Source organism: Caulobacter sp. CCH9-E1 (assembly GCF_001556515.1).
In the GTDB taxonomy this organism is placed as follows: domain Bacteria; phylum Pseudomonadota; class Alphaproteobacteria; order Caulobacterales; family Caulobacteraceae; genus Caulobacter.
The window spans coordinates 1-41,236 of the sequence record NZ_LSJA01000172.1 but is presented as its reverse complement, the minus strand read 5'-3'; the positions used below and the strand labels follow the sequence as shown (position 1 = coordinate 41,236).

Genomic DNA, 41,236 nt, shown 5'->3' with positions numbered 1-41,236 from the left:
GGTTGCCCACGCCGGCGTCCAGGCTGTCTTGCAGCTTGCCGATGAAGGTCAGGTGAGTGTCGAGACCGGTCGAGGCCGTGCCGAGCGCCGACAGCTTGTTCGTCGCGGTCAGCAACGCCTTCGTCATCTTGTCGATCATGGCGGCCGCATCGGACACCGTGGTGAAGGCCGCCAACGCGGTCGTGAGGTTGAGACCTTCCAGAGAAATGGTCTGAGCGTTCACGGTGAAGGTGCCGCCATCGGCGTTCGCCAGGAAGACCAGGGCCTTGGCGCTCTTATCAACCAGGCCGACGCCGTTAAACTTGGCGTTGTCGACGGCCTTGGTGATCTGCTTGCGCAGCGACTCGAAGTCCGACTTCAGAGCGTTGAACGAGGCGGTGTTCAGCGAGGTGTCGGAAGCGGCCAGGGCCTTTTCCTTCATCTTGCCAAGCAGGTCGGTGACGGTGTCGCCAGCGGCCAGGGCCACGTCGATGGTGGACTGACCGCGCTGCAGCGAGTCCTTCACCGAGTTCAGCGATTGAGCAAGGGCCGACTGGTTCTTACCCATGGCCCAGATCGCGCCGTTGTCCTTGGCGCTGCCCACCTTCTTGCCGGTGTTGATGCGCTGTTGGGTAACGCCCAGCTCGGTGTTCGTGGTGTTCAGGTTTTGCAGGGCGATCATCGCGCCCGCGTTCGTATTGATGCTATTCAGCGGCATACGAATGGTTCCTTTTCAAGGTGTTCCGACGCCGTTTTGGCTGCCGGGAGCATTTTGCTCGGGGAGACCTGTAGCAATTGCCGGGCCAAAAATTCCCACCGGCAGTCGCAACGCAAGTCACTGAAAAGAAACGGTTATATATACATTAACCACAAAAAAGCCCGGCAATATCTGCCGGGCGCTTCGGGCGTGGGAAATTATTGCCGGGCACTCTTTGCGCGCCCAGCAGGAAAGAGGCGCCGGACGGCTTTTGACGGCCGTCCGGCGTATCGGAGATCACCCCTTGAACAGCGACAGGATGGACTGCGGGCTCTGATTGGCGATCGAGAGAGCCTGCACGCCCAGCTGCTGCTTGGTTTGCAGCGACTGGAGCTTGGCGCTTTCCTTCGCCAGGTCCGCGTCGACGAGGTTGCCCACGCCGGCGTCCAGGCTGTCTTGCAACTTCCCAATGAAGGTCAGGTGCGTGTCCAGGCCCGTCGATGCCGTGCCCAGGGCGGACAGCTTGTTCGTTGCAGTCAGCAACGCGGCTGTCATCTTGCCGATCATCGAACCAGCCTCGGCAACGGTCGAGAAGCTCGCGAGGGCGGTCGTCAGGTTGAGACCCTCCAGGGAAAGCGTCTGGGCGTTCACCGTGAAGGAGCCGCCGTCCGCGTTCGCCAGGAAGACCAGCGCCTTGGCGCTCTTATCAACGAGGCCGACACCGTTGAACTTCGCATTATCCACAGCCTTGGTGATCTGCTTGCGCAGCGACTCGAAGTCCGACTTCAGCGCGTTGAACGAGGCGGTGTTCAGCGAAGTGTCGGAAGCGGCGAGAGCCTTCTCCTTCATCTTCATGAGCAGATCGGTGATGGTGTCGCCTGCCGCGAGAGCAACATCAATCGTCGACTGACCGCGCTGGAGCGAATCCTTCACGGCGTTCAACGAAGACGAGCTCGCGCTCTGCATCTTGGCCATCGACCAGATCGCGCCATTGTCCTTGGCGTTAGCGACCTTCTTGCCGGTGTTGATACGGCTCTGGGCGGTGTTGAGCTCCGTGTTAGTTGCGTTCAGGTTCTGGAGCGCGATGAGCGCACCAGGATTGGTGTTGATCGAGTTCAGCATTGGATACCTACCGTTTTGGTGGGATTTATCCGGCGTATTGCCGGGCGAGCGTTTTGCCCGCGCGAACCATCGCAAGCGGCGGGCCAGTCGCGACCAACCCGGCATCTATTTTTAGAAAGCTGTTTTCATTGAATTATTTGACGCCTTGGCGCCAAAACGAAACCGCCCGGCGAATGCAGAATTCGCCGGGCGGCAGGTTTTTCCAGAGGCGGTAGGCAAGACATTCAGTCTTGCGGAAATTCGGAATCAGGCCGCGTCGGCGCGCCCCGCCAAGCCCTGCATGATGATGCGGTTGATCTCGATCAGAGGCTCGAACTCCTCCTCCTTGCGCATCACGGCGCTGGAGTGGCGGCTCACCCACAAGCTGAGCGAGATGATGCTGGCCCGCAGCTCGATCGGAAGCTGGTTGTCCGGCAAAGAGCAGTCGGTCGCCAAGGCCGACCAGACCTTGCGATTCCAATCCAACGCGTCGATCCGCTTCGCGAAGTCGTCTGTTGGAGCCTGTGACGCTTCCATCAGGGCGCGCGTCACCTGCCCGAACAGGCGGTACTCCATTTCACGGGGATTCTCAGCCCGCGTCGCCGCCTGCTGATACGCCCGAAGAGACATGCCCCAACCTCTCGTCTTCGTATTCAATCAACTTTCGGCTCAGCATGAGAGCCTTGTAGTATTCTCGAGCCATCACGTGCTTCGAGATAGCGATACAGTCTTGAAGAACGCCCGGATTGCGGACGACCCCCATGAACTCCGTCAAGCGAGCGGCGAATTCATCATAGAATTTTTCCGCGGCCCCCTCGTCGAGATACATCATCATTACCGGGAAATAGATATGACGCGCGGGCGTCGTGACCTGGTCCGGTTGCATGATGTCCTTCTCGCGGAGGACAGACGCCTTATTCTGGAGCACGAGAACGCCGCGCCGGTCTCCATTCTGGACCACGGCGCCGTTCAGGACGAATTTTTCGCCGGGCTTCAGCGACAGCTTCAAAGGCACCTAAACTCGCTCCTTCGTTGACGCCGCTTCGCCCGACCATCGATTCATGATGGAACTCGCCAAAGCTAGACGCGGACCGGTTAACGCGGTCTTGCCGGTATCCTTAAAGATCGTAAACGGACACTTAGGACTCAATTAAACATAACGCCTCAAAACATAGTTAACAGCAGCGTCCGAGGTTCGTCCCATGTCCCGAAAAAACGCCCTTGAAGCGTCGGTGAGCGCCCTCGCCCAACCCGACGTGGGCGCGGCGCCGCTGAATGTGGGCCAAATGGGAGGCGCCATCGGTGACGCGGCCTCGGCCGAGTCCCTCGAGCGGCTCAAGCAGGCCACGCAGCAGATCAAAAACATCGAAAACGCCAAGCTTCTGGGCCGCGCGATCGCCGCGGTTCACAACAACGAGTTCGAGCTCGCCCAGAAGCTGGCGCTGAAACTCTTGAAGAAGGATCAGATGCTGGGCCTGGCCTGGCATATCCTTGGAATCTCGCGGGAAAAGCTGGGCGATTACGGCTCCTCGCTTCGGGCTTACGAGGCCGCCTTGAAGCTGCTAGTCGACCACGGATCCGTCGCGGGCGATCTTGGACGCCTGGCCTTTAGAATGAACATGCCGGAGTTCGCCGTAGGCTTTTTCGCGCACTTCCGCATCGCCCAGCCCGGCAATATCGAAGCGTCGAACAATCTCGCCTGCGCTCTGCGGGAATTGAACCGTGAATCCGAAGCCATCGAGGTGTTGAGGGAAGCGATCGCCACCCATCCCGAATCGCCGGCGCTCTGGAACACCCTGGGCACCGTGGTCTGCAATACAGGCGACCCCTCCGGCTCTATCGTCTTCTTCGATGAGGCGCTGCGCCTCAATTCCGACTACAGCAAGGCTTGGCACAATCGGGCCTTCGCCAAATCGGACATGGGTGATGTCGAGGGCGCCATTTCCGATATCGACCGTGCGCTGAAGCGGCCGGACTCCGCGATGGACGCGGCGATCATGCGCTTCGCCCGGGCAACCATGTGCTTGTCCCTTGGTCGGCTGGAAGAGGGATGGAAGGCGTACGAGGGCCGCCTTTCGCCCGATCTATCAGAGGCTCCCCGGTTCCACATTCCCGGGACCTTGTGGTCAGACCAAGATCTCAAGGGCAAATCTCTGTTCATTTGCGCCGAGCAGGGCCTTGGCGACGAAGTGATGCTCGCGGGGATGCTGCCGGATATCCTCGACCGCCTAGGGCCCGACGGGTCTCTGACCCTTGCGGTCGAGAAGCGTCTGATGCCGCTATTCAAGCGCTCGTTCCCGAACGTCGAAGTTACGACGCACCGCACCTTCCAGTACGAAGGCCGCGTCTATCGCACGGCGCCGGACGTCGACGACTGGGAGCGCTTCGACTATTGGGCGCCGCTGGGCGCGTTCCTTCTCGCCCTACGCGGTTCACTCGACGCCTTCCCAAAGACGACCACCTATCTGAAGGCCGACCCCGATCGCGTCGCCCATTGGAAGTCTGAGCTCGACAAGCTGGGCCCGGCCCCGAAGGTGGGGCTGCTCTGGAAAAGCTTGAAGCTGAGCGCAGAGCGGGCTCGACAGTTTTCTCCCTTCGAGGCGTGGCGCCCCGTGCTGGAAACGCCGGGCGTGACGTTCGTCAATCTGCAGTACGGGGATTGCGACGAAGAGATAGCCTACGCGAAGGAGGCCTTGGGGATCGACATCTGCCAGCTGCCGGGAATCGATCTCAAGCAGGATCTTGATGATGTCACCGCCCTGTGCGGCGCGGTGGACCTGATCGTGGGTTTCGCGAATGCGACAACGAACCTGGCTGGCGCGATTGGCGCGCCGATCTGGCTGCTCACCGCGCCCGAGGTGTGGACCAAGCTCGGCAGCGATTATTATCCCTGGTACCCTCAAGCTCGAGTGTTCTCACCTCGGATCATGGGCGAGTGGGACCCGGCCTTGGCTCAGATCGCCGATGCGCTGGCTGAAAAGGTCGCCAACGGAAAATGACCAAAGCCGACCTGCGGCCCGTCGACGCGAACGACCGGGAGCGTCTGCTCGCCTGGCGCAACAGTCCGCAGGTCGCAGCGTTCATGTACTCGGACCATCTGATAGGACGGGAAGAGCACGATCGCTGGTTTGACGGCTTGGCCGCGAATTCTCGACGTCGCGACTGGATCATCCTGTTGGACGATAGGCCGGTCGGCCTGACCAGCCTCGTCGATATCGATCTCGTCCAAGGCCGCGGAACGATCGCTCGCTACATCGCCGAGGAAAGCGCGCGCGGAAGGGGCGTCGGCGGCTTCGCCGAGTTCAAGATCGCCGATCACGCGTTCGGCGCGCTGGGTCTGCGCAAGCTTTGGTCGGAAGTCCTCGCCACGAACCGGGCCGCCCTCGCCTCCCATCTCTCGAGCGGCTTCCAGCAGGAGGCGCTGTTGCGCGCGCACGTGGTCAAGCAAGGCCAACCCGTGGACGTGATCGGCCTTGGCCTGCTGGCCGAAGACTGGCGCGGCGGCCGCCCCTCGATACGCCGACGACTGCTCGCCAAGGGCTTCTCCGAAGTCGCGCTCGACCGCCCGCTTTAAGCTCCCCCTTGCCAAGCGCGAGAGCGCCGGTAGTTTGATCGGCTCGATTTGAACAACTGTTCGAACCGGAGTCGTTTCCGGCGGAGATGGGCATGAGCCAGCGCTTTGAAGGCACTTCCGACTATGTGGCGACCGAGGACCTCAAGGTCGCGGTGAACGCCGCCGTGGCTCTGGAACGTCCCCTGCTGATCAAGGGCGAGCCGGGCACCGGCAAGACGGTGCTGGCCTACGAAGTCGCCAAGGCCATGGGCGCGCCGCTGATCACCTGGCACATTAAGTCGACGACCAAGGCCCAGCAGGGCCTCTACGAATACGACGCCGTCACCCGCCTGCGCGACAGCCAGCTGGGCGACGAGCGGGTCAAGGACGTCAAGAACTACATCAAGAAGGGCAAGCTCTGGGAGGCGTTCGAGAGCCAGCAGCGCCCCGTCCTGCTGATCGACGAGATCGACAAGGCCGACATCGAGTTTCCGAACGACCTCCTGCAGGAGCTCGATCGCATGGAGTTCTTCGTCTACGAGACCGGCGAGACCATCAAGGCCAAGGTGCGGCCGGTGATGATCATCACCTCGAACAACGAAAAGGAGCTGCCGGACGCCTTCCTGCGCCGCTGCTTCTTCCACTACATCCGCTTCCCCGAGGAAGAGACGATGCAGGCCATCGTCGACGTCCACTTCCCGGGCATCAAGCAGAAGCTGGTCTCCGAGGCGCTGCGCATCTTCTACGACATGCGCAAGGTGCCGGGCCTGAAGAAGAAGCCCTCGACCTCCGAGCTGCTGGACTGGCTGAAGCTGCTGCTGGTCGAGGACATCGACGAGCAGGTCCTGCGCGAGAAGGATCCGACCAAGCTGATCCCGCCTCTGCACGGCGCTCTGCTGAAGAACGAGCAGGACGTCCACCTGTTCGAGCGCCTGGCCTTCCTGGCGCGTCGCGAGGGTTCGGGCGCGCGGCCGGGGCAGTAAGCTCCGTTCCCGGGCCTAGACCAGCGTTACTCGGATTTCACTGGACGCGCGGCGGAGGGGCGACCACCTTCCGCCCAACGAGGCAAGCGTCCCGGGGGTACCTATGCGTCATACCAAATGGCTGGCGGCCGCGCTGCTGATCGGCGCCGGCGTCACGGCCTTGTCGGCCTGCCATCGCGCCGAGGAGCCCCGCGAGCACCGCCTGAGCCTGCGCGAGCCGTTGCGGGTCATCGATCGCCTTGACTGTCCGGAAAAACAGGGGGCGCTGCGCCGCGTGTCGGTCGCGGCCGACGGTCAGTCCTGCGCCTACGAGTCGCCCACGGCCTCGGTCGACCTGCGCCTGGTTCGCCTGAACGGCGGCGACGCCGAGTCCGCCCTGTCGCCGATCGAGACCGAGCTGAAGGGCGTCATGCCCCCGCCGCCGGCGGCGCCGAGGCCGCCGCACGACCCGAAGGGCGGCAAGAACCACGCCAGCATCCACCTGCCGGGCGTCACGATCGACGCGCACGACGACGCCGCCGACATCCGGATCGGCCACCTGACCATCAACAGCGACAGCGGCGCGGCCGAGGTGAAGGTCAACAAGAACGTCAGCGTGAAGGGCGACGACGGCCAGGGAACCGTCAACATCACCGCCGATGACCACGGTGAAGGCGACGTCGCTATCCGCGCCAACGAGAACGGCGCCGAGATCCGCGCCAAGAAAGGCGGCCGCGGGGACGTCCGCTCGACCCTGATCATCGCCAACGACAAGGCCCCGAAGGGCTTCCGCCTGGCGGGTTATGAGGCGCGGGGCCCCAAGGGCGGGCCGCTGGCCGTCGCTGTCGTCAAGGCCAAGACCCGCGACACCGACGACCACGACCTGTTCAAGGACATGAAAGCCCTGGTCCGACACAACGTCGGCGGCTGACCGCCGCCTACTGGACGGGCGCGACCTCCATCACCTTGTAGGTCAGCGGACGGCCGTCCTCGTCGGTGACGGTGACGTATTCCCCGAGCGCGAAGCGGTGCTCGCCCAGGCGGTGCAGCGGCTCGTCGTCGGAGTCGTCGGTGTTGTCATAGTCGAAGAACCAGCGCGTTCCGCGGCGGTTCAGGCGACCGTCCACGGCGTCTTCGTCCGGCGCGAAGCGGCGCACGCTGCACTCGCCCTTGACCTTCGAGAAGGCGTCCTCGTCGATGTGGCCGTCCGCGGTCAGCGGCGCGGTCAGGGCATAGCCGCGATGGTCGTCGCCGCCGGCGAACTCGGTGCCAGGATTGCGCGCCAGGCGCAGAACGATGCGCGAAAGAGACATGCGGTCGTCTCCCTTTCTTTTCTTATGGTTGGACGAGATCAGTGCGACAGGAACAGCGACGGACCATCGCTGTTCAGCAGCGTCCGAGTGGTCCCGCCGAAGATGAACTCCTGCAGCCGGGGATGACCAAACGCGCCGGCGACCAGCAGGTTCGCGCCGGCGTCCCGCGCCGCGTTCAGCAGCAGAGCGCCAGCGTCGCCGGAACCCTCCAGCACCTTGGCCGTCGCCTTGACGCCTCTCGCGCCGAGGAATTCGACCAGGCGCTCCAGTTCGAAGGCGCGGGACGAGGCCGACGGAGCGCCGACCACCACGACCGATGAAGCCTTCTGCAGCAGCGGCAAGGCCGTGCGCACGGCGCGGCTGGCTTCCTTGCCGCCGTCCCAGGCGACCACGGCGACGCCGTCGGGCTTGAAGCCCGCACGAGCCACCAGGGTCGGTCGCTGCTCATCGGCGACCAGTTGCTGGAAGGCCTCGGCCAGGGGACCACGCCCCCGCGCGGCGGCGTCGTCGAAGACGATGACGTCGGACAGGCGGCCTTCCATGGCCAGACCCGCCCAGACAGGCGATTCCAGGCTGATGACCTTCGTATGGGGATAGGCGACCTCGGCGGCGACCTTGGCGCAGGCCTTGGCGCCTTCCTGGGCGGCTTCCTTCAGGCTTTCCAGCGCCGTGACCTGCACGCCGCCCATGAAGCCCTCGCCCATCCAGGGCATGAGATCCGCCATGTCGGCCGGCGCGTGGACACAGGCCAGCTCGGCCTGGAAAGCGCCCGCCAGCTTGCCGGCCAACTGCACAACCGCCTGATCGTGCGCGGTTCCCGCGAGAGGAACCATAATTCTCGCCCAGCTCATGATCGAACTCCCTTTAGGGGCATTTCCACAGATGACCGCGACAGTCTCATTGATCTTTCTCAACCGATAGGTCAGTCAACCACCTTCACCGTGAGGAACGATCTCGTGGCCAAAGGGCTGCAAAAGGGCAAACCGCCCCGCGCATGGCAGAGGATGCTGTCAGGACGTCGGCTCGACCTGCTCGATCCGTCGCCGATGGACATCGAAATCGAAGATATCGCCCACGGCCTGGCCCGCGTCGCGCGCTGGAACGGGCAGACGGTTGGCGACCACGGCTTCTCGGTCGCCCAGCACAGCCTGGTGGTCGAGGAGATCGCGGCCCACATCAAGCCGGACCTCGAACCCCGCTGGCGGCTGGCCGCCCTGCTGCACGACGCCAGCGAATATGTGATCGGCGACATGATCAGCCCGTTCAAGGCGGCGCTGGGGGTCAGCTACAAGGATTTCGAGGCCAGGCTCGAGGACGCGATCCACATTCGCTTCGGCCTGCCGCCCAAGACCCCCGCGCCGATCAAAAAGCTGATCAAGCAGGCCGACCGCGCCTGCGCCTTCTTCGAGGCCACCCAGCTGGCGGGGTTCGAGCACGGCGAGTCCCTGCAGATCTTCGGCGCGCCGCCGGCCGGCTACGATCTCCATATCACGCCCCTGCCCCCGTTCGAGGCCCAGGCGCGCTATGTCCAGCGCTTCCACGTGCTGTCGCGCGCCGCGGGCTATGAGTCCGCGCCAAGCGCGGCGTTCGAGACCGAATGATGGCCGCGCGATGAGCATCTCGGTCGTCATCGGCCTGTCGGCGGTGGTCGTCGCGATCCGCGACGGCGAGGCCGTCGTCCTGACCGTGCGGCCGCACGACGCCGTCACCGACGTCGCCTCTCCGCTGTCCGGCCTGCCCTTCGGCCCGTTCGACCCCGAGGCCCATCGCACCTTCGAGCTGGGCCTGCGCGCCTTCGTGACCGCCCAGACCCGGTTCCAGCTGGGCTATGTCGAGCAGCTCTACACCTTCGGCGACAAGGGCCGCGACGCCCCACGCGCCGAGGTGGGGGCCGGCGCCGCCCGCGTCGTCTCGGTCGGCTATCTGGGCCTGACTCCCAAGGCGGTCGACACCGACGCCCCCGACACCGCCTGGGCCCCCTGGAGCCGGTTCTTTCCCTGGGAGGACTGGCGCGCCGGCCGGCCGGCCCTGCTCGACGAGGCCATCGCCCCGGCCCTGCGCCGCTGGGCCGGCGACGACGTCGGCAAGTGGTCGCGCGCGCGCCTGGCCTTCGCCCTCGACAGCGCGCCTTGGAACGAGGAGCGGGTGCTCGAGCGCTACGAGCTGCTCTACGAGGCCGGCCTGGCGCCCGAGGCCGCCCGCGACCGGGCCCGCGCCGACGGCCACGACCCGGCCGAGCCCGAGGCCCTGTCGGCGGCGCTGGGCGAGCCGATGATCTCCGACCACCGGCGGATCCTGGCCACGGGCCTTTCGCGCCTGCGCGGCAAGATCAAGTACCGCCCTGTGGTGTTCGAGCTGACGCCCGAGGAGTTCACCCTTTCGACCCTGCAGCGCACGGTCGAGGCGATCGCCGGCGTGCCGCTGCACAAGCAGAACTTCCGCCGCGTCGTCGAGCGCGAGGAGCTGGTCGAGGGCCTGGGCCGCCTCGACGCCGAGACGGGGGGGCGTCCCGCCGAGCTGTTCAGGTTCCGACGCGAGATGCTGGCGACGCGCCAGGCGACGGGGCTTTCTCTTCCGCTGCTGCGCGACTAGCCGCCTCTTCCCGCGCGCGCCATTTGGCCTTCAGCGTGTGCGAGGTCTCACGCGAGCCGTCGGGGCTCCAGCCGGGCGGCCCGAACACGTAGCCGAGAACCTCGCGCGGAGACTTGGACCCGGCGACGTCGCGGCCGATCCCCACCCACTCATGAAAGACGTTGTGCAACAGGTTGAAGTTGCCGAGGTTCTTCACCGTGCCATAGCGGCAGGCCTCCTCGTCCGTCTCGGGGATGAAGGTGCCGAACAGGCGGTCCCAGATGATCAGGATGCCGGCGTAGTTGGCGTCGAGATAACGAGCGTTGCGAGCGTGGTGCACCCGGTGGTGCGACGGCGTGTTGAACACCGCCTCGAACCAGCGCGGCATGCGCTTGATCGCCTCGGTATGGATCCAGAACTGGTAGACGAGGCTGACGCCCTTCTGGATCGCCACCATCGCCGGCGGGAAGCCGACGAACGACAGCGGCAGCCACAGCAGCCACGTGCCCGCCACGCCGCCGGTCCAGGTCTGCCGCAGCGCGGTCGACAGGTTGTAGTGGGTCGAGGTGTGGTGATTGACGTGGCTGGCCCACCAGAACCGGCGCTCGTGGGCGATGCGATGGAACCAGTAGTAGGTCAGGTCCTCCAGCAGGAAGACCGCGACCCAGGCCCAGACCGCCGTCATCGGGATCGTGAAGATCCGATGGTTCCAGACCCAGACCGTGGCGGCGAAGACCACCCCGCCGAACAGGATTCCCGCGACCGTGCTGCCCAGGCCCATGCTCAACGACATGGCCGTGTCGCGCGTCTCGTAGTTCGCCTTGGCCTTGCCGAAGCGGCCGAGCAGGATTTCCAGCACGATCGCCAGGACGAAGAACGGAATCGCCAGCTGAACGGGGTCAAAACTGGGCTTCAGCATCAAGCGAGCTCCTTGGGCGGCCAGCGGTCGTCGGCGACCGCGAAGACGGGACGGCCATCGCCCACCCGTATGGAAAGGCGTCCATGGCTTGGACGCAGATCGGAAACATCCCGCCACGGCGCCTCGCGCGCGACATAGCCGTCGCCACGCCGCCAGATCACCAGGGCCTGGTCGTTCTCGCGCGCGATAAGGCCGGCGCCATCCGCCGCGATCCAGAGGGCGGTCGGCTTGTGGTCGGGGAATTCGACGGCCAGCAGAGCCCGGGCCGCCTCGACGTCGAGCGGCGGCGTGGGCCGCGCCGCGCCTAGCCAGGCCGCAACGGCCACCAGCAGGGCGACGGCGACGACGGACCCGCCCAGTTGAATCAACAGCGCCTTGTCCAAGACCGACGCGCCTCCCCTCTTATCTTATTGCTGTTCAGATTGAAGGGCGTCGCTCCTCGTCGTCAAGCATGAGAGGTCCTCGAAACAAAGAAAACGGCGCGCCCCGAAGGACGCGCCGCTCTTTTGCGATCTCGAAATCCGGCGATCTTGGGATCAGCACCTAGAAATGGCGGACGTAGCCGACCGACACCGTGTTCGAGCTCAGATCGCTCTTGGTGTATTCCGACTTGGTCCAGTCGGCGCGGATGCCGTTCTTGCCATCCATCTTGTATTCGGCGCCGACGCCGTAGTTCCAGCTTTCCCGGCTGCCGTCGAAATCGGTCGCCGCGGGGTTCTTGGTCTCGAACTTGGTCGTGCCGTAGCCGACCCGCGCCAGCAGGTCGAGATTGGGGGTCACGGGCAGGTACCCGACCGCATAGGCGGCCGCCTGGTGCTCCATCTTCACCTTGGCGGCGCCAGGCGCGTAGACGGTGTCGCCATCGACGCCGCCGGCCAACTCACCTTCCACACCGAAATTAGGCATAAACTTGGCGCCCACGCGCCCTTGAATAGCGCCGGTGTCTGCCCCACGCGTCCGAGTTTGGCCGTAGTTGACCGAACCATAGACGTCCGTCGAATTCTGAGCTTGAGCGAACATCGGGGTCGCGAGAACCGAACCAGCGACCAGGGTAGTGGCGATGAGAGTCTTCATTGTTATACTCCTATGCTACGCGTACTCTTTGCTCCCTCAGCCAGCCTAGGCCTAAGCGGATAACGCGGCGAGCATGCGGCGGTTCACGGTCCCGTTTGGGGCCATTACGTGTCCGGTTGGAAAAGGCGCTGGATGACGCGGCCGGCTTCCGTGCTATCTACGGCGTCAAACAAACGTCAGAACGCGAGCCCGCCTGCAGACAGGACGAGGCCCGCGCGTATCATCGGGACCGTCGTCTTGCCGCAAGCCGTCATCGCCGCCACGGGGCTGTTCACCCCGCCTCACAGCATCTCCAACACCGAGCTGGTCGAAGCCTTCAACACCTATGTCGAGCGCTTCAACGCCGCCAACGCCGACGCCATCGCGGCGGGTGAAGTGGTCGCTCTCGCCCCCTCCTCGCCCGAATTCATTGAGAAGGCTTCGGGCATCAAGTCGCGCTTCGTGATGAACAAGGCCGGGATCATCGATCCCGAGATCATGCGGCCGATCATCCCCGAGCGTCCGAACGACCAGATCTCGATCCTGGCCGAGATGGCGGTCGAGGCCGCCAAGCAGGCGATCGAACGCTGGGGCAAGCCGGTCAGCGAGATCGGCGCGGTGATCTGCGCCGCCTCGAACATGCAGCGCGCCTACCCCGCCATGGCCATCGAGGTCCAGCAGGCCCTGGGCATCGAGGGCTTCGCCTTCGACATGAACGTCGCCTGTTCCTCGGCGACCTTCGGCATCAAGACCGCCGCCGATTTCGTCACGACCGGCAGCGCCAAGGCGGTGCTGATGGTCAATCCCGAGATCTGCTCGGGCCACCTGAACTTCAAGGATCGCGACAGCCACTTCATCTTCGGCGACGTGGCGACCGCCGTGATCGTCGAGGACGCCGACCAGGCCAAGGACGGCTGGGAAATCCTGGGCGCGCGCCTGAAGACCCAGTTCTCGAACAACATCCGCAACAACTTCGGCTTCCTGAACAACGCCGCGCCAGAAGGCATCGGCGCCAAGGACAAGCTGTTCGTCCAGGAAGGCCGCAAGGTGTTTCGCGAGGTGGTGCCGATGGTCAGCGAGATGATCATCGAACACGCCCACGACCTGGGCCTTGATCCGTCGACGCTGAAGCGCCTGTGGCTGCACCAAGCCAATATCAACATGAACGAGATGATCGGCCGCAAGGTTCTGGGCCGCGATCCCGCGCCGGGCGAGAACGTGATCATCCTCGACGAATACGCCAACACCAGCTCGGCCGGCTCGATCATCGCCTTCCACACGGCCAATGACGACTTCAAGCCGGGTGAGACGGGCCTGATCTGCAGCTTCGGGGCTGGCTACTCGGCCGGCACGGTGTTCGTGCGCAAGCGCTAGACGTCCGACGTCTCGCGAGGGGCCCGACGCGCGTTCGGACTGGCGAACCGCGCGCGCCCGTATAGAACTGCGCAAGAGTATTTCGCCCAAGGGTCCGTTCGATGCGATTCCCCGCCCGCCGCGCCGTTGTTTCCGGTCTCGGCCTCGCCCTGCTCGCCGCCTGCGCCAAGAAGCCGGAAGCTGGCTCCAGCAGCTGGGATCGGATCAAGGCGTCCGGAACCCTCCGTATAGGCCTTGAAGGCACCTATCCGCCGTTCAACTTCCAAGGGGCGGACGGACAACTGACCGGCTTCGAGGTGGACTTCGCCAAGGCGCTGGCCGCGCAGATGGGCCTGAAACCGGAATTCCGTCCCGCGCCGTTCGCCGGCCTGCTGGGCGCCCTGGAATCAGGCCGCGTCGATGTCGTGATCAACCAGATCACCATCACGCCGGACCGCAAGGCCAAGTACGACTTCTCCGAGCCCTACACGATCTCGGGCATCCAGATCATCACGCTGAAGGACAGGCCAGGCCCGACCAAGCCGGAGGAACTGGCCGGCAAGAAGGTCGGCGTGGGTCTCGGCACCAACTACGAACAATGGCTGCGCGCCAATGTGCCGACGGCCGACGTGCGCACCTATGACGACGACCCAACCAAGTACCAGGACCTGAAGGCCGGCCGCATCGACGCCGTGCTGAACGACCGCCTGGTCGCCGCCGACTTCATCAAGACCTCGCCCGAGTTCGTCGCGTCCGGACCGCCCTTCGCGGCGCAGGGCGCCGGCGTGGCTATGAAGAAGGACGCCGCACTGAAGGTCATCATCGACCAGGCGATCAACGCGCTTCGGTCCAGCGGCAAGCTTTCGGCCCTGTCGCAACAGTGGTTCGGCATGGACGTCACCCAATAGGCATGGAGACCGGTCTCGATCTCCTGCGCCAGTCGGCGCCGCTGCTGCTCAAGGGCGCCGGCTACACGGTCGTGCTGAGCGTGATCGGCATGGGCGTGGGCGTCGTGCTGGGCTTTGGCCTGGCGTTGATGCGCTTGTCGCGCTCGCCCCTGCTGCGCTGGCCGGCCGGCGTTTATGTCTCGGCGTTCCGAGGCACGCCGCTGCTGGTGCAGCTGTTCCTGATCTATTACGGCCTGCCGCAGTTCGGGATCGAAATGCCGGCGCTCGCCGCCGCCGGCGTCGGCTTCTCGCTGAACGTCGCGGCCTATGCCTGCGAGATCCTGCGCAGCGCGATCGCCGCCGTCGACAAGGGCCAGTGGGAGGCCGCGACGGTCCTGGGCATGAGCCGCGGCCAGACCCTGCGCCGGGTGATCCTGCCCCAGGCCGCCCGCACCGCCGTCGCGCCCCTGTCCAACAGCTTCATCAGCCTGGTCAAGGACACCTCGCTGGCCGCGACGATCCAGGTGCCGGAGCTGTTCCGCCAGACCCAGCTGATCACCGCGCGGACCTACGAGATCTTCACGATGTACCTGGCCGCGGCGGCCATCTACTGGATCGTCTCGACGGTCTTGGCCGCTGGCCAACACCGCCTCGAGCGCCGCGCCGCGGAGGGCCGCCGATGAGCGCGATCGACGCCAAGGATCTGAGAAAGAGCTTCGGGGACACGCCCGTGCTGGCGGGCGTGGATCTCACCGTCTCGCCGGGCGAGGTGGTGGCGATCATCGGCCCCAGCGGCTCGGGCAAGAGCACCCTGCTGCGCTGTCTGGCGGGCCTGGAGCCGCTGAATGGCGGAGATCTGACGATCGCGGGCGTCACGGCGGGCGGCAAGACGCCGTTGGCCAAGACCCTCAACGGCCGGGTCGGCTTCGTCTTCCAGGGCTTCAACCTCTTTCCGCATCGCACGGCGCTGGAGAACGTGATTGAAGGTCCCGTGGTGGTCCGCAAGTCCCCGCCGGCCGAGGCCCGCGCCAAGGGCTTGGCGCTGCTGGAGAAGGTCGGGCTCGGCGACCGCGTGAACGCGTATCCGGCCGCGCTGTCGGGCGGTCAGCAGCAGCGCTGCGCCATCGCCCGCGCCCTGGCCATGGATCCCGAGGTCATTCTGTTCGACGAGCCGACCTCGGCCCTTGACCCCGAGCTGGTCGGCGAGGTCCTGGCCGTGATCCGCGATCTGGCGGCCGAACGCCGGACCATGGTCATCGTCACCCACCAGATGGATTTCGCGCGCGATGTCGCGGACCGCACGATTTTCATGGACGGCGGCGTGATCGTGGAGCAAGGACCTTCACGCTCGCTTCTCGCCTCGCCGCGCGAGGAGCGAACGAGGCGTTTCCTGGCAAGATCGGGCGTGCTGCAGTAGTTCCTTGGTAGCCTTAATTTGGCCCACGGGACCCTTCACGACCTGTGCGTCTACGCCGAATGTTTCCAGGGCGAGGACAGCGTGAAGCCTTACATCGAACTCAAGGGCGCCTCGGGCGCCGTCTACCGCTACAAGCTCGCCGACAATGGCGACCCGGCGACCACGATCGCCGGCAACTACGTCTATGTCGACGCCAAGGGGACGGTGGTCTTCGCGGGCGAAGCCAACAACCTGATCGACGCCAAGAATCGCTGGTCCGAAGCCTATGCCCGCCATGGCGCGACCTGGCTCTACACCCGCCTGAACGTCTCGGGCGCGTCGCGCGCGGACGAATATTCCGACATCGTGATCGCCCTGCAGCCGGTGATGAACAAGGCCGAGTAAGCCTTACGGCTGCGAACGGGCGCGGACGCGGCTAAGGTCGCGGCAGATGCGCCCGGAGATTCTCTTTCCCCTGTTCACCTCGGTGTCCACGCTCAAGGGCGTGGGCCCGCGCGTCGCGCCGCTGGTCGAAAAACTGGCGGGGCCGATCGTGCGCGACGTGCTGTTCACCGCGCCGACAGGCCTGATTCGCCGCGGCGTCACCACGGTCGATCAGGCCGTCGAGGGCCAGGTCCAGACCTTCGTCGTCACGATCGACGCCCACCAGCCGCCGCACCGCCTGGGCCAGCCCTGGAAGATCCGCGCCTGGGACGGCACGGGCTTTCTCACGCTCATCTGGTTCAAGGGCCACGGCCCGCATCTTGAGCGCCAGCATCCCAAGGGCGCGCGGCGCGCGGTCAGCGGCAAGGTGGAGCGCCCGGAGGGTTTCGCCTCCGAGCTCCAGATCGCTCACCCCGACTACATCGTCGCCGAGGAACGCGCCGGCGACATTCCCGAGGTCGAGACCGTCTATCCCGCCACCGCCGGTCTGCCGTCACGCACCTTCCGCAAGTTCGCCCTTGAGGCGCTGGATCGCGCGCCCGACCTTCCCGAGTGGCAGGACGCCGCCTGGCGCGAGCGCGAACGCCTGCCGGCCTGGCGCGAGGCGCTCGCCGCCTTGCATGCGCCGGCCAGCGAAGCTGACCTATCGCCGTTGGCCCGCCCTCGCCGACGCTTGGCCTATGACGAGCTCCTGGCCCACCAGCTGGCCCTGGCCCAACGCAAGGCCGCGCGCCGTTCGCACCCGGGCCCGCTCATTCCGGCCGGATCGCTGTCGGACGCCGCCGAGAAGGCCCTGCCCTTCAAGCTGACCGGCGCCCAGATTCGGGCGCTGTCCGAGATTCGCGGCGATCTCGTCTCCGGCGAACGGATGAGCCGACTGCTGCAGGGCGACGTCGGCTCGGGCAAGACCGTGGTCGCCATGCTGGCCATGGCCGACGCCGCCAGCGCCGGTCTGCAGTCGGCCCTGATGGCCCCGACCGAAATCCTGGCCCGCCAGCACTTCGAGACCATCGCCGGACCGCTGGAGGCGCTGGGCCTGTCGGCGATCCTGCTGACCGGACGCGACAAGGGCGCCGGCCGCGCGGCCAAGCTGCTCGGCCTGGCCGACGGAACCCACCACATCGCCGTCGGCACCCACGCCCTCTTCCAGGACGATGTGGCCTTCAAGGCCCTGGCCCTGACGATCATCGACGAGCAGCACCGCTTTGGCGTCAACGAGCGCCGCCGCCTGCAGGACAAGGGCCCGCCCGGCGTCGATTGGGGCGTCCACCTCTTGGCGATGTCGGCGACGCCGATCCCGCGAACGCTGGAGCTGACCGTGTTCGGCGATCTCGACGTCTCGCGGATCGACGAGAAGCCGCCCGGTCGCACGCCCGTCGCCACCCGCGCCGCGCCCACGCCGCGCGTGCCCGAGATCGTCGAGCGCCTGCGGGCGGCCATCGCCGGCGGCGCCCAGGCCTTCTGGATCTGTCCGCTGGTCTCGGAGTCGGAGAAGGTCGACCTGCGCGCGGCCGAGGATCGCGCCGCCGACCTCGCCCGCCACCTGCCGGGCGTTGGCCTGGTTCATGGCCAGATGCCGCCCGCCGAGAAGGACGCGGTCATGCAGCGCTTCGTCGACGGCGAGGTCAGCGTGCTGGTCGCCACGACGGTCGTGGAGGTCGGCGTCAATGTCCCCAACGCCAGCATCATGGTCATCGAGCACGCCGATCGCTTCGGCCTGGCCCAACTGCACCAGTTGCGCGGTCGCGTCGGCCGGGGGACGCGCGAGAGCTCGTGCGTGCTGCTCTACGATCCGCCGCTGTCGGAAGTGGCCCAGAAGCGTCTCGACATCCTTCGCCGCAGCGACGACGGCTTCGAGATCGCCGAGAAGGACCTGGAGCTGCGCGGCGGCGGCGATCCGCTGGGCCTGAAGCAGAGCGGCTTCCCGGCCTATCGCCTGGCCGACCCCGTGGCGCACCGCGACCTGATCGCCGTGGCGGCCGACGACGCGCGGCTGATCCTGGCGCGCGATCCGGAGCTTGCCTCGCCGCGCGGTCAGGCGCTGCGGATGCTGCAGGAACTGTTCGACTGGAAGCCGGTCTCGTCGCTGAACGAAGCCGGTTAGTGCGCCGCCGCGCCCTTGCGGTGATGCCAGAGGTGCATGAGACCGGCCAGAACGCCGCCGATCACGAGACCAACCACGGCTGAACCCAGCGCGAACGCCAGCCAGCCCGTCACCGCGCCGACGCCCGGCGCCTGCTCCGCCCAGTGCGAGAAGCCCTCGACCCAATGCGGCACGGGGGTCAGGTGGAACTTCTCCAGCCCATGGACGATGATGCCGCCGCCGACCCACAGCATGGCGGCGGTGCCGATCACGGTCAGGGCCTCCATGGTCCAAGGCATGGCCTTGACCAGACCACGTCCCAAACCCCGGAGCCCGCGCGACTTGCCTCGAGACAAGTGCAGGCCGATGTCGTCCATCTTCACGATCAAGGCGACCGCGCCATAGACGCCGATGGTCAGTAGAACGCCGACCACGGCCAGGGCGCCAGCCTGGATGGCGAGCGGTTTGTCGGAAACGTCGGCCAGGGCGATCGCCATGATCTCCGCCGACAGGATGAAGTCGGTGCGGATGGCGCCGGCGACCTTCTGCTTCTCCAGTTCCGGCCCGCTGAGCGCCAGCTCCTCGACGGCTTCACCCTCGCTCTCGGGGGTAAAGGCCTCCAGCACCTTCTCGGTGGCTTCGAACGCCAGATAGGCGCCGCCGCACATCAGGATCGGCGTCACGAGCCACGGCGCGAACGCCGACAGCGCCATCGCGCCGGGCAGCAGGAACAGGAGCTTATTGCGCAGCGAGCCCAGCGCGATCTTCCAGACGATCGGCAGCTCGCGGTCGGGCGTGAAGCCCATGGCGTAGCCGGGCGTCACGGCGGTGTCGTCGACGACCACGCCCACGGCCTTGGACCCCGCCTTGCCGGCCGCGCCGGTCACATCATCAAGGGAAGCGGCGGCCAGCTTGGTGATGCCAGCGACGTCATCGAGCAGCGCGGCGAGACCGGAGGGCATCGTAAGTCCTGAACAGCGAATGGTGAGTCCGTGCCTAAGGCCAGCCGGGCTCGCCGTAAAGATGAGGAGGTCTTGCCTGACGCCGGGTCAAGGCTGGAACCTTCCTCTCCATGGATGTCGCCGCCGCCCTGGACCGCCTCGCCCCGCGCCTGTCGCCCGCCGCGACGGGCGCTCGCAACGCCCGCCGGCTGTCGGGCGGCGCAAGCTTGGAAACCTGGGCCTTCGACCTTGATGACGGGACGCCGCTGATCCTGCGTCGGCGACCGGACGGCGCCTTGCCACGCGACACCGCCCTGCCGCTATCGAGCGAAGCCGCCCTCATCCGCGCCGCCGACGCGGCGGGCGCGCCCGCCCCCAGCGTCGTCCGCGTCTGCCAACCGGAGGACGCGCTCGGCGAAGCCTATGTCATGCGTCGCCTGGAGGGGGAGACCTTGGGACGACGGATCGTCCGCGACGAGGCCTTCGCCAGCGTCCGTCCCGGCCTGGCGCGCCGCTGCGGCGAGGTTCTAGCCCGCATACACGCCATCCCAACCGAAGGCCTGCCGCCGCTGGCAAAGTCGGACGCCCAAGGCGAGCTGGCGCGCTACGAAGACCTTTATCGCCAGATGAAGGCGCCGCGCCCGATCCTGGAGGCCGCCTTCCGCTGGCTGGAGGCCATCGCGCCGCCACCGCCTGAAAAGCCGGTCCTGGTCCACGGCGACTTTCGGAACGGCAATCTGATGATCCATCCCAAGCAAGGCCTGGTCGGCGTGCTGGACTGGGAGCTGGCCCATCTGGGCGACCCGGCCGAGGATCTCGGCTGGATGTGCGTCAATTCCTGGCGGTTCGGCGAATGGCGCAAGCCCGTCGGCGGCTTTGGGGACTATGCCGACCTGCTGGCCGGCCACGGCGGCGACATCGCCCTGGAGCGCGTCAAGTTCTGGCAGGCCCTGGGCTCGCTGAAATGGGGCGTCATGTGCCTGATGATGTACCAGAGCTTCGCCGCCGGCGCGGATCGGTCGATCGAGCGCGCGATGATCGGCCGGCGGACCAGCGAGACCGAGATCGACCTCGTCGCCCTGATGGAGGCCGCATGATTAGCCATCCGACCGCGGCTGAACTGTCCGAGGCGATCGCCGCGTTCGACGCCCAGCCCGCCACGCCGGGCGACGCCCGCCAGGCCTTCCTGGCCCGCGTGGCCGACAACGCCCGCGCCACGGTGGCGCGCGAGGCTGAACAAGGCGCGCGGCTGGAGGACGAAGCGATCAAGCGTCTCAAGGCGCTGCTTGGACAGGATGGGGACTTCGCCTCGCTCAACGCGGCCCTCTGCGAGGCGCTGCGGCGTGGCGAGCTGTCGCCAAGAGACCCAGCCCTGCTAGCTCACCTGCGCGCCACGGCCATCGGCCAGATCCGGATTGACCAGCCGACCTATGGCGGCCTGGAAGCCTTACTGGCCGCCGGCTGACGCCGCGCTCGCCGCGGCCTTCGTACGCTCCAGGGCGTCGGCTTCCAGGTCGGCGTAGAACAGGTTGAAGGCGTCGACCTTGCGCCGGTCGGCCCAGGAGCCGCTGTCGCGCAGCGAACTCGATTTGGGCTTGCTGGTGCGCAGGATCCCGTTCTCGCAACGCGCAGACACCTGGCGCTGGAGGAACGGCGGGCGGGCGCCCCAGTCCAGGCCCGTGGCGTTGGCCGCGCCCAGGTTCAGGCGCGCCGGGGCGCGCTCCAGCGACGTCCCGCCCAGCAACGGGTTGAAGCACAGCGGCGTGCGGCCTTCGAGGTTCACCAGCTGGTCCGACGGGTCCCAGATCAGCGAGCGACCGATCACCTCCTGCACCCGCTGGAAGTCGCCTTCCGGCGCCGAGATCCAGCCGGCGACGCACCCCGCTTGAGCCTTGCGCTCACAGGCCGGCAGCGGCGCGGCGGGCGTGTATTCGTCGGCCGGAACCGGGGTCTCGATCAGATAGGCGGCGACGAGGCGGCTCTTGAGCTCGGGCTTGGCGGCGATCTCCTCGCTCAGCAGGCGCGCGGCCAGCGAGCCGCCCTGCTCCACCCCGACGATGATGAACGGTCGGTCCTGGCCATAGCGGACGCGATAGGCGCGGAACGCCTGCAGCACGTCGCCATAGGCGAAACGCCGCGCCTCGCGGGCGTCGTCGCGCAGGGTCAGATAGGTGTAGAGGCTGGCCTGGCGATAGCGTGGCGCGAAGAGCCGCCCGACGCGGTCGAACGGGCCGGCATAGTTGGGCAGCACCACCCGCGACAGGAACCGCGCGGCCTTGGGCTGGTCGATGCCGCCGTTCCAGTCGCGGCCGCCGTCGAAGGTCGTCGGATGAACAAAGAAGATGTCGACGGGACGGTCGGCGGCCGGAACAGCCTCGGGGTTGCGCGGCAGCAGCGCCCAGGACGCCCGCTTGCCGTAATCCGGCGCGGGCGGCGGGTGATAGGTCAGGAACGGGACCTTGGGGTCCAGCGCGTTGCTGAGGATGTCGTAACGCCAGATGAAGGCCGCCGACAGGATCAGCGCCAGGAACAGGACGACGCCCGCGAAGATCCAGCGCTTGAAGCCTTTGAGAGCCATGGACTCCTCGGTACATCAAGCGCCGGACGGAATTAAGCCCCCTCTTGGCCGATGATCGCGACCGAGCAGACATTGCTGGCCGGCGCGCCGCCCAGGTTGTGGGTCATGCCGAAGACGGGATTGGTCAACTGGCGCTCGCCCGCGCGGCCCTGCAGCTGCAGATACATCTCGTAGAGCATCCGCAGGCCCGAGGCGCCGATCGGGTGGCCGAAGCACTTGAGGCCGCCGTCGATCTGGCACGGCACGCCGCCGTCGGCGTCGTAGAAGCCGTCCAGCACGTCGCGCCAGCCCTGCCCCTCCGGCGAGATGAACAGGTCCTCCATGGTCACCAGTTCGGTGACCGAGAAGCAGTCGTGCACCTCCATCATCGAGACCTGCTCGCGCGGCCGCTCGATGCCCGCCTCCTTGTAGGCCTTGCCGGCGGCGATGCGGGCGGTGTGGAAATGGCTGCCGTCCCAGCCGTTGTACTGGCTCTCGTAGCCGTTCGAGACCGACAGTTGCAGCGCCTTGACCGTGACGAGGTCGCGCTTGCCCAAAGCCCGCGCGATCTCGGGCGTGGTGACGATCGCCGCCGCCGCGCCGTCGGAGACGCCACAGCAGTCGAACAGGCCCAGCGGCTCGGCGATCAACGGCGCGTTCAGCGCCTGCTCCTCGGTGATCGGCTTCCTCAGGTGGGCCTTCGGGTTCTTGGCGCCGTTGGCGTGGCTCTTGACCGAGACGTGGGCGATGGCCCGCTTCAGGTCTTCCTTGGAGACGCCATGCTTGGCGCGGTAGGCGCTGGCCAGTTGGGCGAAGTTGCCGGGCGCGGAGCCGTTCGGCATGACCTGCGGGCTGAGCGTGCCGGGGTTGGCGACCGGCAGGCCGCCATAGCCGGTGTCCTTCAGCTTTTCGACCCCGACCGCCAGGGCGATGTCGGCCGCGCCCGCCGCCACAGCGTAAACGGCGCCGCGGAAGGCTTCCGAGCCCGAGGCGCAGAAGTTCTCGACGCGCGTCACGGCGATGTTGGGCAGGCGCAGGGCGATCGAGAGCGGCGTGCCGCCCTTGCCCGACCCGATCTCGTCGATGTGCGTCGAGAACCAGGCCGCGTCCAACTGGGTCGGCTCGATCCCGGCGTCCTGCATGGCCTCCAGATAGGCCTCGACCATGAGGTCATCCGGGCCGGCGTCCCAGCGCTCGCCGAACTTGCTGCAGCCCATCCCGAGGATGGCGACCTTGTCTCGGATCCCTTGCGGCATCTTCGCCTCCTATTCCGCCGCCTGGGCGGCAGCCTTGGCCACGGCGACGCGATCAGGCGTCGCCTTCCAGAAATAGCGGACGAAGCCGCGCTTCTCGTCGACCTCCTTGATGCGGAAGACCATCCGCACCGGCAGGCCGGTCTCGACGTCGCCCGGCGCGACGTCGGTGATATCCATCATGATCCGCCCGCCGCCCTCGAAGACGACCATGCCGTAGTGGTTGGGCGGCGACATGGAAAAGGTCAGGTAATCAGCGGAATAGCTGAGAATGCTCGCTCGCCGCTCGGCGAATTTGTACGGCTCCTGGGTGTCGACCGCCGGGTTGTTTGGCGCGACCGAGATGCGGGTGCGCGGGAACTGGACGACGCCGGTCTCGCGGCAGCGGCCGCCGACCAGGCCCAGGATCATGTCCTCGTTGCGATAGAGGGTGGTCAGGGCGGTCTTGTTGTCCTTCTCGGCCCGCATGCCCTTGTCCCATTCGACAAGACCATTGAAGGTCAGGAATTTCAGGTAGTTCGTCTCTTCTTTTCGGTCAGCGAGCGAACCCGTGACGCCGCGTGCGGGACGCTGCCCCTTGCCCGTGGCGCGGAACACCAGGGCTTCGGCGCCCTGCCCGAACTGCGCCACGAGGATCACCTCATTTTCAGCAGCGTTTTCAAGCGCGTGCGCCAACATGATAGGGCCGTGCGCGCAGCCCGCCTCGCCCATCACGGCGGCGAGATTGTCACGCACCGCCTCGGCCTTGATCCCGACGAACTTGGCGACAGAGGCGGCCATGCCGGCGAAGGTCGACGGAAAGCAAAAATGATCGACATCAGAGGCCGTTAGACCAGCAACCTCAAGCGCCTTGCTGATCGCTGGGGGGACGAGCTTGACGATGCCTTCGTCGCGGATCCAGCGCTCCTCCCAGTAGTAGTCGAACCCACCGTCGTCGCCGCGGAAGTGATCGACGAAGTCGTCGGTGACGCTGCCGCGGCCCAGCAGTTCCGCCGCCCCCGCCTCCTCGGTAACCACGAAAGCCGCCGCGCCGTCGCCGAAGTCCAGCTCTTGGGCCGAGGCCGCGCGCGCCTTGCGATGTTCTCCCGCCGCCACCAGCGCCGCCTTGGCCCCGCCGCCGGCGACGGCCGAGAGCGCCTGGGCCAGAGCCGTCAGGCCGCAGCGCTGCGAGCCCGTGACGTCCGTCGCCGCGATCGACTTCTCCAGCGTCAGGGCCGCCGAGACGACGCCCGCGTTCAGCCGGTCGGCGAACGGCGCCGTGGTCGAAGCGAAATAGAGGGCGTCGATGTGGGAGCGGTCGTCGTCGGGCCCCAGGGCGTCGCGCGCCGCCTCGACCGCCATGGTCAGGGCGTCCTCGTCCCAATTGGCCATGGCGCGTTCGCCCTTGCCCTTGGCCTTGAGGTTCGGCGCGACCCAGGCGTTGGCCTCGGTCACCGCCTTGCGGCTCAGACGAAGACGCGGCGCATAGGCGCCCCAGGCGGCGATGCCGACCATTTCTCACTCCCTGCCGGTCGAGTTGATCTCGACTTATCGGCGTTCAGCTTACGCCCGCGTCAGGGAGGGACAAGTGTTCCCCGGGGTCACCGGGGAGGCATCTCAGCGATAGGGATCGTCGGTGTTCAAATAGCCCGCCACGTAGTCGGCGACGCCATCCTCAAGCGAGGTCATCGGCGCGTTGTAGCCAGCCGCGCGCAGCCGGCTCATGTCGGCCTGGGTGTAGTACTGGTACTTGCCGCGCAGCACCTCGGGCATGTCGATATAGGTGATGTCCGGCTGGCGGCCGACCGCCTCGAACGTCGCCACGGCCAGATCGCGGAAAGACCGCGCCTGGCCCGAGCCCAGGTTGAAGACGCCGTTCACCGCCGGACTCTTGGCCAGCCAGGCGACGACATCGACCACGTCGCGGACATAGACGAAGTCGCGCAGCTGACCGCCGTCCTCGTAGGCGGGATTGTGCGACTTGAAGAGCTTCACGCCCTCGCCCGCCGCGATCCGTGGCCAGATCTGGGCCACCACCGACTTCATGCCGCCCTTGTGGTCCTCGTTGGGGCCATAGACGTTGAAGAACTTCAGGCCGACCCACTGTGTGGGGGCGCGACCGCGCGCGGCCTCGCGGGCGGCGTGGATGTCAAACAGGGCCTTAGACCAGCCGTAGGCGTTCAGCGGTCGCAGGGCTTTCAGCGATGCAAGGTCGTCCTTGCCGTCAAAGCCCAGGGCGCCGTCGCCATAGGTCGCCGCCGAAGACGCGTAGATCAGGCGCTTGCCGTGCTGGGCGCACCAGTCCCACAGGTCGCGCGACAGCACGAAGTTGGACTGCACGATCTTGTCGGCGTCGGTCTCGGTGGTCGAGGACACGGCGCCCATGTGGACGACCAGCTCGACCTCGGACCCGCGCCTCGCCAGCCAGTCGAACAGCTGCTCGGGCGCGACGAAGTCGGCGATCGGGTGCTTGGCGATGTTGCGCCACTTGCCGCTGGCGGCGTCGCGCAGGCGATCGCAGACCACGACGTCCAGCGCCGGATCCTCGCAGAGGCGCGCGACAATGTTGGAGCCGATGAAGCCGGCCCCGCCGGTGACGAGAACGATGCGTCGGCTCATGGCTTAGGCCGCGCGCTTGGTCAGGGCGTCGTATTCGAGCAGGTTGCCGACCAGCGCCTCGAACTGGCTCATCGGCACCATGTTGGGACCATCCGACGGCGCCTTGTCCGGGTCGGGGTGGGTTTCCATGAAGACGCAGGCCACGCCCACGGCCACGGCCGCGCGGGCCAGCACCGGTACGAACTCGCGCTGACCGCCCGACGAGGTTCCCTGCCCGCCCGGCTGCTGAACGCTGTGGGTGGCGTCGAACACCACCGGGCAGCCGATCTCCTTCATGATCGGCAGGCTGCGCATATCGCTGACCAGGGTGTTGTAGCCGAACGAGACGCCGCGCTCGCAGGCCATGACGTTCGGGTTGCCCGCGCCGGTCACCTTGGCGATGACGTTCTTCATGTCCCAGGGGGCCAGGAACTGGCCCTTCTTGATGTTGATCGCCCGACCCGTCGCGGCGGCGGCCAGCAGCAGGTCGGTCTGGCGGCACAGGAAGGCCGGGATCTGGATCACGTCAACCGCCTCGGCCACGATCGGACAATGGCTGGTCTCGTGCACGTCGGTCAGGGTCGGCAGGCCGGTGGCTTCGCGGATCTCCTGGAAGATCGGCAGGCTGTCCTTCAGGCCGATGCCGCGCTGGGCGTTGGCCGAGGTGCGGTTGGCCTTGTCGTAGGAGGTCTTGTAGATCATCCCCACGCCAAGACGTTGCGCCATCTCCTTGAGCGCATGAGCGGTTTCCAGGGCGTGCTGACGGCTCTCCATCTGGCACGGTCCGGCGATGATCGACAGCCGCTCGCCATTGCCGATACGAACGGGCGCGCCGGTCGGGGTCTTGATCTCGACGACGGCGTTGGGGGCGACGGCTTGCGGCTGATCCAAGGCGATACTTCCGACGTATTAGAGGCTTTGGGCGCCCAAGAGGTGACCCTTAGGGCGGGACGGTGCAAGTGCGGAAAGACTCTGGCGACAGCGAGGCGAACCCCGGCGCCGTCATCGTTTGGTTCCGCAAGGACCTGCGCATAGCTGACAATCCCGCGCTGCGCCATGCCGCCGACAGCGGCCGCCCGGTGGTCTGCGTCTACATTCACGACGAGACCCCTGGTGTTCGTCCGATGGGCGCGGCGTCGCTGTGGTGGCTGGACAAGTCGCTCAAGACCCTGGCTCAAGACCTTGAGAAGCTTGGCAATAGACTGGTGCTCCGCAAGGGCGTCGCCGCCGAGCTTCTGGACGCCTTGATCGCCGAGACGGGCGCAGCCTGCGTGCTGTGGAACCGAGTTTACGACAAGGCCAGCATGGATCGGGACGCGGCGATCAAGGCCCACCTGAGGGACGCCGACATCGACTGCCAGAGCTTCAACGCCAGCCTGCTGAACGAGCCCTGGACGGTGCAGAACGGCTCGGGCCTGCCCTACAAGGTCTTCACGCCCTACTGGCGGGCGGCGCGGGCGCATCTGGGCGACGTCACCGTAGAAGCCGCGCCGAAGGTCTTGAGATGCTTGGACAAAGCAACGCCTAGCGACAAGCTTTCCGACTGGGGCCTCCACCCCACCAAGCCCGATTGGTCCAAGGGCTTCGACATCTGGACACCGGGCGAGGCCGGCGCGAAGGCGCGGCTGGATGCTTTCCTGTCCGGCCCCATCGCCAGCTACGGCGAGAAGCGCGATATCCCCTCCGCGCCCGCCACCTCGCGGCTGTCGCCCCACCTGCACTTTGGCGAAATCGGCCCGCGCCAGGTCTGGCTGGCCGCCCGCGCCGCCGCCGAGGCGGGCGATATCCCTATCGCGGAAGCCGACAAGTTCCTGTCCGAGATCGGCTGGCGCGAGTTCAACCATTCCATTCAGTACCACTGGCCCGACCTCCTCACGCGAAACTTCAAGCCGGAGTTCGACGGCTTTCCGTGGGTCAAGGACCTTGCCGCCCTCGAGGCCTGGACCAAGGGCGAGACCGGCTATCCCATCGTCGACGCCGGCATGCGCGAGCTCTGGACCACCGGCTTCATGCACAATCGCGTGCGGATGATCGTCGCCTCGTTCCTGATCAAGCACCTGATGATCGACTGGCGCGAGGGCGAAGCGTGGTTCTGGGACACCCTGGTCGACGCCGATCTCGCCAATAATGTCGGCAATTGGCAGTGGACCGCCGGCAGCGGCGCCGACGCCGCCCCCTACTTCCGGATCTTCAATCCGATCAGCCAGGGCGAGAAGTTCGACCCGCAAGGCGCCTATGTTCGACGCTGGGTCCCGGAACTTAAAACTGTTCCTGACGATTTTATCCACAAGCCATGGGAGCGCCCGCTCCATCTGTCTCCGGCGGCGCGGCGTATCTACGCTAAACCGATCGTTGACCACGCCAAGGCGCGCGAGCGCGCCCTGGAGGCCTATCACAGCCTCTAGATGAGCGAGGGCTTTACGAGACGGTGGTTAACGGCGTTAAGTAACGCGTCACCGGAAGCGAGGCCCCGCCTTGGAAAACGCGCTCTGGAATGATCCCGATCTGAAGGCCGCTCCGGCCGCCTTCCGTTCCGCCGTCCGCATCGCGGCCGAGAACTGGGAGGCCGGGTCGCTGACCTTTGTCCTACCCACCGGCAAGAGCCTGACGGTCAAGGGCCGCCAGGACGGTCCCGACGCGACCATCCGCATCCGCGACTACAATTTCGTACGTCGCGCGCTGTTGTCGGGCGACATCGGCTTCGCCGAGGGCTTCATGGCCGGCGAATGGGACACCCCCGACCTTTCGATCGTGCTGGAGGCCTTCTCTCTGAACTTCGACCGCTTGGCCGGCTTGGCCTCGGGCAACCCGATCATGCGGGCGGTGAACGCGATCTATCACCTGTTCAACCGCAACAGCCGCTCGGGCTCGAAGCGGAACATCCACGCCCACTACGACCTGGGCAACAACTTCTATTCCCGCTGGCTAGATCCGACGATGACCTATTCGTCGGCCCTGTACGAGCACCCCAACCAGCCTTTGCCGGACGCCCAGCGCGCCAAATACGCGGCCCTGGCCAAGACCATCGGCCTGGCGCCTGGCAAGCACGTGCTGGAGATCGGCTGCGGCTGGGGCGGCTTCGCCGAGTTCGCCGCCAAGGAGGTCGGGGCCAAGGTCACCGGCATCACCATCTCCCAAGCGCAGTACGATTTCGCCAGGAAGCGCTTGTTCGAACAGGGACTTTCCGAAAAGGCAGACATTCGTCTGGTCGACTATCGCGACGTCGAGGGCCGTTTCGACGCCGTGGCCTCGATCGAGATGTTCGAGGCCGTGGGCGAGGAGTACTGGCCCGCCTATTTCGGCAAGATCCGCGAGGTGCTGGTTCCCGGCGGCCGCGCGGGCTTGCAGATCATCACCATCCGCGACGAGCTGTTCAGCGACTATCGCAGCCGCACCGACTTCATCCAGCGCTACATCTTCCCGGGCGGCATGCTGCCCAGCGAGGCGCGTCTTAAGGAAGAGACCGAACGCGCCGGCCTGGAATGGAGTGATCTCAAGCGCTTCGGCCAGAATTATGCCGATACGCTCGCCGAATGGGGCCGCCAGTTCGAGGCCGCCTGGCACGAGATCCGCAAGGACGGCTTCGACGAACGCTTCCGGCGCCTGTGGCGGTTCTATCTCAGCTATTGCGAGGCCGGCTTCCGCACCGAGCGCACCAACGTCATCCAGCTAGGCCTCAGCCGCGGCTAGACGCCCATCGCGTTCCTGAGCGCCGCCGCCTTCTCCCGAAAGGCGCGGCGTTCGGCCTCGTCCATGCTGCTCAGCGTCTTCAGCGGCATCAGCATGCGGCCGTTGCCGGCCAGCCGCTGAGCGTGGCGGTCTATGAAGTCCCAGTAGAGGGCGTTGAACGGACAGGCGTCGTCGCCGAGGCGCTTCTTGACGTCGTAGCGACAGCCTTTGCAGTAGTCGCTCATCCGATCGATATAGGCGCCGCTGGCCGCATAGGGCTTGGAGCCGACGATGCCGCCGTCGGCGAAGGTGGCCATGCCGCGCGTATTGGGCATCTCGACCCATTCATAGGCGTCGGCGAACACCACCATGTACCAATCGTCCACCGCGTCGGGATGCACGCCCAGCAGCATGGCGAGGTTGCCGGTGACCATCAGCCGCTGGATGTGGTGCGCGTAGGCGTGGTCGCGCGCCGAGCGCACCGCGTCGGCGACGCAGGCCATGTCGGTCTCGCCGGTCCAATAGAACCACGGCAGCTTGCCCTCGGCCTCCAGGGCGTTGCGCAGGCCGTATTCCGGCATCTTCAGCCAGTAGACGCCGCGCACGAACTCGCGCCAGCCGATGATCTGGCGGATGAAGCCTTCCACGGCGTTCAGCGGCGCCCGCCCCTCGCGCCAGGCGGCTTCGGCGCGCCGGCAGATGTCCAGCGGGTCCAGCAGGCCGATGTTCAGCGCGGGCGAGATCAGGCCGTGCCACAGGAACGGCTGTTCCCAGGCCATGGCGTCCTGCCAGTCGCCGAACGCGGGCAGCATGTGCGCCAGGAAGTGCTCCAGCGCCGCCTCCGCCTCTTGCGAATTGGTCGGCCAACCGAAGGCTTCGAGGGTTCCGAAGTGGTCGTCGAAGCCCTTCGAGACCATCTCGATCACAGCTTGCGTCGTCGGGTTCGGCGGCGTGCGCAGGCGCTGGGGCGGCCGCACGTCCTTGGGGAGTTTCTTGCGGTTCTCCGGATCGAAGTTCCACCGCCCGCCGGCCGGCTTGTCGCCCTCCATCAGCAGGCCGGTGCGTCGCCGCATCTCGCGATAGAAGAACTCCATCCGCAGCTCGCGACGCCCCTCGGCCCAACCCGCGAATTCGGCGCGCGAACAGAGAAAACGATCATCCTCGCGCGCTTCGATCGGAACGCCGACCTCCAGCAACAGCAGCGCCTGCTCCAGACCCCACTTGCCGCAGGCGGTGCGGACCACGCGATCGAAAACGCCCTCGCCCAGCGCGCGCGTCAACTCGCCGGCGATGGTGCGGGTATTCTCGGGATCGTCCAGCGTCACGTAGCGAACGCGCAGCCCCTTGGCCCGCAGGCGCTCGGCGAACTGACGCATGGCCGACCAGACCAGGACGAGTTTCTGCTTGTGGTGCTTCCAGGCGGTGGCTTCGGCGACGCTCTCGACCATCAGCACGACGTCACGCGCGGGATCGACATCGTTCAGCGCCGACAGGCTTTCCGACAGCTGGTCGCCCAGCACCAGCCGCAAAGCCCCTCGCGAATTGCTCACCCCGAACCTCCCGCCTTCAGGAAAACTAGGCTTGCGTCGCGCGGCCCGCGCACGATCTACCATGCCAGTCCGGCCACGCAGGTGAAATCATGACCATTCTCCCCAGCGTTCTCGACGCCATCGGGAACACGCCCTTGATCCGCCTGCGCCGCGCCAGCGAGGCGACCGGCTGCGAGATCCTGGGCAAGGCCGAGTTCATGAACCCTGGCCAGTCGGTCAAGGACCGCGCCGCCCTGGGCATCATCCGCGACGCCGAAGCCAAGGGCCTGTTGAAGCCCGGCGGCCGCATCGTCGAAGGCACCGCCGGCAACACCGGCATTGGCCTGGCCATGGTCGCCTCCGCCCTCGGCTACAAGACCACGATCGTGATCCCCCGGACCCAGAGCCAGGAGAAGAAGGACGCCATCCGGCTGCTGGGCGCCGAGCTGGTCGAGGTCGACGCGGCTCCCTATTCGAACCCCGGCAATTATGTCCGCTATTCCGGCCGCTTGGCCGAGGAACTTGCCGCGACCGAGCCCAACGGCGTGATCTGGGCCAACCAGTTCGACAACACCGCCAACCGCGACGCGCACTACATGACCACAGGCCCGGAAATCTTCGACCAAACAGAGGGTAAGGTCGATGGCTTCATCTGCGCCGTCGGATCCGGCGGCACCCTGGCCGGCGTCGCCGCCGCCCTGCGCGAGCGCAAGCCCGAGGTGAAGATCGGCCTCGCCGATCCCCACGGCGCGGCGCTCTACAGCTGGTACAAGGACGGGGAGCTGAAGTCGGAAGGCAATTCGATCAGCGAGGGCATCGGTCAGGGTCGCGTCACCGGCAACCTCGAGGGACTGACGATCGACCACCCTTTCCGCGTCTCGGACGAGGAAATGCTCGAGGTGCTCTACGACCTCGTCATGCACGAAGGCCTGTGCCTCGGCGGCTCGGCGGGCATCAACATCGCGGGGGCCGTGAAGCTGGCGAAGGAACTGGGTCCCGGCCACACCATCGTGACCGTGCTGTGCGACCACGGCTCGCGCTACCAGTCCAAGCTGTTCAATCCCGCCTTCCTTAAGGAAAAGGGCCTGCCCGCGCCGCCCTGGATGTAGCTTGCGACAAGGCGCTCGCGCGGCGATGTTGCCGACGTCTCGAAACGGGGGCGAGTCAGCCCCCAGAAAGGCGTCGACATGAGCACTCCGTCCGATCCGCTGGTCTCCACCGCCTGGCTGGCCGAGCATCTCGACGCGCCGGACGTGCGGGTCGTCGACGCCTCGTGGCACATGCCCGCCGCCCAACGTGAACCGTACAAGGAGTTCCTGGCCGCCCACATCCCGGGCGCGGTGTTCTTCGACATCGACGACATCGCCGACGAGACCACCGACCTGCCGCACATGATCCCGTCGCCGGTGAAGTTCGCCTCTCGGGTCAAGAAGATGGGCCTGGGCGACGGCTCGCGGATCGTCGTCTACGACAGCATCGGCATCCTGCCCGCCGCGCGCGCCTGGTGGCATTTCCGCGCCATGGGTCACGAGGACGTCGTGGTGCTGGACGGCGGCTTGCCCAAGTGGATTTCCGAAGGCCGCCCGATCGAGGACGGTCCCGCCGCGCCACAGGAGCGCCACTTCACGCCGCGCTATCAGGCCGACATCTACCGCTCGCTGGAACAGATGCGCGAGATCGTCGCCACCGGCCGCGAACAGGTCATCGACGCCCGCGCCGCGGGCCGTTTCGAGGGCCGCGATCCCGAACCGCGCGCCGGCCTGCGCGGCGGCCACATGCCCGGCGCCCGCAACATTCCGCTGGCGGCGATGATCGCGCCGGACGGGACCATGCTGTCGGCCAACAAGCTGAAGACCGTGTTCGAGGCGGCGGGCGTGGACATCAACAAGCCGATCGTCTCGACCTGCGGCTCGGGCATCACCGCGGCGGTCGTCGCCCTGGCCCTGGCCCGCATGGGCAAGCCGCGTTCGGCGGTCTACGACGGCTCCTGGACCGAATGGGGCGGCTTGGCCGACACCCCTGTCGCCACGGGTCCGGTCGCCTAGCGTAAGAGTATCCCGATGGACGAAGAAACCCGCCTGATCCGCACGGGCCTGGCCAATCACACGCTGGCCAAGACGGTCAATCCGCCGATCCAGCGGGGGTCGACCGTGCTGCTGCGCGACGCGGCCTCGCTGTACGATGACGACCAGCTGACCTACGGCATCACGGGCCTGGCGACCCCCAGCGCCCTGCAGGCCGCCCTTGCCGACCTGGAAGTGGCCGAGGACGTCACCCTTTATCCATCCGGCTTGGCCGCGATCACCGGCGCTTTGCTCGCGGTCCTGAAGGCGGGCGACGAGGTCTTGGTCGTCGACAGCGCCTACAAGCCGACCCGCCGCTTCTGCGATCGTTTGCTTTCCCGCTTCGGCGTCACCACGACCTATTACGACCCGGCCCTGGACGCTGACGCCCTGATGGCGTTGGCAACGCCGCGCACGCGCCTGATCGTGCTAGAGGCGCCAGGCTCCCTGACCTTCGAGATGCAGGACATCCCCGCCATCGCCCAGGCGGCGAACGCGCGCGGGATCATGACCCTGATCGACAACACCTGGGCGGCGGGCTTCTACTTCAAGCCGCTGGCCCATGGCGTCACGCTCAGCGTCCAGGCCCTGACCAAATATGTCGGTGGTCACTCCGACTGCTTCATGGGATCGGTGGCGACCTCGGACAAGGCCGTCGCGGCGCTGCTGGGCGAGGCCATGTGGGACATCGGCTGGTCCGTGTCGCCCGACGACGCCTACACCATGCTGCGCGGCCTGCGGACCCTGGCCACGCGCCTGCCGCGCCACCACGAGAACGGCCTCGAGGTCGCGCGCTGGCTGCAGGCGCGGCCCGAGGTGTCGCGCGTCCTGCACCCCGCCCTGCCCGACGATCCGGGCCACGCGATCTGGAAGCGCGACTTCACCGGCGCCTGCGGCCTGTTCGGCGTGGTGCTGAAGCCCTGCAGCCAGACCGCGGCCAAGGCCTTCCTCGACAGCCTGAAGCTGTTTGGCCTCGGCTTCTCGTGGGGCGGCTACGAAAGCCTGGCGCTCCACTGCGATCCGCAACTCACGTTCCGCTCCACCCCCGTGAACCTGGAAGGGCCGCTGCTGCGCTTCCATGTGGGGTTGGAGAGCGTCGAAGACCTAAAGGCCGATCTCGACCAGGCCTTCACGACGTTTCGCGGCGCATCCCCGCTTTAGGGAAAGGCGCGTCGTTTTTAGATAAATCAGCAGCTGTTGCGGTTGCGAACGACGAAAGCACGACCAGATAGCAGCCAGACGCCGACGGAGGGTCGGCGCCCCTGCCCAAAGGGACAGTCTCGCATGCCCAATCTGTTCGACCCGCTGCGCGTCGGCGACCTCAACCTGCCCAACCGTGTGGTGATGTCGCCGCTAACCCGGCTACGCGCCGACCCGACCCACATCCCCAACGCCCTGATGGCCGAGTACTATGGCCAGCGCGCCTCCGCCGGCCTGCTGATCAGCGAGGGCGTGCCCGTGTCGCCGCAAGGCGTCGGCTACGCCGGCGTCCCGGGCATCTGGTCCAAGGAACAGACCGAAGGCTGGAAGCAGGTCACCAAGGCCGTGCATGACAAGGGCGGCCGCATCTTCATGCAGATCTGGCACGTCGGGCGCATCTCCGATCCCGAGTTGCTGAACGGCGAGCTGCCGGTCGCGCCCAGCGCCATCGCCGCCAAGGGCCATGTCAGCCTGCTGCGCCCGCAGCGCGACTACCCCACCCCTCGCGCCCTCTCGACCGAGGAAATCGCCGGCGTGGTCGAGGCCTTCCGCCAAGGGGCAGAGAACGCCCAGGCCGCCGGCTTCGACGGCGTGCAACTGCACGGCGCCAACGGCTATCTGCTCGACCAATTCCTGCAGGACGGCAGCAACCATCGCACCGATCAGTACGGCGGCTCGATCGAGAACCGCGCCCGTTTGCTGCTCGAAGCGACCGACGCGGCCATCTCGGTCTGGGGCGCGGATCGCGTGGGCGTGCACCTGGCGCCGCGCGCCGATAGCCACTCGATGGGCGACAGCAACCTCGCCGCGACCTTCGGCTACGTCGCCAAGGCCCTGGGAGAGCGCAAGATCGGCTTCATCTCGGCCCGCGAGCACGAAGCCGCCGACAGCCTGGGTCCGGACCTGAAAAAGGCCTTTGGCGGCGTCTACATCGCCAACGAGAAGTTCGACCTGGCCAGCGCCACCGCCGCGATCGAGGCCGGCAAGGCCGACGCCATCGCCTTCGGCAAGGCCTACATCGCCAATCCGGACCTGGTGGAACGGCTGAAGGCGGGCGCGGCGCTGAACACGCCCGACCCGACCACCTTCTACGGCTTCGAGAACGGTCCGCGCGGCTATACGGACTATCCGACGCTGGCCCAGGTCAGCGAGCCGGCGTAAGCCTTTCAAAGCACAAGCTCTTGTCATCCCGGATAGCCGCGCTGCGCGCCGCGGCCGGGATGACAAGGGTTTTGCGACCAGCCCTACGCGGCCTTGATCAGCCCCTCGGCCACATACTGAGCGGCCACGGCCTCGGCGACCTTGATGCCGTCGACCGCGGCCGAGAGGATGCCGCCGGCATAGCCCGCCCCTTCACCGGCCGGGAAGAGGCCGGCGGTGTTCAGGCTCTGGAAGTCCTTGCCCCGCGTGATCCGCACGGGCGAGGACGTCCGGGTCTCGACACCGGTCAGCACCACGTCCGGATGGTCGTAGCCCGGGATCTGGCGGCCGAAGACCGGCAGGGCCTCGCGCATGGCTTCGGTCGCGAATGGCGGCAGGCATTTGGCCAGATCGGTCAGGTGCACGCCGGGCTTGTACGACGGGACCACGGCGCCGAATTCCGTCGAGGGACGGCCCGCCAAGAAGTCGCCGACCAGTTGTCCCGGCGCCTGGTAGGTCCCGCCGCCCGCCTCGAAGGCCAGGCTCTCCCACTTGCGCTGGAACGCGACACCGGCCAGCGGGTGGCCCGGATAGTCCTGCTCGGGATTGATGTCGACGACGAAGCCGGAATTGGCGTTCCGCTCGTTGCGCGAATACTGGCTCATGCCGTTGGTGACGACACGGCCAGGCTCGGACGTCGCCGCCACCACCGTACCGCCCGGGCACATGCAGAAGCTGTAGACGGTCCGGCCGTTCTTGCAGTGGTGCGACAGGCTATAGTCGGCCGCGCCCAGGTCGGGATGGCCGGCGCAGTCGCCAAAGCGCGCCCTGTCCATCCAGGACTGAGGATGCTCGATCCGAACCCCGATCGAGAACGGCTTGGCCTCGATGTGGACGCCACGATCGTAAAGCACCTGGAAGGTGTCGCGCGCGCTGTGGCCCAAGGCCATCACGACATGGCGGGCCGGCAGGTAGTCGCCGCCGGCGATATGAAGCCCCTTCAGCCGGCGGGAGCCGTCGGCGCCGACCTCGATGTCGAAGTCCTCGACCTTGTGCTGCCAGCGGTACTCGCCGCCCAAGCTCTCGATCAGCGCCCGCATGTTTTCGACCATGTGGACTAGGCGGAAGGTGCCGATGTGCGGATGGGCCTCGGTCAGGATCTCTTCCGGCGCGCCGGCCTTGACGAACTCCTCCAGCACCTTGCGGCCCAGGAAGCGCGGGTCCTTGATCTGGCTGTAGAGTTTGCCATCCGAAAAGGTCCCCGCCCCGCCTTCGCCGAACTGGACGTTGGACTCCGGATTCAGCTCGCCCCGCCGCCACAGGCCCCAGGTGTCCTTGGTGCGCTCGCGCACCACCTTGCCGCGATCCACGATGATGGGCCTCAGGCCCATCTGCGCCAGGATAAGACCCGCGAACAGGCCGCAAGGCCCCGCGCCGATGACCACCGGCCTCGGCCCCTCGAAACCCGCCGGCGCCTTGGCCACGAAGCGATAGTCGGTGTCTGGCGTGACGCGAACCTGATGGTCGCCCTCGAAGCGGCTCAGGACCGCCGCCTCGTCCCGCAGCACGACGTCGACCGAATAGACCATCAAGATCGCGGACTTGCGGCGCGCGTCATGGGCGCGGCGCGCGACCGCGAAGCTCACCAGGTCATCGGCCTCGATCCCCAGGCGTGTGACGATGGCGGGCGCCATGGCCTCTGGCGGATGGCCGAGCGGCAGCTTCAGTTCCGAAATACGCAGCATGGCGCGGGTCTTAGCCAAAAGTCGGCCGCCGCGCCATCCGTGCGGACGTTAAGCCGCGCGGGCCAAGGCTCCGTCGCGCGGGACAAGACGAGCGCTCTGGCCCTCACGAAGCTCCACGGTCAAGCTGGAGCCGCCGAGCACCACGACGTGACGGCCCTCGACCTTGGCCGTGAGCACCGCCTCGGCCAGCTTGCCGCCCGCCCAGCGCACGTCGACACCGACCGCGCCCCGCGCTCGCAAGCCCTTGATGTGGCCCGACGGCCAAGCCGACGGCAGGGCCGGCAGCAGGTAGATGCGATCGTTGCGGCTCTGCAGGATCATCTCGGTCATGCCCGAGATCCCGCCGAAATTGCCGTCGATCTGGAACGGCGGATGGGCGTCGAACATGTTCGGATAGGTCCGCTCGGGCCCGAGCAGCAGGCGCAAGATTCCATGGGCGTGATCGCCCTCTCCCAGCCGCGCCCAGAGGTTCAACCGCCAAGCGATCGCCCAGCCGGTCGAGAGATCGCCGCGCGTGACAAGGGTCGTCTTGGCCGCCGCCGCCAGCTTCGGAGTCGTGTCGATCGCGATCTGGTCCGATGGAAACAGGCCATAGAGGTGCGAGACGTGACGGTGGTGGATGTCGGGCGCGTCGGCGTCCCAGTCCTCCTGCCACTCCTGCAGCTGGCCGTCCTTGCCGATCTTGTAGGGCGCCAGCTTGTCGCGGGCCGCCTTGAGCTCTGCGACGAAGGCCTCGTCCGCGCCCAGCACGGCCTCGGCCTTCAGGCAGTTGTCGAACAGGTCGCGGATGATCGCCTGGTCCATGGTCGGACCAGCGACGATCGAGGCCCCATGCCCATGGTCGTTCTCGGGCGCAGCGACGGGTTGGTGACCAGACGCCGAACTTGGGATCGACCACCAGGGTGTCGAGGAAGAACCGCGCCGAGCCCTTCATCAGCGGATAGACCCGCGCCAGATAGGCGCGGTCGCGACCGTAGTCGTAGTGGTCCCAAAGGTGCTTGCACAGCCAGGCGCCGCCGGTCGGCCAGACGCCCCATGGCGCGCCGTCCACGGGCGCGGTGGCTCGCCAGAGGTCGGTGTTGTGATGCGCCACCCAGCCCCGCGCGCCGTACATCGCCTTGGCGGTCCTCGCGCCGGTCTCCGAGAGGTCCCTCACCAGCGCGATCAGCGGCTCGACCAACTCCGGCAGGTTGGTCGGCTCGGCCGGCCAGTAGTTCATCTCGGTGTTGATGTTGATCGTGTACTTGCTGCCCCACGGCGCGTTGGGCTTGTCGTTCCAGATCCCCTGCAGGTTCGCGGCCTGCCCTCCCGGTCGCGAACAGGCGATCAGCAAGTACCGGCCGTACTGGTAGTACAGCGCCGCCAGCGACGGGTCGTCGGTCGTCGGCGAAGCCTTAATCCGCTCGTCGGTCGGCGGGAGTTCGGCGCGCGTGCGGCCGAAATCGACCTCGACGCGGTGGAACAGAGCGCGATGGTCGGCCTGGTGATCGGCCAGGATCTTCGCCCACGGCTTGTTCGCGACCTTGGCCAGCGTCGCCTTGTTCAGCGCGGTCGGGTCGCCTGAAACGTCGTCGTAGCGACGGTAGCTGGTCGCCGCCGCGATCAGCAGGACCACCTCGTCGGCGTCGCGGATCGACAGGGTCTCGCCCTGCCCGCTCACGCGCCCGCCCTTGGCGCGGACATCGACGCGGCATTCGAACTTGAGCCTGGCGGCGATCCCCTGCTGGCTGTCATTTACGCCGGTGAGCACCAGGCTCCGCCCCTCGATGGAGGCGACAGGCTTGGATTTCAGCGGCGAGGCGAAGCTCAGGTCCAGGCTGATCGCGCCCGAACGACTGGCCGACAGACGCACGGCGATCACCCCGTCGGGCGCGCTGGCGATCACCTCGCGCAGGTAATCCACGCCGCCAGCCGTGAGGCGCGTCGTGGCGATCGCGCCGTCCAGGTCCAGCTCGCGGACATAGCCGGTCGGTTCTGCCAACCCAGGAAACTCCAGCTTCAGGTCGCCGATCGTCTGGTACGACATCTGCTGCTTGGGAACGCCGACGAACTTGGCCTCGGCGAGCTGGGCGGCCTTGGCGTACTCGCCGGCGTCGATCAGGCGGCGGATCTCGGGCAGAGCCGCGCCGGCCTCGGGATTGATCGGCTCATAGGGACCGCCCGCCCAAAGGGTGTCCTCGTTCAGTTGCAGTCGCTCGGCGCCGACGCCGCCGAAGACCATGGCGCCCAGCTTGCCCGAGCCGACGGGCAGCGCCTCGACCCAGGTCTTGGCCGGCTGGCGGTACCAGAGCCGGAGAGGCGAGCCCGACGACGCCGTCGCGGCGCGCCCCGAGGTGGCGGCCAGAGCCGGCGCGGCGCCCAGGGCCGCCAAAGTGGACCGACGGGTCAAGGTCATGCCGCGAGCCTCCCAACACGCGAAAAGCCGGACGCGCCCTTCTAAGGTCACGTCCGGCTCTCTTTAGAGGGGCGTGGCGCCCCCTAGTCGACCGCCACGACCACCACCGACTTGGCGGGGATGGCCAGGGTCAGGGTGTCGCCCGCGATCTTGCCGCCCTTGAACGGGACCGGCGCCACGGCCGGCTTGGCCCCGAAGGCGTTCATCGCGTCCATCTTGTCGGCGGTCAGCACCTGGCCGGACACTGACTTGGCCTTCAGGCCGCCCAGCGCCACCGACAGCTTAACGCCGTCGTCCGGCGACATGTTCGCGACGGCCACATAGGTCTTGCCGTCCTTGCCCTTGGCCGCCGAAGCGTTAAACGCGGGGATCTTGGTGCCGCCGACGTCGATCTCGGGCGCGTTGACATCGAGCGGGATCGCCGTCGAGTCCTGGAACGGCACGTACATCTTGTAGGCGTAATAGGTCGGGGTCAGGACGATCTTGTCGCCTTGGGTCAGGATCATCGCCTGCAGCACGTTGATGGTCTGGGCGATGTTCGTCATCTTCACCCGGTCGGTATAGCGGTGGAAGATGTTGAAGTTGGCCGCCGCCAGCACGCCGTCGCGCAGGGTGTTCAGCTGGTAGAGGTGGCCCGGATTGGTGCCCGGCTCGACATCGTACCAGGCGCCCCACTCGTCGACATAGAGGCCGATCCGCTTGCTGGGATCGTTCTTGTCCATCGCGGCGATGTGCTGCTTGAGCAGATCATCCATCCGCAGGGTCTGCGCGAAGGTCTGGCCCCAGGCGGCCTTGTCGAAACCGGTCGCCACGCCCTTCTTCGACCATTGGCCGGTCGGGATCGTGTAGTAGTGGAGCGAGATCGCGTCCATGTACTTGCCGGCATGCTTGGTGACCACGTCGGTCCAGTTCACGTCGAACGAATTGGCGCCCGAGGCGACGCGTACGGCGGGATTATCGGCGTTCTTGTGGAAGAAGGCCGAGAAGCGGCGGTATTCGTTCGCGTAATAGTCCGGCGTCATCTCGCCGCCACAGCCCCAGCTCTCGTTGCCGATGCCGATGAACGGGACCTTGAAAGGCTTGTCACGGCCGTTGGCGCGACGTTCCTGCGCCAGGGTGTCGTCACCCGGCGAGGTCATGTACTCGATCCACTCACGCATCTCCGTGGGGTCGGACGAACCCATGTTGATCGAGACATAAGGATCGGCGCCGACCTGTTCGGCGAAGTCCATGAACTCGTGGGTGCCGAAGGCGTTGGTCTCGGGAGAACCGCCCCACCAGTTGTTCTTGCGCGAGGGGCGCTTGTCGCGCGGGCCGATGCCGTCGCGCCAGCGGTATTCATCGGCGAAGCAGCCGCCGGGCCAGCGGATCACCGGGGTTTTGATGTCCTTCAGCGCCGCGACGACGTCGCTACGAATGCCGCGCACATTGGGAATCTTGGAGTCGGGGCCGACCCACACGCCGTCATAGATGCCCGCGCCCAAATGCTCCGAGAATTGTCCATAGATGTAACGCGAGATCGGCGCGCCTGGCTTGTCGGCCTTCAGGGTCGCGGTCGCGGCGATTTCGCCGGCCTGCGCGCTCGCCGCCATCGCCAGCAGCGTGATCGCCGCGCCTAGAAACGTCCTGGCCAACGCCATGCTCTTCCCTCTCCTTTACGCGCGGATGCTTCAGGGCTCCGCCTTGTTCTGACCGCGTGCATAGCAGCGGTTATTTTGTCGTACAATAAAGATCCGAAAAGGCGCGCCCTCCGGACACAAGAAAACCGCCGGCCCTGGAGAGAGCCGGCGGCGAATGCTCTTAGTGGTTATCCCTGGGCAGGCCCTTGGTCTGGGCGATGCGCTGGTATTTGACGG

Annotated in this window: 39 protein-coding genes and 1 pseudogene; 20 read left to right on the top strand and 20 right to left on the bottom strand. The window is 66.7% G+C overall.

Translation table 11 applies throughout. The annotated features are described in order from the left end of the window. The 4 genes from AX690_RS10820 to flbT all read right to left on the bottom strand — a co-directional run. A partial coding sequence (locus AX690_RS10820; protein ID WP_066730366.1) for a flagellin occupies positions 1 to 697 on the bottom strand: 697 nt, incomplete at its 3' end. Positions 698 to 973: 276 nt separating this feature from the next. Next, positions 974 to 1,798, bottom strand: coding sequence for a flagellin (locus AX690_RS10815; RefSeq protein WP_066680261.1), 825 nt, complete (start codon positions 1,796 to 1,798; stop codon positions 974 to 976). A gap of 246 nt (positions 1,799 to 2,044) precedes the next feature. Next, positions 2,045 to 2,407 (bottom strand): flagellar biosynthesis regulator FlaF, encoded by a 363-nt coding sequence (flaF, locus tag AX690_RS10810; RefSeq protein ID WP_066680260.1) that lies wholly within the window; start codon positions 2,405 to 2,407, stop codon positions 2,045 to 2,047. Further along, positions 2,367 to 2,792 carry a flagellar biosynthesis repressor FlbT gene (flbT, locus tag AX690_RS10805; protein ID WP_066680259.1) on the bottom strand — a complete coding sequence of 142 codons (426 nt, stop codon included), beginning with the start codon at positions 2,790 to 2,792 and terminating at the stop codon, positions 2,367 to 2,369. The genes flaF and flbT overlap by 41 nt, the downstream gene beginning before the upstream one ends. Before the next feature lie 217 nt (positions 2,793 to 3,009). Between flbT and AX690_RS10800 the strand changes: the two genes are divergently transcribed. From AX690_RS10800 to AX690_RS10785, 4 genes are all read left to right on the top strand, one after another. Further along, positions 3,010 to 4,776, top strand: coding sequence for a tetratricopeptide repeat protein (locus AX690_RS10800; protein ID WP_369798198.1), 1,767 nt, complete (start codon positions 3,010 to 3,012; stop codon positions 4,774 to 4,776). Next, entirely contained in the window at positions 4,773 to 5,351 is a 579-nt protein-coding gene (pseH, locus tag AX690_RS10795) for a UDP-4-amino-4,6-dideoxy-N-acetyl-beta-L-altrosamine N-acetyltransferase (protein ID WP_066680255.1), read from the top strand. Before AX690_RS10800 ends, pseH begins: the two co-directional genes overlap by 4 nt. A 92-nt stretch (positions 5,352 to 5,443) precedes the next feature. Next, positions 5,444 to 6,313, top strand: coding sequence for a MoxR family ATPase (locus AX690_RS10790; RefSeq protein WP_066680253.1), 870 nt, complete (start codon positions 5,444 to 5,446; stop codon positions 6,311 to 6,313). A 103-nt stretch (positions 6,314 to 6,416) separates the two neighbouring features. Continuing rightward, positions 6,417 to 7,223: a hypothetical protein gene (locus AX690_RS10785; RefSeq protein WP_066680252.1), complete on the top strand. Its 807-nt coding sequence runs from the start codon at positions 6,417 to 6,419 to the stop codon at positions 7,221 to 7,223. 7 nt (positions 7,224 to 7,230) lie between these two features. Here the strand turns inward: AX690_RS10785 and AX690_RS10780 are convergent, their stop codons facing one another. Both AX690_RS10780 and AX690_RS10775 read right to left on the bottom strand, forming a co-directional pair. Continuing rightward, positions 7,231 to 7,605: a hypothetical protein gene (locus AX690_RS10780; protein ID WP_066680250.1), complete on the bottom strand. Its 375-nt coding sequence runs from the start codon at positions 7,603 to 7,605 to the stop codon at positions 7,231 to 7,233. Positions 7,606 to 7,643: 38 nt separating this feature from the next. Continuing rightward, a complete protein-coding gene (locus AX690_RS10775; protein ID WP_066680249.1) occupies positions 7,644 to 8,456 on the bottom strand; it encodes a universal stress protein in 813 nt (270 codons plus the stop codon). A 105-nt stretch (positions 8,457 to 8,561) separates the two neighbouring features. Here AX690_RS10775 and AX690_RS10770 point away from each other — a divergent pair, with 105 nt between their 5' ends. Together AX690_RS10770 and AX690_RS10765 are read left to right on the top strand one after the other, a co-directional pair. Beyond that, the gene (locus AX690_RS10770; protein ID WP_082769610.1) at positions 8,562 to 9,206 is read left to right on the top strand and encodes a YfbR-like 5'-deoxynucleotidase; all 645 of its coding nucleotides are present in this window, start codon (positions 8,562 to 8,564) and stop codon (positions 9,204 to 9,206) included. Beyond that, positions 9,169 to 10,197 (top strand): NAD regulator, encoded by a 1,029-nt coding sequence (locus AX690_RS10765; protein ID WP_066680244.1) that lies wholly within the window; start codon positions 9,169 to 9,171, stop codon positions 10,195 to 10,197. The genes AX690_RS10770 and AX690_RS10765 overlap by 38 nt, the downstream gene beginning before the upstream one ends. Here the strand turns inward: AX690_RS10765 and AX690_RS10760 are convergent. The 3 genes from AX690_RS10760 to AX690_RS10750 form a co-directional block, all read right to left on the bottom strand. After that, on the bottom strand, positions 10,127 to 11,095 hold the full coding sequence (locus AX690_RS10760; protein ID WP_066680243.1) for a sterol desaturase family protein: 969 nt from the start codon (positions 11,093 to 11,095) through the stop codon (positions 10,127 to 10,129). The two genes, AX690_RS10765 and AX690_RS10760, sit on opposite strands and share 71 nt — an antisense overlap. After that, positions 11,095 to 11,478, bottom strand: a complete 384-nt coding sequence (locus AX690_RS10755) for a hypothetical protein (protein ID WP_066680241.1) — start codon at positions 11,476 to 11,478, stop codon at positions 11,095 to 11,097. The genes AX690_RS10760 and AX690_RS10755 overlap by 1 nt, the downstream gene beginning before the upstream one ends. 160 nt (positions 11,479 to 11,638) lie before the next feature. After that, a complete protein-coding gene (locus AX690_RS10750) occupies positions 11,639 to 12,169 on the bottom strand; it encodes a porin family protein (protein WP_066680239.1) in 531 nt (176 codons plus the stop codon). 237 nt (positions 12,170 to 12,406) lie between these two features. Here AX690_RS10750 and AX690_RS10745 point away from each other — a divergent pair, with 237 nt between their 5' ends. The 6 genes from AX690_RS10745 (at position 12,407) to recG (ending at position 18,332) form a co-directional block, all read left to right on the top strand. After that, positions 12,407 to 13,522 carry a beta-ketoacyl-ACP synthase III gene (locus tag AX690_RS10745; protein WP_066680235.1) on the top strand — a complete coding sequence of 372 codons (1,116 nt, stop codon included), beginning with the start codon at positions 12,407 to 12,409 and terminating at the stop codon, positions 13,520 to 13,522. 101 nt (positions 13,523 to 13,623) lie between these two features. Continuing rightward, a complete protein-coding gene (gene tcyJ, locus AX690_RS10740; protein ID WP_066680234.1) occupies positions 13,624 to 14,409 on the top strand; it encodes a cystine ABC transporter substrate-binding protein in 786 nt (261 codons plus the stop codon). Positions 14,410 to 14,411: 2 nt separating this feature from the next. Beyond that, positions 14,412 to 15,071, top strand: coding sequence for a cystine ABC transporter permease (gene tcyL, locus AX690_RS10735; protein WP_066680230.1), 660 nt, complete (start codon positions 14,412 to 14,414; stop codon positions 15,069 to 15,071). After that, positions 15,068 to 15,805, top strand: coding sequence for an amino acid ABC transporter ATP-binding protein (locus AX690_RS10730; protein ID WP_066680226.1), 738 nt, complete (start codon positions 15,068 to 15,070; stop codon positions 15,803 to 15,805). Before tcyL ends, AX690_RS10730 begins: the two co-directional genes overlap by 4 nt. 81 nt (positions 15,806 to 15,886) lie before the next feature. Beyond that, positions 15,887 to 16,189 (top strand): hypothetical protein, encoded by a 303-nt coding sequence (locus tag AX690_RS10725; RefSeq protein WP_066680290.1) that lies wholly within the window; start codon positions 15,887 to 15,889, stop codon positions 16,187 to 16,189. Positions 16,190 to 16,235: 46 nt separating this feature from the next. Next, a complete protein-coding gene (gene recG, locus AX690_RS10720) occupies positions 16,236 to 18,332 on the top strand; it encodes an ATP-dependent DNA helicase RecG (RefSeq protein ID WP_066680224.1) in 2,097 nt (698 codons plus the stop codon). Here the strand turns inward: recG and AX690_RS10715 are convergent. Then, on the bottom strand, positions 18,329 to 19,273 hold the full coding sequence (locus AX690_RS10715) for a DUF808 domain-containing protein (RefSeq protein ID WP_066680223.1): 945 nt from the start codon (positions 19,271 to 19,273) through the stop codon (positions 18,329 to 18,331). The two genes, recG and AX690_RS10715, sit on opposite strands and share 4 nt — an antisense overlap. A 110-nt stretch (positions 19,274 to 19,383) precedes the next feature. Here AX690_RS10715 and AX690_RS10710 point away from each other — a divergent pair, with 110 nt between their 5' ends. Next, entirely contained in the window at positions 19,384 to 20,349 is a 966-nt protein-coding gene (locus AX690_RS10710) for a phosphotransferase family protein (RefSeq protein ID WP_066680221.1), read from the top strand. Then, the gene (locus tag AX690_RS10705) at positions 20,346 to 20,717 is read left to right on the top strand and encodes a DUF6285 domain-containing protein (protein WP_066680220.1); all 372 of its coding nucleotides are present in this window, start codon (positions 20,346 to 20,348) and stop codon (positions 20,715 to 20,717) included. The genes AX690_RS10710 and AX690_RS10705 overlap by 4 nt, the downstream gene beginning before the upstream one ends. Here the strand turns inward: AX690_RS10705 and AX690_RS10700 are convergent. From AX690_RS10700 to kdsA, 5 genes are all read right to left on the bottom strand, one after another. Beyond that, positions 20,700 to 21,830, bottom strand: a complete 1,131-nt coding sequence (locus AX690_RS10700) for a DUF3089 domain-containing protein (protein ID WP_066680219.1) — start codon at positions 21,828 to 21,830, stop codon at positions 20,700 to 20,702. The genes AX690_RS10705 and AX690_RS10700 overlap by 18 nt on opposite strands. A gap of 32 nt (positions 21,831 to 21,862) precedes the next feature. Next, positions 21,863 to 23,065 carry an acetyl-CoA acetyltransferase gene (locus AX690_RS10695; RefSeq protein WP_066680218.1) on the bottom strand — a complete coding sequence of 401 codons (1,203 nt, stop codon included), beginning with the start codon at positions 23,063 to 23,065 and terminating at the stop codon, positions 21,863 to 21,865. A 9-nt stretch (positions 23,066 to 23,074) separates the two neighbouring features. Further along, complete coding sequence (locus AX690_RS10690; protein ID WP_066680217.1) at positions 23,075 to 24,556, bottom strand: OB-fold domain-containing protein; 1,482 nt, start codon at positions 24,554 to 24,556, stop codon at positions 23,075 to 23,077. 102 nt (positions 24,557 to 24,658) lie between these two features. After that, complete coding sequence (gene rfaD, locus AX690_RS10685; protein ID WP_066680216.1) at positions 24,659 to 25,660, bottom strand: ADP-glyceromanno-heptose 6-epimerase; 1,002 nt, start codon at positions 25,658 to 25,660, stop codon at positions 24,659 to 24,661. A 3-nt stretch (positions 25,661 to 25,663) separates the two neighbouring features. Beyond that, complete coding sequence (kdsA, locus tag AX690_RS10680) at positions 25,664 to 26,530, bottom strand: 3-deoxy-8-phosphooctulonate synthase (protein WP_082769609.1); 867 nt, start codon at positions 26,528 to 26,530, stop codon at positions 25,664 to 25,666. A 62-nt stretch (positions 26,531 to 26,592) separates the two neighbouring features. On the opposite strand from kdsA, the gene AX690_RS10675 reads away from it, so the two are divergent. Next, positions 26,593 to 28,044 (top strand): deoxyribodipyrimidine photo-lyase, encoded by a 1,452-nt coding sequence (locus tag AX690_RS10675; protein WP_066680215.1) that lies wholly within the window; start codon positions 26,593 to 26,595, stop codon positions 28,042 to 28,044. A gap of 70 nt (positions 28,045 to 28,114) precedes the next feature. Then, entirely contained in the window at positions 28,115 to 29,329 is a 1,215-nt protein-coding gene (locus AX690_RS10670; RefSeq protein WP_066680214.1) for a cyclopropane-fatty-acyl-phospholipid synthase family protein, read from the top strand. Here the strand turns inward: AX690_RS10670 and AX690_RS10665 are convergent. After that, the gene (locus tag AX690_RS10665) at positions 29,326 to 30,858 is read right to left on the bottom strand and encodes a cryptochrome/photolyase family protein (protein ID WP_066680213.1); all 1,533 of its coding nucleotides are present in this window, start codon (positions 30,856 to 30,858) and stop codon (positions 29,326 to 29,328) included. The two genes, AX690_RS10670 and AX690_RS10665, sit on opposite strands and share 4 nt — an antisense overlap. An 89-nt stretch (positions 30,859 to 30,947) precedes the next feature. Between AX690_RS10665 and AX690_RS10660 the strand changes: the two genes are divergently transcribed. From AX690_RS10660 to AX690_RS10645, 4 genes are all read left to right on the top strand, one after another. Next, positions 30,948 to 31,946, top strand: a complete 999-nt coding sequence (locus AX690_RS10660) for a cysteine synthase A (protein ID WP_066680211.1) — start codon at positions 30,948 to 30,950, stop codon at positions 31,944 to 31,946. A gap of 78 nt (positions 31,947 to 32,024) precedes the next feature. Further along, the gene (gene sseA / locus AX690_RS10655; protein WP_066680209.1) at positions 32,025 to 32,882 is read left to right on the top strand and encodes a 3-mercaptopyruvate sulfurtransferase; all 858 of its coding nucleotides are present in this window, start codon (positions 32,025 to 32,027) and stop codon (positions 32,880 to 32,882) included. Positions 32,883 to 32,897: 15 nt separating this feature from the next. Continuing rightward, on the top strand, positions 32,898 to 34,061 hold the full coding sequence (gene metC / locus AX690_RS10650) for a cystathionine beta-lyase (protein ID WP_066680207.1): 1,164 nt from the start codon (positions 32,898 to 32,900) through the stop codon (positions 34,059 to 34,061). A 123-nt stretch (positions 34,062 to 34,184) separates the two neighbouring features. After that, complete coding sequence (locus AX690_RS10645) at positions 34,185 to 35,261, top strand: alkene reductase (RefSeq protein WP_066730365.1); 1,077 nt, start codon at positions 34,185 to 34,187, stop codon at positions 35,259 to 35,261. 83 nt (positions 35,262 to 35,344) lie between these two features. On the opposite strand, the gene AX690_RS10640 is transcribed toward AX690_RS10645, so the two are convergent. The 4 genes and pseudogenes from AX690_RS10640 to AX690_RS10630 all read right to left on the bottom strand — a co-directional run bounded on the left by AX690_RS10640 (position 35,345) and on the right by AX690_RS10630 (position 41,020). After that, the gene (locus AX690_RS10640) at positions 35,345 to 36,985 is read right to left on the bottom strand and encodes an NAD(P)/FAD-dependent oxidoreductase (protein WP_066680203.1); all 1,641 of its coding nucleotides are present in this window, start codon (positions 36,983 to 36,985) and stop codon (positions 35,345 to 35,347) included. Positions 36,986 to 37,033: 48 nt separating this feature from the next. After that, positions 37,034 to 37,306 (bottom strand): glycoside hydrolase family 95-like protein, encoded by a 273-nt coding sequence (locus AX690_RS24240; RefSeq protein WP_369798199.1) that lies wholly within the window; start codon positions 37,304 to 37,306, stop codon positions 37,034 to 37,036. Between the two features lie 1,315 nt (positions 37,307 to 38,621). Next, positions 38,622 to 39,380, bottom strand: a pseudogene (locus AX690_RS24235) (glycoside hydrolase N-terminal domain-containing protein); the annotation flags it as partial. A gap of 83 nt (positions 39,381 to 39,463) precedes the next feature. Beyond that, the gene (locus AX690_RS10630; protein WP_066680201.1) at positions 39,464 to 41,020 is read right to left on the bottom strand and encodes an alpha-N-arabinofuranosidase; all 1,557 of its coding nucleotides are present in this window, start codon (positions 41,018 to 41,020) and stop codon (positions 39,464 to 39,466) included. Positions 41,021 to 41,236 lie beyond the last annotated feature (216 nt).

Excerpts from the sequence above, each read along its gene's own strand:
- AX690_RS10640 (WP_066680203.1), bottom strand. The coding sequence starts at position 36,985 with ATGCTGCGTATTTCGGAACTGAAGCTGCCGCTCGGCCATCCGCCAGAG.
- AX690_RS10730 (WP_066680226.1), top strand. The coding sequence starts at position 15,068 with ATGAGCGCGATCGACGCCAAGGATCTGAGAAAGAGCTTCGGGGACACG.
- AX690_RS10750 (WP_066680239.1), bottom strand. The coding sequence starts at position 12,169 with ATGAAGACTCTCATCGCCACTACCCTGGTCGCTGGTTCGGTTCTCGCG.
- recG (WP_066680224.1), top strand. The coding sequence starts at position 16,236 with ATGCGCCCGGAGATTCTCTTTCCCCTGTTCACCTCGGTGTCCACGCTC.
- AX690_RS10690 (WP_066680217.1), bottom strand. The coding sequence starts at position 24,556 with ATGGTCGGCATCGCCGCCTGGGGCGCCTATGCGCCGCGTCTTCGTCTG.
- tcyJ (WP_066680234.1), top strand. The coding sequence starts at position 13,624 with ATGCGATTCCCCGCCCGCCGCGCCGTTGTTTCCGGTCTCGGCCTCGCC.
- rfaD (WP_066680216.1), bottom strand. The coding sequence starts at position 25,660 with ATGAGCCGACGCATCGTTCTCGTCACCGGCGGGGCCGGCTTCATCGGC.
- AX690_RS10765 (WP_066680244.1), top strand. The coding sequence starts at position 9,169 with ATGAGTCCGCGCCAAGCGCGGCGTTCGAGACCGAATGATGGCCGCGCG.
- AX690_RS10700 (WP_066680219.1), bottom strand. The coding sequence starts at position 21,830 with ATGGCTCTCAAAGGCTTCAAGCGCTGGATCTTCGCGGGCGTCGTCCTG.
- pseH (WP_066680255.1), top strand. The coding sequence starts at position 4,773 with ATGACCAAAGCCGACCTGCGGCCCGTCGACGCGAACGACCGGGAGCGT.
- AX690_RS10760 (WP_066680243.1), bottom strand. The coding sequence starts at position 11,095 with ATGCTGAAGCCCAGTTTTGACCCCGTTCAGCTGGCGATTCCGTTCTTC.
- AX690_RS10705 (WP_066680220.1), top strand. The coding sequence starts at position 20,346 with ATGATTAGCCATCCGACCGCGGCTGAACTGTCCGAGGCGATCGCCGCG.
- AX690_RS10815 (WP_066680261.1), bottom strand. The coding sequence starts at position 1,798 with ATGCTGAACTCGATCAACACCAATCCTGGTGCGCTCATCGCGCTCCAG.
- AX690_RS10710 (WP_066680221.1), top strand. The coding sequence starts at position 19,384 with ATGGATGTCGCCGCCGCCCTGGACCGCCTCGCCCCGCGCCTGTCGCCC.
- AX690_RS10645 (WP_066730365.1), top strand. The coding sequence starts at position 34,185 with ATGCCCAATCTGTTCGACCCGCTGCGCGTCGGCGACCTCAACCTGCCC.
- AX690_RS10660 (WP_066680211.1), top strand. The coding sequence starts at position 30,948 with ATGACCATTCTCCCCAGCGTTCTCGACGCCATCGGGAACACGCCCTTG.
- AX690_RS10790 (WP_066680253.1), top strand. The coding sequence starts at position 5,444 with ATGAGCCAGCGCTTTGAAGGCACTTCCGACTATGTGGCGACCGAGGAC.
- metC (WP_066680207.1), top strand. The coding sequence starts at position 32,898 with ATGGACGAAGAAACCCGCCTGATCCGCACGGGCCTGGCCAATCACACG.
- AX690_RS10715 (WP_066680223.1), bottom strand. The coding sequence starts at position 19,273 with ATGCCCTCCGGTCTCGCCGCGCTGCTCGATGACGTCGCTGGCATCACC.
- AX690_RS10775 (WP_066680249.1), bottom strand. The coding sequence starts at position 8,456 with ATGAGCTGGGCGAGAATTATGGTTCCTCTCGCGGGAACCGCGCACGAT.
- AX690_RS10630 (WP_066680201.1), bottom strand. The coding sequence starts at position 41,020 with ATGGCGTTGGCCAGGACGTTTCTAGGCGCGGCGATCACGCTGCTGGCG.
- AX690_RS10695 (WP_066680218.1), bottom strand. The coding sequence starts at position 23,065 with ATGCCGCAAGGGATCCGAGACAAGGTCGCCATCCTCGGGATGGGCTGC.
- flaF (WP_066680260.1), bottom strand. The coding sequence starts at position 2,407 with ATGTCTCTTCGGGCGTATCAGCAGGCGGCGACGCGGGCTGAGAATCCC.
- AX690_RS24240 (WP_369798199.1), bottom strand. The coding sequence starts at position 37,306 with ATGATCCTGCAGAGCCGCAACGATCGCATCTACCTGCTGCCGGCCCTG.
- tcyL (WP_066680230.1), top strand. The coding sequence starts at position 14,412 with ATGGAGACCGGTCTCGATCTCCTGCGCCAGTCGGCGCCGCTGCTGCTC.
- AX690_RS10780 (WP_066680250.1), bottom strand. The coding sequence starts at position 7,605 with ATGTCTCTTTCGCGCATCGTTCTGCGCCTGGCGCGCAATCCTGGCACC.
- AX690_RS10785 (WP_066680252.1), top strand. The coding sequence starts at position 6,417 with ATGCGTCATACCAAATGGCTGGCGGCCGCGCTGCTGATCGGCGCCGGC.
- sseA (WP_066680209.1), top strand. The coding sequence starts at position 32,025 with ATGAGCACTCCGTCCGATCCGCTGGTCTCCACCGCCTGGCTGGCCGAG.